Raw genomic sequence first — 55,813 nt, 5'->3', positions numbered from 1 at the left:
GGTGCGGACCTACTCCGGCGGCATGCGGCGCCGCCTCGACCTGATCTCCAGCATGCTGGTCCCGCCCGCCGTGCTGTTCCTGGACGAGCCCACGACCGGGCTGGACCCCCGCAGCCGCAACGAAATCTGGGACACGACGCGAGAACTGGTTGCTCAAGGCGCGACGGTATTGCTGACCACTCAGTACCTGGCGGAGGCCGATCAGCTTGCCCAGCACATCGCGGTGATCGACGGTGGCCGCGTGATCGCCTCGGGAGCGCCGAAAGAGCTGAAGGCAAGAATCGGCGGCCGGATCGACGTCGTCGTTCACGCCGACCACGACATTGACGTCGCTCAACGCGCATTGGCCGGCATGGCGCGCGTGGCTCCGGACGTGGACCACGACCAGCGGCGGCTCAGCGTGCCGTTCGGCAGCGAGTCAATGTCGCTGCCCGAGGTGGTTCGCCGGCTGGACGCCGCCGGCGTGAATCCAGCGGATGTGGCCGTACGGCTACCGACCCTGGACGAGGTGTTCCTGACGCTGACGGACGCAGCTGCCGGCAGCGACGATCGAAACCCCGCTACACGGCTTTAGGAGGCCACTCCATGACAGTGATCGACACAGCCGGAACAGGAAACCGCGGATTGATCCGGCTCGGACACGGCCTGAGTGACGGAATGATGATCGCCTACCGGAACCTGTCGCAACTGCGGCACAGCCCGGGTGCCATCATCGGCACGATCGCATTCCCGCTCGCGTTCGTGCTCTTGTTCGGTTACGTATTCGGCAGTGCCATCTCCGTCGGTGACGGCGCCAATTACCGCGAATACCTCATGCCCGGCCTGTTCGTCATGGGAATAACCATGGGAACGATGAGCTCGATGATCGTCGTGGCCGCCGACAACGGCCGGGGGGTGATGGACCGACTTCGGTCGATGCCGATCGCCCGTTCGGCCGTCCCGTTCGGCCAGACCGCATCCGATCTGATCATCGCCGCGGCCACGCTGGCCATCATGGCCGCGACGGGACTCCTGGTGGGCTGGCGTGCCCAGAACGGCCTAGGATCCGCCGTGGCCGCGTTCGGCCTGCTGCTATTGCTGCAGTACGCGATGTCATGGATCGGCGTCTACATCGGTTCCCTGGTCAAGGACGAAGAAGCGGGGGCGAAGCTGGGCCCGGTGATGATGCCGGTCACCATGCTCTCCAATGTGTTCGTCCCGACCGACGGAATGCCCACCGTCCTGCGCGTGATCGCGGAATGGAACCCGGTGAGCGCCGCGACGGCGGCCTGCCGGGAACTGTTCGGCAACCCCGGGGCTCCAGCCGCCGACGCGGCGTGGCCGCTCGCCCATCCGGTCCTGGCGACCGTTGGCTGGTGCACGTTGCTGCTGGCTGTCCTGGTGCCGCTGACGGTGCGGCGGTTCAGCCGCGCCCATGACGGCGGATGACCAGATCCCGCTTCTGAACACCTAGCCGAGATCGTTCACCTGGCGAACCGGCTTGGCTGGGCCCAGCGCAATGGGGTCGCCCGGCGGGAGCAGCCAGCACACTCGCGGAAGACCCGTGGAAGGCGGCTCCTGGCGCAGGCGGACTCGCCGCACCCCACGAGGGACGCTGCGGTGCCTCCTCATCACCGCCGTCAACCTCGTCACCGCCGTCAACATCGGGCTTCACCGTGCAGCGCTCCGAGCCCGCAGCGCTATCGCAGGCCACGCCGGTCGACGAGGCATTCGTCCGCGACCGCCGCTCAGTTCCAACTGACCGCAACAGAGGAGAAAAGCCATGATAAAGGTAGCCATCATCATCGGCAGCACGCGCCCGGGACGCAACGGAAAGGCTGTGGCTCATTGGGTCCATGACCTCGCGGCCAAACGCGACGATGCCGAGTTCGAACTGGTGGATCTCAAGGATTTCGACCTGCCGCACCTGGACGAGGTGATGCCGGCGGCGGTGGGCCAGTACAGCCATCCACACACCCAGGCATGGGCTACGAAGATCGCTTCCTTTGACGCGTACGTATTCGTGACGCCCGAGTACAACCACTCGACCTCCGGCGCGTTGAAGAACGCCATCGACTTCCTGTATGCCGAATGGAACAACAAGGCGGCCGGATTCGTCAGCTACGGCAGCAACGGCGGCACCCGCGCGGTGGAACACCTGCGACTGGTAATGGGCGAGCTCCAGGTCGCGGACGTACGGGCCCAGGTGGCGCTGTCACTGTTCACCGACTTCGAGCATTTCAGCGTCCTCAAACCATCGGTCCAGCAGGGCGACGCGTTGGTCGCCATGCTGGACCAAGTCATCGCCTGGGGCAGAGCGCTGCGACCATTGCGCAAGTAGGCGTTGCCGACGCGCCAAGCCCTGCTGGTCCCGGCTTCATCGACGCGCTGAAGTACGGACGACTGTCCCACGTCGACCAGACCGATCTGCGGCTTGAGACCTACCGGGCCGCAAACACCATCGTGATCCAGAGCCAGGCAACCACCCGCTCGCGCAGGCGTGGGGCGGCGGGGTGGTCGCCTCGGTCGACGGCATGCGGTTCGTCGTCCCGGTGCCGTCGGTGTACGCGCGGCCGAACTCGAAGTACTTCGGCCGTCGGCGTGGCGGCGCGACCTGGCTCAACGTGATCAGCCACAGGCCGCCGGGCGCGGCGCGGTGCACAGCAGCCGCTGCAGCGCGCGGTCGAAGACCTCGACGGTGGGCGTGTGAACGGTGACTTTGGCCGTGACCGGGTCAGCGTTATCTCGGCGGATCCTGTCGCCGTGGTGGTGCCGTGTGCGGATAGGGGCAGGATGGGCGGTACCGCCGCCGCGTGGTTGGTGAGGGCGCCCAACACGTCGCCGGCGGCACAAAGGACGGCTGCTCGATCGAGCTTTGCGCTTGGCGGCCATATCGTCGCAGAGACGCCATATCGCGTCGATGAAGCGCTTGGCGTGCCAGTTCTTCCCTCGAGCTTGATGGGGGTACCAACTGCGTGAACAATTTGTGGAAGAAGTCGTCCGGCTTGGCGGTGGTCACGATCGTGGACCGTCGTCGTGCACACCGTACCGCTTGTCGTGCAACGCCCTGCTGCGTTACGGGCCCGTCATCGGCGGCCCGGTGGTCTTCGCCTTCTTCCACGGCATCAACATCGTGCTGCCCGCGGCCCTCGTGGTGGGCGTCATCGGCGCCGAGATGATGCGCCGCAGAGGGTCGATCCGGCCCGCCGTGGCCGTCCACGCCGTCAACGACCTCGCCCTGCCGCTGCTGGTGCTCCTGACCGGAACCACCGGGCCCGGGACGGCGGCGGGCTGAGACCTCACCCAGCCGTTCCGACTTGCTGTTAGTGCGGTGTCCGTGCCGTGTCAGCGGCTCCCGGCATCCTCTTGCTCGTCGAACGATGAGGAGAGGCGATGCACGCGATCCGAGCCGAAGGGCTGATCAAGAGGTACGGCGGGACGACCGCGCTGGAGGGGGTGGACCTGGAGGTCCCCGTGGGCAAGGTCGTCGGCATCCTGGGACCGAACGGGGCCGGCAAGACCACCACGGTCCGGATCCTGGCCACGTTGCTCCGTCCCGACGGTGGGCGGGCCGAGGTCGGCGGTCATGACGTGGTGCGTGACCCGGTCCGGGTGCGCAGCCTGATCGGCCTGACCGGGCAGGACGCCTCGGTGGACGAGGACCTGTCCGCCGTTGAGAACCTGGTGTTGCTGGGCCGCCTGCTCAACCTGTCCAAGCGGCAGGCGCGGGCGCGGGCCTCGGAGTTGCTGGAACGTTTCGAGCTCGCCGAGGCCGCCGGCCGGCCGATCGCCACGTTGTCCGGCGGCATGCGCCGCCGCCTGGACCTGGCCGCCAGCCTCGTGGGCCGGCCGCGGATCCTCCTCCTGGACGAGCCGACCACCGGCCTGGACCCGCACACGCGTAACGAGTTGTGGGCAGTGGTCCGGGAGCTGGTCGCCGACGGCACGACCGTCCTGCTCACGACCCAGCACCTGGAGGAGGCCGACCAGCTCGCCGACCGCGTCACTGTCGTCGACCGCGGCAAGGTGGCCGCCGAGGGCCGCCCCGGCGAGCTGAAACGCCGCATCGGCGGGCAGATCCTGCACGTCCGCCCCACCCTGCGGGGCGACCTGGACGCGGCCACCCGCATCCTGGCCGAGCTCACCGGCACGACTCCCGCCCGCGACGAGAACACCGGGCTGCTGAGCGCGCCCGCCGACGATCCCATGCTGGTCTCGGCCCTGGTCAGGAGGCTGGAGCAGGCCGCGATCCCCGCCGACGAGCTGGGGCTGCGCCTGCCCAGTCTGGACGAGGTCTTCCTGGCGCTCACCGCGACCAGCGAGAGGAACGCGGCATGAGCACCCCGGTCCAAGACCTCCAGCACAGCCTGGTCCTGGCCGGGCGCGGTGTCGCCAAGCTCCGCAGATCGCCCGTGCGGCTCGTGGACGTCATCCTGACGCCGGTGGTGTTCCTGCTCATGTTCGTCTACCTCTTCGGCGGCGCCATCGCCGGCGGGGACCTCGACGCCTACCTGCGGGCCATCGTCCCCGGCATCATGGTCATGACCGTCTTCCAGGCCGGCATCGGCATCGGCGTCTCGCTCAACGCCGACGCGCGCACCGGGGTCTTCGACCGATTCCGCAGCATGCCGGTCGCCCGCTCGGCGCCGCTGATCGGCGCCGTGCTGGCCGGTCTCGTGCGCTCCCTGGTCTCCCTGGCCGTCCTGCTCGGTCTCGCCCTGGTCATGGGCTACCGCATGCACACCGGCCCGCTCGCCGCCCTGGCGGGCATCGGCCTGCTGCTCGCCTTCGGCCTGAGCTTCGCCTGGCTCTCGGTGTACGTCGGCATGCTGGTCAAGACGCCCGGCTCGGTCATCGGTCTGATGACGATCCTCATCCTGCCGCTCACCTTCGCCAGCAACGTCTTCGTCCCCAGTCAGACCATGCCCGGCTGGTTGCGGACCTGGTCGGACGTCAACCCGGTCAGCCTCATGTCCGACGCCATGCGCGGCCTGCTGAACGGCGGCCCGGTCGCCGGCTCGCTGCTGGGCGCACTGGCCTGGATGGCCGGCGCGATCGCCGTCTTCTTCCCGCTGGCGATGCGCTCCTACCGCAGGAACGCCTCCTGACCGGCCAGGACGCGGACGGCCACCCGGTCGATCGCGTCCTGGCGGGGCAGCTCGGCGCCCAGGCGATAGGCCTGGGCGTAGCCCTCAGCGCCCAGGCGCTCGGTGAGCCGGTCGGCCAGGGCGCGCAGCTCCGGCTCACCCTGGTCGAACTCGCCGCGGATGACCTGGCTCATGCCGAGCGCGGCGGCCGCCCCGTCCGGGTCGTCCTCCAGCGCCAGTACGCCGGCCAGCAACTCGGCGGCCCAGGCCAGGCCCGCGCTGTAGCCCTGGGTGATGAGCGAGCCGACGGCCTCGGGCAGCAGCTTCCTGGCCTGGACGGCGTCGCCCTGGGCGAGCCGGTTCTCCAGACGGGTGCTGACGAGCAGGTCCCTGGCGGACTCGCCCTGGACGGCGGCCAGCTCGTCCAGGATCCGGTCGGCCCGCTCCAGATCGCCCGAGAGCCGGTGGACGTTGGCCAGGCCCACCAGGATGTTCACCTCCATGCGCCGGTGGCCGAGCTCCCTGGCCCGGCGGTGGGTGGCCTCGATGTCGCGGAGCGCGCCGTCGAGGTCGCCCTGGCGTCTGCGCTCGCGGGCCAGCCTGGCCCGGCTGAGGTAGAGGTGGTCCTCCGTGCCCAGCTCGGAGCTCAGGGCGACGGCCCGCTCCAGCGCGGCGATGGCCGGGCCGTGCTCGCCTCGCACGGAGTGGTCGCGGGCCAGCGGCAGCAGGCTGATCACGATCCCCCAGCGGTCGCCGGCCTCCTCGAAGCCGCGCAGCGCCTCCCGGCGGGAGGACGCGCCGGAGTGCAGGTCACCCTGCTCGGTCAGGAGGAAGTCGCGGGCCCAGTGGGCGCCGGCCCGCACCCAGGGGTCGGGCGAGACCAGGGCGTCCTGCAGCTCGGACTCCCCTGCCGAGGCGGCGGCCAGCTGCGCCATCCGCATCAGCGGCCGGGCGGGGTGGAACTCCCTGACTCCCGCCGAGTCGACGTCCATGCTCGCCCGTACCACGCCGAAGGCGGCCTTGGCCTGCTCGGGCAGCGCCACGCCGTAGTGGAGATTGCTCTCGAACTGCGCGCTCCTGCCGCTGATGCCCCAGTACCAGAAGAGGGCGCCCACGAAGTGGGAGGGGTCGGCGGCCTGGCGCAGGCCGTGCATCAGGTTGTCGTACTCGGCGTCGAAGACGGCGATCGCGGCCAGCTGCTCCCCGGTCCGCAGCAGCGGCTCGTTCCTCTCGGCCAGGGCGAGGAAGTAGTCGCAGTACGGCACGGCGAGGTCGTCACCCGACTCGGCGAGCCGGTCCGACGCGTAGGCGCGGACGGTCTCCAGCATGCGGTACCGGTCGCCCGACTCCTGGACGATGGACTTCTCCACCAGGGAGCCGATCACGTAGACGATCTCCTCGGCGGGCAGCGACGCGTCCGCGCAGACCGCCTCCAGCGCGGGCAGGTCCGCGCCGCCCGGGAAGAAGGCGAGGCGCCTGGCCAGCGCCCGCTCCTGATCGTCCAGCAGGTCCCAGCTCCACTCCACGACCGCGAGCAACGTGCGCTGGCGGGGCAGGGCCGCCCTGCTTCCCGAGGTGAGCAGGCGGAAGCGGTCGTCGAGACGGCCGGCGATCTGCTCGACGCTCATCGAGCGCAGCTTGGCGGCCGCCAGTTCCAGGGCCAGCGGCATGCCGTCCAGCCGCCAGCAGATCTCCACGACGGGCTCCACCGTGGAGTCGTCCAGCGCGAAGCCCGGCCGCACGCTCGACGCCCGGTCGACGAACAGGCGCACCGCCGCCGCCACCGCCGCCACCGCCGCATCTCTGGGCACGTCGAGCGGGCCCAGGTGGCACAGGGCCTCGCCGGTGATGGCCAGCGGCTCGCGGCTGGTGGCCAGGATGCGCAGCTGCGGCAGCCGTACCAGGAGCCGGCCGACCAGCTCGGCGGCGGCCTCCACCAGATGCTCGCAGTTGTCCAGCAGGAGGAGGCCGTCGCCGACGTCGAGCAGCTCGCAGATCCGGTCCAGGGGCGTGGACTCGCCTCCCTCGTAGAGGCGGCCGTGGAGCGCGCCCAGCACCGCGTCGACGATCTGGTCCGCCGCGCTGACCCCGGCCAGCGAGACGAACCAGACGCGCCCGCGCGCGTGGGCCGGGTCCCTGGCCACGGCCTCCAGCGAGAGCCTGGTCTTGCCCGAGCCGCCGGGGCCGACGATGGTGACCAGCCGGCCCGCGGACAGCAGGCCGGCCAGTTGTGCCAGCTCAGGCTCCCGGCCCACGAAGCTGGTGAGCTGGGCGGGCAGCCGGCTCGGAGCCGTCTCCGCGGCCGCCTCGGGGCGCTTCATCTCCCCGCGCAGCAGCGCCAGGTGGATCTCCTGCAGCTCCGGCGCGGGATCCACGCCCAGCTCGTCGGCCAGCCTGCCCTGGATGTCCGCGTAGACCGTCAGGGCGTCGCCCTGGCGGCCGGCCGCGGCCAGGGCGCGCATCCGCAGCCCCGCCAGACGCTCGCTCAGGGAGTGGGCCGCGGCCAGCGACTCCAGGTCGGCCAGGACCTCGGCATGCCTGCCGAGGTGGAGTTCGGCGTCGATGCGGTCCTCGGCGGCCGCGTGGCGGACGGTCTGCAGTCTCGTGGCGACCCGATCGGCGAAGGGCGCCTCCCGGACGTCGGCCAGGGCGGCGCCCTGCCACAGGTCCAGTGCCGCGCCGAGGGTGGCCGCGGCCTCTTTGTGCATGCCCGCGGCCAGCTCGCGCCGGCCCCGGGCGGCCAGCTCCTCGAACTGGCGGGCGTCGACGTCCTGAGGACTCACGGGCAGCCGGTAGCCGCCGGCGACCAGCTCCAGGGTCACGGCTCCGCTCAGGGCCTTGCGCAGCCGTGCGACGAGGCTGTGCAGGGCGGCGGAGGCTCCCGCGGGCGCCTCCTCGCCCCACAGGTCGTCGATCAGCGTCTCGGCGGAGACGGGTCGGCCCGGCTCCAGCGCGAGCCGGGCCAGCAGCATGCGGAGCCGTACTCCGCTGATCTCCACGGACTCGCCGGTGTCCAGGCAGGCCTTGACGGGACCGAGAACCTCAACGCGCACGGGTACAGAATGCCGGAAAGGTCTATTTGATCCAAATAGCTGTTAACTTGCCGTCTTCGACGTTCGACGACCCCTACTCCTCGCCCTCCAGCAGGCGGGAGCGGATCAGGAAGCGCACGCCCTCCGGCGCCTCCAGGGAGAAGCCGCTCCCCCGGCCCGGCACCACGTCGATCGTGACATGGGTGTGCCACCAGTACGTGAACTGGGCGGCCGACGTCCACACCGGGATCGGCTCGCGCACGCCGTCCACCGCGAGGTCGCCCACGTGGACGTCGGCCGCTCCGGTGCGGAACTCTCCCTCCGGATAGCACATCGGCGAGCTGCCGTCACAACACCCGCCGGACAGGTGGAACATCAGCGGCCCGTGCCGTCCGGTGAGCCGCCGTAGCAGGCCGGCCGCGGCGTCGGTGACGTCCACCCGGCCGTCGCCGGGCATCTCAGAACAGTCCCTGGGCGTGCTCGGAGTACGACACCAGCAGGTTCTTCGTCTGCTGGTAGTGGTCGAGCATCATCTTGTGGTTCTCCCGGCCCATGCCCGACTGCTTGTACCCGCCGAACGCGGCGTGCGCGGGGTAGACGTGGTAGCAGTTGGTCCACACGCGGCCCGCCTGGATCTCCTGCCCCGCCCGGTGGGCGGTGTTGAGGTCGCGCGACCACACCGCCGCGCCCAGGCCGTACAGGGTGTCGTTGGCGATCTTGATCGCGTCGGCGTAGTCGTCGAACCGCGTCACCGACACCACCGGACCGAAGATCTCCTCCTGGAAGATCCGCATCTTGTTGTGGCCCTCGAACACCGTCGGCCGGATGTAGTAGCCGCCGGACAGCTCACCGCCGAGGTCCGCCCGCTCGCCGCCGGTGAGGATCTTCGCGCCTTCCTTCCTGCCGATGTCGATGTACGAAAGGATCTTCTCCAGCTGGTCGTTGGACGCCTGTGCGCCGATCATGGTGCGGGTGTCCAGGGGGTGGCCCTGCACGATCCCCTCCACCCGGGCGATGCCGTCGTCCAGGAAGTCGTTGTAGATGGACGACTGGATGAGCGCCCGCGACGGGCACGTGCACACCTCGCCCTGGTTGAGCGCGAACATCGCGAAGCCCTCCTGCGCCTTGTCGTAGAAGGCGTCCCGGGCCGCGGCGACGTCGGCGAAGAAGACGTTGGGGCTCTTGCCGCCCAGCTCCAGCGTCACCGGCACGATGTTCTCGCTGGCGTACTGCATGATCAGGCGCCCCGTCGTGGTCTCCCCGGTGAACGCCACCTTGCGGACCCGGTCGTGCCGGGCCAGCGGCGCGCCCGCCTCGACGCCGAAGCCGTTGACCACGTTCACCACGCCCGGCGGGAGGAGGTCGGCGACGAGGCCGATCAGCACGTGGATGGAGGCCGGGGTCTGCTCGGCCGGCTTGAGCACCACGGTGTTCCCCGCGGCCAGCGCGGGGGCCAGCTTCCAGGCGGCCATCAGGATCGGGAAGTTCCACGGGATGATCTGCCCGACCACGCCGAGCGGCTCGTGGAAGTGGTACGCCACGGTGTCCGCGTCAAGCTGGGAGATCATGCCCTCCTGGGCGCGGATCGCGCCGGCGAAGTAGCGGAAGTGGTCGGCCGCCAGCGGGATGTCGGCGGCCAGGCTCTCCCGTACCGGCTTGCCGTTCTCCCAGGTCTCGGCGACCGCCAGGGCCTCGAGGTTCTGCTCGATCCGGTCGGCGATCCGGTTCAGCAGCAGCGCCCGCTCGGCGGGCGGGCGGTGACCCCACGCCGCCGCGGCGCCCTCCGCGGCGTGCACGGCGTAGTCGACGTCCTCGGCGGTGCCACGGGCGATCTCGGTGAAGGTCTCGCCGGTGATGGGCGTCGGGTTCTCGAAGTACCCGCCCCGCGCGGGCGGCACGTACTCCCCGCCGATGAAGTGGTCGTAGCGCGGCCAGAAGCTCACCACGCTGCCCGGCCGGCCGGGTGCGGCGTACGTCGCCATCCGTTTGCCCCCTATATCATGGTTTGTCCCCTTATATGGGAATTTAGGGAGCGAACGTTGCAGCTTCGTTGCACGAACGAACGCCCGACGGGGACGGCCGATCGGCCCGATCCGTGCGGACTCCGTGCGGACTCCGTGCGGCCCGCTGCCACGGCTCCGGTCACCGTAGTGACGGCCGTCGGGCGGGTTCCGTCCAGGCGGCTGTGGAGTGCCATATGCATGCACAACGGACATCGACGCCCGCGCCCGCGGTCACCCGCCTGGCGTCGGACCCTGAGGCCCAGTTCCACCTGCTGCAACAGGTGTACGAGGCGACGCTGAGCGGCGGCACCGCGCCGGCGCCGCCCCGCCCGCTGGTCTCCGAGTCCTGGCGGCGCTCGCTCGCCGCCCACGTGAACCCGGACGACTACCGGCCGCCGGTGGTGTACCGCGCGGACGAGGTCGCCGACGCGCGCTCGGCCCACCCGTTGCGGGCCGTGCTGCCGCTGCTGCGCGACCTGCTGGTCGGCATCGCCGACACGTCCCGACATGTCATGATCGCGACCGACGCCGAGGGCACCATCCTCTGGCGGGAGGGCCCCGGCGACATCTGCCGCAGCGCCGACCTGGTCGGGCTGAGCGAGGGCACCCGCTGGACCGAGGACGCCATCGGCACCAACGCGATGGGCACCGCGCTGGCGACCGACTCCCCGGTGCAGATCTACTCCGCCGAGCACTTGGTGCGCACCTACCACGGCTGGACCTGTGCCGCCGCGCCGATCCACGACCCCGACACCGGTGACCCCATAGGCGCTGTCGACGTCAGCGGGCTGCTCCGGGGGCTGCACCCGGCCGTGGTCTGCCTGGTCAACGCCGCCGCCCAGCTCGCCGAGAACCACCTGCGGGCGCTGATGGAGTCGTCCGACGAACGGTTCAGGGAGCGGAACCTGCCGCACCTGCTGGGCCTGCGCGGCGAGCCGGGCGCGCTGCTCACCGTCACCGGCCGGGTCGTCGCCGCCGAGCCGTACGGGCCGTGGCCGAGCCGGGTCACGATCCCGGCCGGCGCGGACCGGGTCACGATCGGCGACGGCCGGGAGGCGCTGGTCGAGCCGCTGCCCGGGGGCTACCTGCTCAGGGTGCCCCGCCGCGGGCGGACCGCACCGCGCCGCCCCACGCTGTCGCTGACCTTCCTCGGCGACCGGCCGGCGGCGGTGCTGGACGGCCGCGAGCTGCCGCTCACACTGCGGTGGGCCGAACTGCTGGCGCTGTTCGCGCTGCACCCGGCGGGGCTGACCGCCGAGCAGGTGGCCTTCCGGCTGTACGGCGACGCCGGCAACCCGGCGACGGTGCGCGCCGAGATCCACCGGTTGCGCGCGCGACTCGGCGAGTCCGCCATGCGCGCCCGGCCGTACCGGCTGCGGGCCGAGGTCGAGGCCGACTTCCTCACCGCGCGGGCCGCGCTGCGCGCCGGGGACGTGCGTGCCGCGGTGGCGGTCTGCCGGGCGCCGCTGCTGCCGGGCTCGGAGTCCGCCGTCATCCGGGCGGAGAGCCACAGCCTGGTCGCGTCGATGCGCTCGGCCGTGCTGGGCCACCACGACCTCGACGCGCTGTGGGACTTCGCCCAGAGCGAGCCGGGCGCCGACGACCTGGAGGTCTTCGAACGTCTCGTGGCCGAGCTGCCCGCGCGCGACCCGCGACGGGCGGTCGCGGAGACCCGGCTCGCGTGGTTGCTCGCCGAGGACGACTGACCCCGGCGCGCTACGTTTGTGCTACGTGCCACTTCATAGGGTGAGGCCGACTTCGCACCCCGGCGGTGCGGCGGCCGGCCACGGACGGCGCTCCGCCGCCGATCCGAGAGAAGGTCCGATGGCTCCCGAAGAGCTGGATCCGCGGCGCGACTACCCGCTGGCGTCCCGCCGCCCCGAGCTGATCAGGACGCCGACCGGCAAGCCCCTCGACGACATCACCATCGAGGCCGTGCTGAGCGGCGCCGTGACCGCCGACGACCTGCGGATCACGCCGCGGACGCTGCAGTTGCAGGCGCAGATCGCCGAATCCACCGGCAGGAGGCAGCTCGGGCAGAACCTCCGCAGGGCCGCCGAGCTGACCGCGCTGCCCGACGAGAAGGTGCTGGCCGTCTACAACGCGCTGCGCCCCCGCGCCGCCACCAAGGACGAGCTCCTCCGGATCGCCGACGAGCTGGAACGGGACTACGCCGCCACGCTGTGCGCGCGGCTCGTCCGGGAGGCCGCCGACGTCTACGAGCGCAGGGACATCCTCGCGCGCTGAGCGCGTCTTTCACGTCCGGAAGGTGAGACATGACCATCCAGAGCGCGCCGGGCCACCAGACCCCGGCGGCCCGGCCCCGGTCCAGGCGCACCGAGCTGCTGGAGCAGCGGCCGGTCAACCTCGACGGCTTCGTGGAGGAATGGCCCGAGGTCGGCATGGTCGCCATGGACAGCCCGTACGACCCGAAGGGCGGCATCCGCCTGGAGAACGGGACCGTCGTGGAGATGGACGGCAAGGCGAGGGAGGACTTCGACTTCCTCGACCGGTTCATCGCCGACCACGCCATCGACGCCGCGGCGGCCGTACGGGCGATGGCCCTGTCCCCCACCGAGATCGCGCACCTGCTGGTGGACCCGAAGGTGTCCCGGCAGGAGGTGCTCTCCGTGTCGTGCGGGCTCACCCCGGCCCGGCTGCTCGAAGTCGTCAGGACCATGAACGTGGTCGAGATGATGATGGCGCTGCAGAAGATGCGGGCCCGCCGTACGCCCGCGAACCAGGCGCACTCGACCAGCGCGCGGGACAACCCCGTCCAGGTCGCCGCGGACGCCGCGGAGGCCGGGCTGCGCGGGTTCCGGGAGCTGGAGACCACCCTCGGCGTGGTGCGGTACGCCCCGCTGGTGGCCATCGCGCTGCAGGTGGGCGCGCAGAGCGGCCGTCCCGGCGTGCTCACCCAGTGCGCGCTGGAGGAGGCCACCGAGCTGGAGCTGGGCATGCGCGGCATCACCGGCTACGCGGAGACCATCTCGGTGTACGGCACCGAGCAGGTCTTCTGCGACGGCGACGACACCCCCTGGTCGAAGGCGTTCCTGGCCTCTGCCTACGCCTCGCGGGGGATCAAGATGCGCTTCACCTCCGGCACCGGCTCGGAGGTGCAGATGGGCAACGCCGAAGGCAAGTCGATGTTGTACCTGGAGATCCGCTGCATCCTGGTCGCCAAGGGGGCCGGGGTGCAGGGCCTGCAGAACGGCTCGATCAGCTGCATCGGCGTGCCGGGCGCGGTGCCCGCCGGGATCCGCGCGGTGCTCGCGGAGAACCTGATCGCCAGCACCGTCGACCTGGAGTGCGCCTCCGGCAACGACCAGTCCTTCTCCCACTCCGACATGCGCCGCACCGCCCGGCTGATGCCGCAGCTGCTGCCCGGCACCGACTTCATCTGCTCCGGGTTCTCGGCCGTGCCGAACTACGACAACATGTTCGCCGGCTCGAACCTCGACCCGGAGGACTTCGACGACTGGAACGTGATCCAGCGTGACCTGCAGGTGGACGGCGCCCTCCGGCACGTCCCCGAGGCGGAGATCCTGGCCGCCCGCGACCGGGCCGCCCGGGCGTTGCAGGGCGTGTTCGCCTACCTCGGCCTCGCGCCGATCAGCGACAAGGAGATCGAGGCGGTCACGTACGCCCACGGCAGCAAGGAGCTGCCGCCCCGCGACGTGCTGGAGGACCTCAAGTCGGCGCAGTCCGTCATGGACCGGGGCATCACCGGCCTCGACATCGTCAAGGGGCTGGACGCCTCCGGGTTCCCCGACGTGGCCGAGGCGCTGCTCGGCGTGTTGCGGCAGCGGGTGTCCGGCGACCTGCTGCACACCTCGGCGATCCTGACCCCGGAGCTGACCACGCTGTCGGCCGTCAACGACGCCAACGACTACGCCGGCCCCGGCACCGGGTACCGGCCGAGCGGCGCGCGGTGGGAGGAGATGAAACGGCTGCGGCACGTCGTCAGCGCCCGCAACCCCGAGCAGGAGGTCGACCGATGACCGACACCGTGGCGGGAGCCCGGACGCTCGAACTGCGGGAGAAGGGCCCGGCGATGCCCGGGCGCCGATCCGACGAGGTGGTCGTCGGGCTGTCCCCGGCGTTCGGCGACTTCTTCTCCAAGACCATCGTCGGCGTCCCGCACGCCGACGTGCTGCGCGAGCTGCTGGCCGGGGTGGAGGAGCAGGGGATGCACGCGCGCGTGGTCCGGTTCCGGGCGAGCGCCGACCTCGCGGCGATCGCGCACGCCGCGGCACGGTTGTCCGGATCGGGCATCGGCGTCGGCATCCTGTCCCGCGGCACCACCATGATCCACCAGAAGGACCTGCTCCGGCTGTCCAACCTGGAGCTGTTCCCGCAGGCGCCGCTGCTGGACCTGGAGACGTTCCGCCTGATCGGCCGCAACGCCGCGCGGTACGCCAAGGGCGAGTCGCCCGAACCCGTCCCCTCGCGCAACGACCACATGGCCCGCCCCCGCTGGCAGGCCAAGGCGGCGCTGCTGCACATCAAGGAGACCGAGTTCGTGCGCCCGGGCGCGGAGCCGGTGGAGCTGGACGTGCTGATCCGTACGGCCGGTTGAGCCATGGGCCTGGTCGTCGGGGTGGACATCGGCAACTCGACCACGGAGGCGTGCGCCGCGGACGTCGCCGCCGACGGGACCGTCATCTACCTGGCCGCGGCGCTGGGCAGGACCACGGGCGTCAAGGGCACGACGGAGAACGTCGCGGGCGTCGCCGACGTCGTGCGCCGGGCGCTGGCGGCAGCCGGCCCCGTGGCCGGTCGCGACCCGGCCGGGCTCCACGCGGTGCTGGTCAACGAGGCAACCCCGGTGATCAGCGGGCTCGCGATGGAGACGATCAGCGAGACGATCATCACGGAGTCCACGATGATCGGCCACAACCCGGACACCCCGGGCGGCGTGGGGCTGGGCGTCGGCACCACCGTGGCCTTCTCCGACCTGCCCGCGTGCGCGCCCGGCGGCGAGGTCGTCTGCGTCGTCGGCGCGGGCGTCGACTTCGAGGACGCCGCCGCCGGGATCAACGCCGCCACCGCGCGCGGCGTCCACGTCACCGGCGTGATCGTGCGGGCCGACGACGCCAACCTGATCGCGAACCGGCTGGACCGGCCGGCTCCGGTGGTCGACGAGGTGACGCTGGTGGACCGGGTCCCGCTCGGCATGCGGGCCGCCGTCGAGGTCGCCGAGGCCGGCCGTACCATCAAGACCCTGTCGGACTGCTACGGCATCGCCACGGTGTTCCGGCTCGACCCCGAGCAGACCCGCATGATCGCGCCGGTGGCGCGGGCGCTGGTGGGCAACCGGTCGGCCGTCGTGGTGCGCACCCCCGCCGGCGACGTCACCGGCCGCAGGATCCCGGCCGGCACGCTGTCCCTGATCGGCGAGACGGTGAAACGCACCGTCGAGGTGGACGCCGGCGCCGACGAGATCATGGCGGCGCTGCGCCGGGTGCGGCCCCTCGCCGACGCCGTCGGCGAGCCCGGCACCCACGTCGGCGGGATGCTCGCCCGCGTCCGCGACACCATGGCGCGGCTCACCGCGACGCCCGCCGACGCCGTGCGGATCCAGGACGTGCTCGCCGCGGACACCTTCGTGCCGCAGCGCGTCACCGGCGGCCTGGCGGGCGAGTTCGCGCTGGAGAACGCGGTCGCGCTGGCCGCGATGGTCCGCACCACCAGGGGACCGATGGAACTCCTCGCCGCCCGGCTGCGCGCGGAGCTCGGCGCCGACGTGCTCATCGGGGGCGTCGAGGCCGACATGGCCCTGCTGGGCGCGCTCACCACCCCCGGCGCCGGGCTGCCGCTGGCGATCCTCGACCTCGGCGGCGGGTCCACCGACGCGGCGCTGGCCACCGGGGACGGCCTGGTCCGCTCCGTGCACCTGGCCGGCGCGGGCGATCTCGTCACCAGCCTGATCGACTCCGAGCTCGGCCTGGACGACCTCGCCCTCGCCGAGGACATCAAACGGTCGCCGCTGGCGAAGGCGGAGAGCTTCTTCCACCTCCGCATGGAGGACGGCACCGTCCGCTTCTTCCGGGAGCCGCTGCCCGCCGACGCGTTCGCCCGGGTCGTCGTGCTCGGCGACACCGGCCTGCGCCCGATCCCCACCCGGCACACCGTCGAGAAGATCCGCCAGGTGCGCCGATCGGCCAAGCGGCGCGTCTTCGTGGTCAACGCCCTGCGCGCGCTGGAGCAGGTGGCGCCCGGGGGCGCCGTCAGGAACATCGGCTTCGTGGTCGTCCTGGGCGGCTCCGCGCTGGACTTCGAGATCCCCGACATGATCGCGGAGGCGTTGGCGGAGTTCGGCATCGTCAGCGGCACCGGCAACGTGCGCGGCGCCCAGGGCCCGCGCAACGCGGTCGCCACCGGCCTGGTCGCGAGCCACGCGGCGACGCGGGCGCGGGGAGACTGAACGACATGCCGCACTCCCCCGCACGGCACCGGCCCGCCGTGGTGGTGCTCCACCACCCGGGACCTCGGAGCCGCCGCTGCCTGGGCGACGTCACGGCCGGTCTGGAAGAGGAGGGCGTGCCGTTCCGCATCGAGCAGGCCGAGGAGACGGGCGGGCCGGACCGCGCCGAGCAAGCTGAGGAGGGCGGGCCGGACCGCGTCGAGGAGGCGTGGCGTGCTCGGGAGGGCGGTGCGCGGGAGCTGGCGTTCGCGGCGGCGCAGGCCTCCGAGCTCGACGTGGGCGTGGGCGTGGACGCCGCGGGCGACGTGTGCGTGCACCATGCCAAACTCCCGCCGCACGCACCCGTGGCGGCGGGCCCGGCGCGCGGCGCACGGGTCATGGGACACAACGCGGGCCGGCTCGTCGCCGGCATCCCGTTCAAGGGCATGCCGCCGGAACCCGTCTCGAAGGGAGCTGCATCATGACCGTACGGCTCGACCTGGCGGGCGCCCGCCGCGTGCTGGACGCCGCACTGGACAGGGCCGTGGAGATCGGCCGGCCGATGAACGTCGCCGTGGTCGACGGCGGCGGGCACCTCCTGGCGTTCGCCCGCCAGGACGGCGCGAAACTCGGCAGCATCGACATCGCCATCCGCAAGGCCAGGACCGCCGCGCTGATGGCGACGACCACCGAGGACCTCGGCACGTCCGCCGCCCCCGGCGGGCCGCTCTTCGGCGTCCAGGTGACCAACGGCGGCCTGGTGATCTTCGGCGGCGGCATCCCCCTGACGGCGGCCGACGGCGAGATCGCCGGCGCCATCGGCGTGAGCGCCGGGACCGTCGAGCAGGACATCACGGTCGCCCGCGCGGGCGCGGACGCCTTCCCGGCTGAGCCGTGATCGACGCCGCGCGGGACCAGGCCGGTGGTCCCGAGGTCGCGCGTCTGTCACGCGCCGCCGAGGCGCTGCGCCGGCGCAGGGTGGCCACGGTGGTGCCGCCGTTCGCCGCGCTGGCCGCCGTACAGGACAAGGTGTCGGCCTTCACCACCCTCGCCGGGCTCGGTCTGCCGCAACCCCCGTCGGCGGTGTCACGAGCACCGCCGAACTGGCCGCCTGGGACGGCTTCCCCGCCTATCTCAAACGTCCGATCGGTACGGCGACCAGCGGCGTACGCCGTCTGGAGGGGCCCGCCGACCTGGACGGCTCGTCCGCGATGCTCGTGCAGCGGGAGGTCCGCGGTCCGCTGGTGATGGTGCAGTCGGTGTTCGCCGCGGGCGCGCCGGTGGCCTTCCACGCCTGCGAACGCACTGGCGAGGGCGCGCGGGGCGGCGCGAGCCGCAAGCGGGGCCTGCCGCTGCCCGAGGTCGCCGGCCACCTGCGCAGGCTCGGCGGCGAGCTCGGCTGGCACGGCGCGTTGTCGGCGGACGTCGTCCTCACCGAGCAGGGCCCGGTGTTCATCGACGTCAACCCGCGCCTGGTCGAGCCGGTCGACGCCCTGCTGTCGGGGGTGGACCTGGCTACGCGGGCAGCGCCGAGGAGCTGACTCCGGGCCGGGATCCGCGCAGCGCGCTGCTGGTGGGGCTGGTCGCGGCGGCGACGTTCGCCCGCCCGGCCGCCTGGCGGCACTTCGCCGCGGGCAGCGTGTCGGCCTACGCCCTCAGCCCGCGAGGATGGGAGCTCATCGTGCGGGGTCAGCCGGAGGCCCCCAGGTCGGCCGAGGGCAGCCGGTGAGGTGGAACGGTCGGTCCGGCCCGCGAGCCGCAGGACGGCGATACAGACAACGGTGATCAGCATCGCGACGGCCATGGCCGGCACCGCGCGCCGCCATCGCTCGGCGCGTCCGTTCGGCGCCTGATCACGCGGCGTCTGAAGCGCGGCCCGACCGCGACGCCGACAGGTACGGCTGCTCCCCGACGCCCGTCGACGGCCCCGTATATGGGATGCGCGCGTGGACGACCGGCGGTCAGACTGGGGATGTCATCGACAGACGTGGAAGGCGTCGTGGTGCCCTATGGTCAGGAACCGAACCAGACGAGCGTCGGCGGGCACACCCGCCCTGACGCTGTGGCTGCTGGTGTGGGCGCTGAACGCTTACGAGCTCCTGCTCGTCCTGTGAGAGGAGTCAGGCGGGCACGAGCAGGGTGGTGAGCAGGTCGTCGAGGGTGATGAGACCCGTCACCGGCCCGCTCTCGGGGCGGATCAGCGCGATCTGGCTGTGTGCGGCGCGCATCCGCCCGACCGCCTCCGCCACCGACACGTCCGGCGCCAGCACCGGCAGGCGGTAGGCGAGCTGTCCGGCCGTGGTGGCCGTGCCGCGGCTTCGGGCGAGGTAGGCGTCACGCAGGTGGACGACCCCGATGGGGGCCGCGACCGGGCCGACGATCAGACGGGTGCGCTGCGCGCGCAGGCAGGCGTCGATGATCTCCTGAGGTCCGGCGCCGGCGGGCACGGCGGCCACCTGCTCGGCCGGCGTCACCAGAGCGGTGATGGCGGCGTTCGGAGCCTGGAGCGCCTGGCTGAGCACGGCGTGGTCGTCCGCCTCGATGAGGCCGAGCCGGCGTGATTCCTGCACCAGGCGCTGGAGCTGGGCCGGGGTGCGTGGCGTCGCGCCCTCCTCGCGGGGGCGGACCTTGACCAGCCGCAGCAGGCCGTTGCTGATCGCGTTGAGCGCGCTGATCAACGGTCGGACCAGCACGGTGAAGCCGCGGAACGGCAGCGCCAGGATGGTGGCCGAGCGTTCGGGATGGGCGATGGCCCACGACTTGGGCGCCATCTCGCCGAGCACCATGTGCAGGAACGTCACCAGCGCCAGCGCGATGACGAACGCCACGGTGTGCGCGGCGGCCTCGGGCAGGCCCACCGTGTGGAAGAGCGGGGTCAGGGTGCCGGCGATGAGCGGCTCGGAGACCACACCGAGACCGAGGGAGCACAGCGTGATGCCGAGCTGGGCGCCGGCGAGCATCAGCGACAGCTCCTTGATCCCCGACAGGGCGGCCGAGGCGGCCCGGCTGCCGTCGGCGGCGGCCTTCTCCAGCCGGTGACGCTTGGCGGCGACCAGGGCGAACTCCGCGGCGACGAAGAAGCCGTTGCCGACCAGCAGCACCAGGGTCAGGGCCAGGCCCAGAGGCAGGTTCACGGCCGTTCCCGATCGTCGTGGCGGTAGGGGGTCAGGCGGACGCGGTGAGGAACGTGCCGGTGGAGCGTCAGGACCTCGAGCCGGGCGCGGGTGGGCGCGCCGGGATCCAGGGTGGCGGGCAGCTCGACCCGGATGATGTCGCCGGGCGCGGCGAAGCGGCCCAGCGCGTGCAGGATGAGCCCGCCGAGCGTGTCGTAGTCGTCGGACTCCGGCAGGACGAGGCCGGTGGTGAGCGCGATCTCGTCGATGCGCAACGAGGCGTCCAGCTCCCAGCCGTCCGCGCCGCGCAGCGCGGATGGGGTGTCGCGGTCGTTCTCGTCGGCGATCTCGCCCACCAGCTCTTCGGCCACGTCCTCCCACGTCAGCAGCCCTGCCAGGCCACCGTGCTCGTCCACCACGACCGCGACCTCCTCCCCGCGGATGTGCAGCTGCTGGACCAGGTCGGGCAACGACAGGGAGAACGGCACGAGGAGCACGTCGCGGGCGACGTCGGCGACGCGTGTCCGGGCGGCCTTCTCCGCCGGGACGGCGGCGAGATCGCGCAGGCTGACCAGCCCGATCACCTCGTCCATGGTGTCGCCGAGAACGGGGTAATGGGTGTGGCCGTGGCGGGCGACGAGCACGTCCACGTCGGCGACGGCGGCCGTGCCGGAGACGGAGATCACCTCGACGCGCGGCACCATGACCTCGTCGGCGGTGTGCTCGGAGAAGTTCAGCGCGCGTTCGAGCACGTCGGCGTGGCTGCCCGGCAGGTGGCCGTGGGCCTCGGACTCGCCGATGATGTGACCGAGCTCCTCCAGCGTGGCGCCGTGGTGCAGCTCCTCGACCGGCTCGATGCCGACGGCGCGCAGCAGCCGGTTGGCCGCGGTGTCGAACAGCTTGATGACCGGCCCGGCGACGGCCAGGTAGACCAGGGTCGAGCCGGCCAGCGCGCGGGCCAGCGGTTCGGGCCTGGCCAGGGCGAGGTTCTTGGGCGCCAGCTCGCCCAGCACCATCTGGATGATCGTGGCCAGGGCGAAGCCGACCGCCAGCGCCACCGCCCCCACCATGCCCTCGGGCATGCCCAACGCGGTCAGCCCGGGAGCGATCAGCTCCGCCAGAGCCGGTCGGGCGATGAACCCGACCACCAGAGCGGTGACGGTGATGCCGAGCTGCGCGCCCGACAACATGAACGACAGCCGTTCCATCACCTTGAGGGCCTTGGCCGCCTTCTTGTCGCCCGCCGCGGCCTGCTCGGACAGGGCGAGCCGATCGGCGCTGACGTAGGCGAACTCCTGGGCGACGAAGTAGCCGGTGGCGGCCGTCAGCACGAAGATGGCCAGCAGGCCCAGCAGCGCACTCATCGCGTGCACCGGCCGGCCCGCGCGCCGGCGAGACGCCCGGGCGTACTCGTCATCGCCTTCACGACCCCCGTCCCCCTTGCGGATACTGCCCGTGCGCATCCGGTGAATGCGCACCATCGCGTTACAGGGACGCTAACTCATCTGACTTAATGCGTCGTGGGGACGGAGCCGTCGTCCGAACCCGTCCGCTCGTACAGACAGATCGTGTAGGAACGTTCGTCATGGGGGACGACGTGCTCGCCGAGAGGGCGCAGGAGGGCGTCCGCGGAGAAGTGGCGGTGCAGCCGCCGGGACTCCGGCCATGGGTGGGACGCCACCAGGACGCCTCCCGGGCGCAGCAGACCGGTCAGCCGTTCGGAGACCCGCCGGAGCAGGCGCGGGTCGCCCACGTAGTACAACATCTCCGTGCAGACGACCAGGTCGAAGGCCCCTTCGGGGGTCTGGTGCCGGATGTCCATGCACGCGAAGCGGGCCGGCGACGCGCCTCGGCCGGTGGCGCTGCGGACGGCCTGGGCGGAGACGTCCACGCCGACGGTCTCCGCCTGGGGGTGGGCCAGGGCCAGGCGATCGGTGAAGAAGCCCTCGCTGCAGCCGACGTCCAGGATGCGGGCGTACGCGCGCGGCGGCAGGGACGCGAGCAGTGACGCGTGCCGATCCTGCTCGTAGGTGTCGCGGGTGTAGCTCCAAGGGTCGGGCTTGCGGTGCCACCAGTCGAAGTAGCGGCCCAACGAAACCTGCGCGCCCTTTCCCGGCAGGCGGGACAACATCCGGAAGAACGTGCGATGGAGGGCGTCGCCCGCCTTGGACATGTCACTCCTCGAGATCACGTCCCGACCGGCGGCGGGAACACGTACGCGGGCGCACCGGCCGCTCCAAGGGGAACAGCGGTGCGCGATCTTCACCCGGTTCTCTCTTACCTACGTCATGGATTCGTCGCCTGCGTGGCCGGCCGTGCCGCGATCGTGTGTTCCGTGGATCCGTCGGCCACCGTTGTGCTGCTGCATGGTGGATGCAACTGACATGTGCTTGCGTGCGCATATGACTACATATCGGCGGGTATTACGGTACTGTCCCCCCGTGCTCCACCGAGAAGTGACGAGGAGCAGCAGATGAGCGCGCGAAGTGTCCCGGAACCGCACCACGGCCATGGACACGGACACGGACACGGACACGGCCACGGCCACGGCCACGCGTCCCCCAGGCGCACCCTGGGGGAACGGCTCCGCCACGTGGTGACGCCGCACAGTCACGACGCGGCGGCCAGGACCGACCACGCGCTGGAGACCAGCCGCCGCGGTATGCGCACTCTGGCGATCTCCTTCGTCGTGCTCACCGTCACCGCCCTCGCCCAAGTGGCGATCTTCGCGGTGTCCGGATCGGTGGCCCTGCTCGGCGACACCCTGCACAACTTCGCCGACGCCCTGACCGCGGTGCCGCTGGCGATCGCGTTCACGGTGGGCCGGCGGACGGCTTCGCGCCGGTTCACCTACGGGTACGGCCGAGCCGAGGACGTGGCCGGCATCATCATCGTGCTGATCATCGCCGCCTCGGCGGGCCTGGCCGGGTACGAGGCCGTCAAGCGGCTGATCGACCCGCAGGACGTCGAGGCGCTCGGCTGGGTCGCCGCCGCGGGCGTCGTCGGCTTCCTCGGCAACGAGCTGGTGGCCCGCTACCGGATCAAGGTCGGTCGCGAGATCGGTTCCGCGGCCCTCGTCGCCGACGGCCTGCACGCCCGCACCGACGGCTTCACGTCACTGGCCGTGCTGCTCGGCGCAGCCGGGGTATGGGCCGGCTGGCCGTACGCCGACCCGGTCATCGGCCTGCTCATCACCGTCGCGATCCTCTACGTGCTGCGTGACGCCGCCCGCGAGGTCTACCACCGGCTGATGGACGCCGTCGACCCCGCGCTGATCACCAAGGCCGAGCAGGTCGTCGCCGGGACCCCCGGCGTGCGCCGCGTCGGCTCGCTGCGCATGCGCTGGATCGGCCACGCGCTCCGGGCGGAGGTCGAGATCGTGGTGAGTCATGAGCTCTCCCTGGTCGAGGCGCACGCCGTGTCGGTGGAGGCCGAGCACCGGCTCCTCCACGACGTGCCGCGTCTGCGGGCCGCCACGGTGCACGCCGACCCCGACGGGCCGGACGGCACCGACCACCACGCCGTCCTGCTCGCCCACCGATAGCCTCGGCCGCCGCGTGCGCCCCGCCACCGGTCGCCGCCGCCGCTCTACGATGTGGTCATGAGCATGAGCGCGGCACACGCAAATGCGCTGACCTCCCAGCAGAGGGACGAGCGGTTCGAGGTCGCCGCCTCCGTTCTGGCGCTTCTCGCCGATCGCACGCGACTGGCGCTGCTGAGCCAGCTGAGCCTCGGCGAAGCCGATGTCACCACCCTGACCGAGGCCATCGGCGCCCCCCGTCCTTCTGTCAGCCAGCACCTGGCCAAGCTCCGGCTCGCCGGCTTGGTGTCCACCCGCAAGGACGGGCGCCGGGTCGTGTACTCCCTCCACCACGGACACCTCCGCCGGCTGGTCGAGGAGTCGCTCAACGTCGCCGACCACCAGATCGGATCACTGCCACCGCATGACTGAGCGCCACCTTGGCGGCCCGACCCCTCTGGGAACCGGGTCCTGGCGGTGTCCGGCATCATCCTCGTCCTGCTGCGTTCGTCAGTTCACCGCCGGACCCGGGGAACAGGGCGGTACGGCGTGGAACTTCCCTCCGGCCTCACCCGTTGTCAGGCATGACTGTGCCGCTGGGCGAAGAACGGAGTGACGAGTCTCCCGTGGAGGAGTGCAGTACCAGGCCGGGCTCTGGTCCGGCGCACCCTCACCCGCGCGCTCCCGCGCCACGGCCGTGTCATGTCATCCGCGTACCGGCCGGCAGCTCTCGTCCGGCCGGGGATGACGCATTCTCCTGTCGGCTGACGACAACCCCCTTCACCGGCCTGACGCCGGATCATCATGTTCAAGGAGCCCTTCTGCCGTGGACGGCTATTGGTTTCAGCTCGCCCTCGTCGTGGTCCTGGTCATCGTCAACGCGGTCTTCGCCGGTAGCGAGCTGGCGTTGATCTCGCTGCGGGAAGGCCAGCTGCGCCGGCTGGAACAGCGCGGCGCCGGCGGCAAGATCCTGGTCCGCCTCGCCCGCGACCCCAACCAGTTCATGGCCACCATCCAGCTGGTCATCACCCTGTCGGGCTTTCTCGCCTCGGCCACCGCGGCGGTCACCCTGGCCGAGCCGCTGGTGCCGCTGCTCGGCTTCCTCGGCGACGCCGCCGGCCCGGTGTCCATCGTCCTGGTGACGATCGTCCTGACCTTCCTCACGCTGGTCTTCGGCGAGCTGGCGCCCAAGCGGGTGGCCATGCAGCGCGCCGAGACCTGGGCCATGCTGGCCGCCCGCCCGCTGAGCCTGATCGCCACCCTGTCCCGGCCTGTCGTGTGGGCCCTGGCCGCCTCCACCGACCTGGCCGTGCGGCTCATGGGCGGCGACCCGAAACGGCACCGCGAGGAGATCAGCCCCGAGGAGATCCGCGACCTGGTGACGTCGCACCGCGGCTTCACCCCCGAACAGCGCATGATCATCTCCGGCGCCGTCGAGATCACCGAACGTGTCCTGCGCGAGGTGCTCATCTCGCGCCGGCAGGTGTTCACCCTGGCCGCCGACACCCCCACCGGCACCGCCCGCCGCCTGCTGGCCGCCTCCGGTCACTCCCGCGCGCCCGTCATCCGTGACAACAGCCTGGAGGACGTCGTCGGCATCGCCAACCTGCGCGACCTGCTCACCGACGAGAGCGCCGTCACCGCCGCCGACGTGGCCCGTCCGCCGCTGTTGCTCCCCGACAGCCTGCCCGTCTCCGACGCGCTGCGCCGTTTCAAGTCCGAACGCCAGCAGTTCGCCCTCGTCATCGACGAACGCGGCTCGGTCGACGGCATCGTCACCCTCGAAGACCTGCTGGAGGAGGTCGTCGGCGAGATCTACGACGAGACGGACCGCGACGTCGTGAACGTCACCCGCGAGGCCGACGGCAGCCTGGTGCTGCCCGGTACCTTCCCCGTGCACGACCTGCAGGACGTCGACGTGCACCTGGAGGAGCGCCCCGACGGCGACTACACCACCGTCGCCGGTCTCGTCCTGGCGCTGCTCGGCCGGGTCCCCACCGCCCCGGGCGAGCACGTCGTCACCGGTGGCTGGCGGCTGCGCGTCCTCGCCGTCGAGGGCCACGCCATCACCCAGGTCCGGCTGACCCCCGTTCCAGAGCCCACCCTCGACGCTCAGGCACAGGCAGAACAGCCTGCCTGAGCCGGCGGCAGGGCGGCACGCGACGCCCCCGTCAGACGGCGGACGCCGGCAGGCGGCGCAACATCAGCGGCACCACCAGGAACGCCACGCCCGCGGCGAGGAACGCGCCGGCCCCCATCGTGCCGACGGCGGTGCCGGCCAGCGCCGCCAGCGGCGGGACCGCGGGTTGCGCCACGCCCCACGACGATCCTTGGAAGGCGAACCAGCGAGGCCGGTCGGCCTGCGGCGCGGCGTCGGCGACGACCGACTGCCAGCGGCCCAGCAGCACGCTGTTGACGGCGGTGCAGCCGAGGTAGGCGGCGATGGTGAGCGCGGGAGCGGTGGTGGACGCCATCACCAGCGCGAGCACCCCGAGCAGCAGCGTCCCCACTCCGAGGATCAGCCCGTGGGAGCGCCCCGCGAGCAGCCGGCGGGCCGCCCACAGCGCCGGCGGCGCCAGCGCGGCGGCGCCCGCCAGCGTCAGGCCGGGCAGCCACGCCGGAGCGCCCCGCTCCAGCAGCGCCAGCGGCAGATACATCATCACCGCGAGGGAGCCGACCGCGAACACGGTGCCCGCCACGGTCAGGCGCAGCAACGCGGCGGGCGGCCGCCAGCGCCCGGCCCCCTCACCGCGCCCCCTGCCGGGCCGGGCGTCGTCGCGGGGCAGGAACGCCACCGCCACGAAGGCCGCGGCCAGGCAGGTGAGCGCGTCGGCGGCCACCAGCCAGCGCACCCCCAACGGCAGCAGCACCGCCGCGAGCACGCCCGCCGCCGCCCCTGCCGCCGACAACGTCACCCCCAGCACCGCGTACGTGGTGTGGCGCTGCTCGCCCGAGCTCACCCGCGCCAGCAGCTCCTGCGAGGCGGGTTCGTACAGCTCGAAAGCGAGGCCGACCAGGGCGATGGCGATCAGCACCTGCGCGGGCCCCTGCGCGAGCGTGAGCGCGACCAGGGCCAGGCCGGTCGCGGCCAGGCCGGCGGCCAGCACCCCGCGTGGCGAGAACCGGTCGAGCAGGAACGCCCCCGCCCAGCGCGAGACCAGCGCCGTCACCCCGAACAGGGCCAGCGCCGCGGCGGCCAGCTCGGGGCCGGCGAGCACAGCCAGGAACGACAGCGCATAGGCGCCGAGCGCGTTGAGGATCCGCACCCACAGCAACGTCCGCGCCGCCGACGGCAGAGATCTCCACATGCAAGCCCCCCGGGAACGCCGACGAAGGCGTCATCCTCGCACGAGCGACCGACAGATTCGGGCGGGCCGCTCCACCGTGGCCGGGCACGTGAGTGACCCGTCCATCACCCGGTCTTCCAGCCGCTCGCCGTGCGTCCGTACGAGGAGGTCTCGCCGAGCTGCTGGAGGGCGAGTCGCGCGGCGCTGACGCCGACCTCGGCGAGCAGGCCGGGCGCGGCGGACTGGTCCGTGGCCACGGCGAGCGTGCCGGCGCGGCCGACGGCCGGGCGGTCGTGCCAGGTCGTCCCGGGCAGGTCGAGGGCTCCGGTGCAGTCCGTGCGCAGGGCGCTGCGGTGCCACCGCACCGCGGCGCGCCAGCCGGGCCAGGAATCGTCGAGGAGCCGCTGCACGCGGCGTTCGGCGTCGGCTTTCCGCTCGCCTGGGGCACAGGCGGCGGAGATCTGGACGAGTTCGTGCCCGGGCGGGGCAAAGGTGGGGTCGGCGAGGCTGTAGCGGGCGGCGTAGATCCGGTCGTCGAGGTCCATCGCGCGGAACCACTCCGGGCCGCCGCCGGCCCGCAGGCCCAGGTCGATCGTCGCCACGCGGGCGCCGGGCCAGGTGAGCGATCGGTCGCCGGTCAGCAGGCGCGCGGCGGCCAGGCTGGTGGCCAGGATCGCAGGGCCCGCGGGCAGGGCGGACACCCGGGTCCGGGTGCGTATCCGCACGCCGAGGCCGGCGGCTCGTTCGGCCAGCAGGTCGACCAGGGTGGACCACCCGCCCACCACGTACCGGGCGCCGCCGGCCAGCGCCCGGCGCAGGCGCTGCCGGACGAACGCGGCCGAAAGCCGCCCCGGGTCGTGGTCGAAGGTGAAGATGAAGGCCACTCCGATGACGGCCTCGGCCGTCCTGGCGTCGACGTGCCGGAGCAGCCACGCGCGGAACGACTCCGCCGCGGGCGCCTCGGCGGGCAGCGCGGCGATGGCGTGGCCGAGTTCGGCCGGCCACGGGCCGAACCGGCCGCCCGCCCGGACGAGGGCGGCATGGCGCGGCGCCGCCACGATCGGCGGGGTGAGGCCGCGGCGCTCCAGCCACGCCCACCACGGCCCGTCCACGTAGATCGCGTGGGGACCGAGGTTGGCCCGGTAGGGGGCCGCCGGTGTGCGTGCCCGCCCGCCCGGCCGGGAATGCGCCTCGGCGACGGTCACCCGCCGGCCGTGTTCGGCCGCCTCGATGGCGGCGGTGAGCCCGGTCAGGCCGGCGCCGACGATGTGCAGGTCTGGTTTCACAGGACAGGCCTCTCTGCGTGACGTCCTCCAGGCTGAAAGTGGCGGAGAACTCGCGAAAGGTTCCTTGTAATCTTCCTGGCGTGGACCCCGAGGACGTCGCCGCCGCTCAGCAGGGGGACGCGCTCGCGCTGGACCGGCTGCTCGACGAACTGGCCCCGTACGTCCGCCGCTTATGTGCTCGGATCGCCCCGGCGGCGGCCGACGACGCGACGCAGGAGGCCCTGCTGGCGATCTTCCGGGGCCTGCCCTCGCTGCGCGCCCCTGAGGCGATCATGACCTGGGTACGGTCGGTCACCGTCCGGACGGCGATCCGGCTCGCCCACCGGCATGACCTGGAGATCGCCGCGGAGGGGACGCTCATGAGCCGCCCCGCCTCCTCGCTGGAAGGGCTCGTGGACATCGATGACGCCCTGGCGCGCCTGCCGGTCTCCCAGCGCGTCGTGCTGGTCCTGCGCACCCGCGAAGGCCTCAGCGAACAAGAGATCGCCACCACGTTGGGGATCCCGATAGGAACCGTGAAATCCCGGCTGCATCGGGCCAGGGCCGCGTTCCGGGAGGTGTGGGAATCATGAACGATCCTGTGGCGCTCCCCGATCTCGACCCGCTCGACCGCCTGGCCGTTCTCGCGGCCGCCCTGCCCGGCGCCGCCGTCGGGCGGCGCCGCGTCGCCGCCCCCTTCGAGGCCGTGTGGCGGGTCGTCGCGGACCTGGAACACGCCACTCCCCGCTACGAACCCGGCGTCGCCGAGGTGCGTGTCATCGAGCGGCGCGGTGAGTTCCTGCGCCTGATCGTGCGGGACACCGCCGGGCGCGAGGACTCGATGGACGCGAGGCTCCGGCCGGGCTGGTGCCTGATGCAGTCCGCCACGATCGTCATCGCCTTCGCCGCCCGCCCCGTGGGCGGCGAGACCCTGCTGGCGCATCTGGAACACCGGCGCGGGCAGCCCCCCGGCGGAACCGGGTCGCAGTCTCTTCCCGACGCGCTCGCGAAGATCGACCAGGAGCTCCGCACCATCGAAAGGCTCGCCACCCGCCATGGCCGCTGACTTCCGGCACGGTCGCGGGTGATGCCGGCCTGGCGTTTCCCGCGCGGGCCGTGGCCCGCCTCATCGGTGATCGAACAAGATCGCGGCAGCGGGCACGATGGTGCGCTAGTGTCGATGTAAGTATTCGATCTTGATAGGGGATGGTCTTCCACCATGCGTGACAGCGATGCCGAGGCGTCCGCCTGGGCCCGTGTAGACACCACTGTGCCCCACTCCGCTCGGGTATGGGACTTCCTTCTGGGAGGCAAGGACCACTTCCCGGTGGACCGTGAGGCCGGCGAGACCTTGCTGCGGCTGTTCCCCGACTTCGCGATGGTCGCCCGGCTGCAGCGCGAATTCCTCATCCGCTCCGTCCGCTACCTCGTCCAGGAAGCCGGGATCCGGCAATTTCTGGACATCGGCACCGGGCTGCCCACGGCGAACAACACGCACGAGGTCGCCCAGGGCATCGCCCCCGAGACCCGCGTCGTCTACGTCGACCACGATCCCATCGTGCTGGCGCACGCCCGTGCCCTGCTGACCAGCGCCCCCGAGGGCGCCACGGACTACGTCGACGCGGACGTCCGCCGTCCCGACATCATCCTGGAGGAGGCCGCGAAGACCCTCGACCTCAGCCGGCCGACGGCGGTCATGATGCTGAGCATCGCGGGGCAGGTGACGGACGACGACGACCCGCGCGGCATCGTCGAGCGGCTCATGCGTCCCCTGGCGTCCGGGAGTTACCTGGCGCTGAGCGACGGCACGAACACCAACCCGGCCCTGATCGAGGCCGTCACCGCCTACAACCGGAACGCCGCCAACACCTACCAGCTCCGCTCCCCCGAGCAGATCGCCGGTTTCTTCACCGGCCTGGAGGTCGTGGAGCCCGGCGTGGTGCCCACGCCGGAGTGGCGCCCCGACCCCGACCGCTGGGACGAGCCGGCCGGCGTGATCAGCGCCGTCTGCGGGGTGGCGCGCAAACCGTGAGCCCGCAAGCCTGAGCCCGCAAACCGTGCGTCCGCATGCCCTGAGCCCGCGTCACGCGCAGTGCTCGAGGACGAGCAGCGCGATGTCGTCGGCCCGCTGCGCGGTGTGCGGCGCGTGTTCGAGCAGGGTGTCGGCGAGCTCCTGCGGCGGCCGCCCCACCGCGCCCGTCAGCAGGCAGGCGAGCGCGCCGATGGCCTCCTCGATGTCGCCGTGGGGCGTCTCCACGAGCCCGTCGGTGTACATCGCCAGCAGGGCGCCGGGCGGGAAGGGCACCACGACGGCGGGGTAATCGGCGCCGTCGTCCACGCCGAGAGGCGGTCCGACCGGCACGTCGATGATCTCTCCCGGCGCGTTCGGCGGGCGCAGCAGCGGCGGCGGGTGGCCGGCGCTCGCCGCGCGCAGCGTGCGCAGCCGCAGGTCGACGTGGACGAGCAGGCAGCTGGTGAACAGCTCGGTCTCCGTCTCGATGAGGAGCCGGTTGGTGAACGTGAGCGCCTCGCCGGGGCCGGCGCCGGCGGCGGCGTGGGTGCGGACGGCGGTGCGCACCTGCCCCATGAGCGCGGCGGCGGTGATGTTGTGTCCCTGGACGTCGCCGATGACCGCCATGGCCGTGTCGTCCAGGCGGATGAGATCGTAGAAGTCGCCGCCGATCTCCACTCCGTGGGTGGCGGGCAGGTACCGGGCCGCCGCCGCCAGGCGGGGGATCTCGGGCAGCCTGCGCGGCAGCAGCGTCTCCTGCAGACCGTGCGCCAGGCGTTCCTTGGCGTCGTAGAGCAGGGCGCGGTCCAGGGCCTGGGAGATCAGCTCGGTCAGCGTGGTCAGGCCGGCACGGTCCTCGCCGGTGAACGAACGTGGCTCGCCGAAGGCGAGCACGCAGACACCCGCCGTGCCGTCCGAGCCGCCGATCGGCAGGAAGGCCCACGCCGACATGCGGTCATGCTCCGCGGCGTACGGATACAGCCGCCGCAGCTCGTCCGGGCTGGAGTAGAATGCGGGCTCGCCGGTGCGGATGGCGCGTTCGGCCGGTGTGGGCAGGGTCAGCGGGACGCCGTCGAACCGGTCCAGCACCTCGCGCTCGTACCCGCAGGAGCCGACGATCTTCAGCTTGCCGCCCTCGGCTATCGCCACCGCCATCGCCTGGACCTTGACGACGGGCATGATGTGGTCGGCGAACAGATCGACGATCTCCTGCACCTTGAGCGCCCGGGTCAGCGCCGCGGCGAACGGCACGAAGTTGTAGAAGACCTCTTCCCTCGACAGGTCGCGGGCGCCGAACACCGGCGGATGCTGCGGTGCCGCCTCGTCCTGCGGGGTGAGGGTCAGGCGCAGGCTGATGCCGGTCGGATCCGGGAAGAGCCGGAATTCCAGGCGGCGGCCGTCCGGCCGGTGCGTCACGCAGCAGGTGACCTCCTGGTTGACCACCGCCGCTCTGAAGCGGTCTTCGAACAAGGGCTCCTGGAGCCAGGCCGTCGTCTCCCACAGGGGCTTTCCCAGCAGGTCGGTCACCTCGCCGCCGAGGAGTTCGGCCGCCGTGGGGTTGAGGAACGTGATGCGGCCCTCCAGGTCGAGCGTGACGCACCCTTCGTGCAGGCGGTCGACGTAATCGGAGGCGCCGCTCGCGTATTCGGGATCCGGTGCCCGCCTCCGTACCGGAGGGATGACGCGGGGTTCGCCGGTGGGTCGCACGGGATGTCCGTTCTCGGCCGCCCGCTCCAGCAGGGCGGCCAGTTTCTCGGAGCTCAGGGTGATGACGTCCAGCTCCTGGGCGGAGAGCTCACGGGGGTGCGAGGGCGGCCAGATCAGCGACCAGCAGCCCCATACGCGGTCTTTGCCCTCGATCGGGGCCGCGGCCACGGCGAAGCGGTACGGCAGGGCCAGCGCGGTCGAGGGGAAGCGGCGGGCCATCTCCTCGTGGTCGGGCACCCATACCAGGCTGCGCCGGCGGACGGCGAGCGCCGCCGGGGCGGTGGCGTTCAGCCGGAGCCTGGTCCACGGCCTGGCGATCTGGGCGGGAAGGCCGATCTCCGCGTCCATCAGCATGAGCTGACCCTCGCCGGCCGCGAGATAGAGCACGCCGATGTGCGCACCCGTCGCGCGAGCGGCTTCGCCGAGCACCTCGTCCAGCGCCGAGGCGCACTGCCGGGCGGTCCGGTCGTCGCTGGGCACGGCTCAGCAGGCTCCACTCCGCGGCGACATGGACCACCAATCTCCCAAACCGGTCATATCGCCCACGATAGGCACCCGGAGGCGGGACGACCGCGTTCATGGCCGGATCCTGAGCGCCGCTTGGCGCGACCATTGGCATTCCGGGCATCTCACCCGTGCTGGTCAATCCGCTCGGGCCGCGCTGTCGCGCAGCCGTGCCACCGCGCGGGCGATGAGCTCGCCGCGGCGCCGGTCGCGGCGGGCGTGGACGACGATGCGCCGCAGGACGGCGGGGCGGACCACGGGCCTGGCGACGACTCCGCCGGGGAGCTCCGCGACGGCCAGTCGCGGCAGGACGGCGACTCCGACGCCCGACGCCACCAGCCGCAGCGCCGCCCGATGGTCGTCCAGGCGGGCGGCATAGCGCGGCGTGAACCCGGCGGCCCGGCAGGCGCTCTGGATGATCTGGCCGATCGGGCTGTCGTAAAGGTCGTGATCTACCCAGGGTTCGCCTTCGAGGTCCCGGAGGGCGAGTTCGGGGGCGCCGGCGAGCGGGTGCGTCCCGGGGAGCACGGCGACGAGCCGCTCGACGGTGAGCTCGTGCCGCCGGTAGCCGTCGAGGTGCACCTCGGCTCCGTCGGCTGGCTCCGTCCGGATGTCGAGGTCCGGTCGCCGGCGGCCGCGCCCGTCGACGGGTTCGTTGAGGCTGATCTCGACGGTGAGGTTCGGCTGGTGCCGGCGAACGGTCCGGACGACGTCCGGGATCCATCGTTCGGCCGCGGAGGCGAAGCAGGCGATCGCCAGGTGTTGCGCCTGGCCGCCCCGCAGGTCCGCGACGACGCGTTCGAGGCGTCCGAAGTCGGCGAGGAGCGACTGGGCCTGGTCCGCCAGGTGTCGCGCGGCGTCGGTGGGGACGATGCCGCGCCCCTGCTTCTCGAACAGGACCAGACCGGTCTCCTTCGCCAGGGCGGTCATGTGCTGGCTGATCGTCGCGGGCGAGTAGCTGAGGTTTCGGGCCGCTCTGTTGATCGACCCGGCCTCCAGGACCGCGCGCAGGATCGCGAGACGTCGCGGGTTCAGCATGACGCCCACCGTAAGGCAAGGCCGAACGGTGAGCCGTATTTGTTTGCTTGTTACGACTCTTGCGGACGATCGAAGATGGCATCACGACATCTCGGTCAGAGAGGGTGGGCGATGGACACGACGTTCTGGGACGAGGCGGACCGCCTCCTGATCCGCTACGGAGCCGGCTTCACCCCGCGGGTCATCGAACGCGCCTCCGGCGCGCACGTCTTCGACCGCCAGGGCACGCCGATCCTCGACTTCACCTCGGGCCAGATGAGCGCCATCCTCGGCCACGCGCACCCGGACATCGTGGCGACGGTCTCCTCCGCGGTCGCCTCGCTGGATCACCTCTACAGCGGCATGCTCAGCGCTCCGGTGCTGGAGCTGGCCGACAGGCTCACCTCGACCCTGCCTCCCGTGCTGAGCAAGATGTTGCTGCTCACCACGGGCGCCGAGGCGAACGAGGCCGCGATCAAGATGGCCAAGCTCTTCACCGGCCGCTACGAGATCGTCTCCTTCGACCGCTCCTGGCACGGCATGACCCAGGGGGCGGCCTCCGCGACCTTCTCGGCCGGGCGGCGCGGCTACGGCCCGCCGACGCCGGGCAACCTCGCCCTGCCCGCGCCGAACGCCTACCGTTCGCCCTTCCGGTCGTCCGACGGGTCGTACGACTGGGAGGCCGAGCTCGCCTACGGCTTCGCCCTGGTCGACCGGCAGTCCGCCGGGAGCCTCGCCGCCTGCCTGGTCGAGCCCGTCCTGTCCTCGGGCGGGATCATCGACCTGCCGCCCGGATACCTGCGCCGGCTCAAGGAGATGTGCGAGGAACGCGGGATGTTGCTCGTCCTCGACGAGGCGCAGACCGGGCTCGGCCGGACCGGGACGATGTACGCGTTCGACCGCGACGGGGTCACCCCCGACATCCTGACGTTGTCGAAGACCCTCGGAGCCGGGCTGCCCGTGGCGGCCGTCGTCACCTCCGCCGGGATCGAGCAGGTCTGCCACGACCGGGGGTTCCTCTTCTACACCACGCACGTCTCCGACCCGCTGGCGGCCGCCGTCGCGCTGACCGTCCTCGAGGTCATCGAACGCGACGAGCTCGTCGAACGCGCCGCGCGGCTGGGCGGTCAGCTCGCCGACCGGCTGCTGGCCCTCCGCGACCGCTACGAGGTCGTCGGCGACGTGCGCGGCCGTGGCCTGCTCCAGGGCGTCGAGCTCGTGAAGGACAAGAAGAGCAAGTCCGCCGCCGACGCGCTGGGCGCCGCCGTCACCTCGGCCTGCCTGGAACGAGGCCTGCACATGAACATCGTCCAGCTGCCCGGCATGGGAGGCATCTTCCGCATCGCCCCACCCCTGACGATCACCGAGGACGAACTCCACACCGGCGTGGACATCCTCGAGTCCGCCCTCAGGGCCGTGCTCGACACCGCCACCGAATTCGGGGAACCGTGATCGCCGGGGCGATCAAGCCGCCGGGAAATCAGCGGCACGCGCGACGGCCTCCTGGCCGCGGAGCTCGGCCAGCACGGCCTCCAGCCGGTGCAGCACGCGGTCGTACCCCGCGCTCCCCAGGACGAGCCGCTGGGGCGGGTCGTCCTGATCGATCGCGGCGATGACGGCACGGACTCCGCGCTCGGGATCGCCGGGCTGCTCGCCGTCCTCGGCGATCATGCCGTCGCGGACGGCGGCGAGCATCGGCCAGTAGTCCGGCACCCTCTCGTCGATCGACTGGCCGGCGAAGCCCGCGTAGGCCCGGGTACGGAAGGCGCCCGGCTCCACCGCGAGCACCTTGATCCCGAAAGGCGCCTGTCAGGGGCGCCGACGGCACCGCAGGCCGTGACAGGCGTTCAGGACGCGGCGGGGTCGAGGACGCGGACGTCCGGCCCCGTCGAACCCCCGTACGTGGCGATCTTGTACTCGATGGCCGCGAGCGACAGGGTCAGCTCACGGATCCGGCGGCGGACGGCGTCGCGGTGTTCGACCAGCATGCCGAGCCGCTCGGGCGTCGTGTGCTCCCCCTCGTCGACGAGTGAGACGTACTCCCGCAGCTCGCGCATCGGCATGCCGGACAGCCGCATCCGGGTGAGGAACACCAGGCGGCGCACCGCGCCGGCGTCGTAGACGCGATGACCGTTGCCGTCGCGGGCCACCTCGACCAGCCCGGCCCGTTCGTAGTAGCGCAGGGTGTGGGGCGAGACGTCGAGAAGGTCGGCGACCTCGGCGATCGTCATCGGCTCGGACACGTCGGACGGCCCGGTGACCCGGTGGATCGCCTCGACCGACAGCGGGCCGTCGTCGCCGAGCGTCTCGAGCGCCCTGGTCATCAGGTCGTCGGTGGTCATGGCCACCAGCCTAGATCGGGCGGACCGAGGCCGGGACGCCCTCGAAGTCGGCGCTACGGGCCGTCCCGGCCCACCGCTCCACCTCCTCCAGGCCGCGCCGGTACGCGCCCGAGATGCGCTCGACCGCCTCGCTCCCGAGCGGCAGCCGCAGCGGGGCCGCGTCACCGCGTGTGAGGGACAGGATGATCTCGGCCGCCCGTCTGGGGTCGCCTTCCTGGATGCCGTCGGCTCCGGCCATGTCCGCGCGGACGGCGGCGAGCAGGTCCCGGTAGGAGTCGGACGGCTCGGCGAACTCGAGCGCCGCGTGGAAGCCGGTCCTGAACCGGCTGGGCTCGGCGATCACCACCCGGATCCCGAACGGCGCGACCTCCCCGGCCAGCGCCTCGGACCAGCCCTCGAGGGCGAACTTCGACGCGGAGTACGCCGACACGCCCGGGAACGACATCCGCCCGCCCTGGCTGCTCATCTGCACGATCGTCCCGCCGCGCTGCGCGCGCATCACGGGCAGCGCCGCGCGGACGAGGGCGGCGGGGCCGAACAGGTGCAGGTCCATCAGCTCCCGCAGCTGCGCGTCGCCGACCTCCTCGACCGCTCCCACCACGGCCCGGCCCGCGTTGTTGACGAGCACGTCGAGCCGGCCGAAACGATCGAGGGCGTCCCGCACGAGTCCCGGCGCGGCGGCGACGTCCCGGACGTCGAACGCCGCGGCCAGGCAGGTGTCCGGGTACCGCGCCTCCAGGTCGGCCACGCCCCGGGGGTCGCGCACCGCCGCCACCACGTGGTCGCCCGCGGCGAGCGCCGTCTCCGTGAGCGCGCGCCCGAAGCCGCGGGACGCGCCGGTGATGATCCAGGTCTGTGTCGTCATGGCGGTGACGCTAGGGCTTGGAGCGCGCTCGAACGCAAGACGCCCTGCGAATTCAGCGAGTTCCCGTGCCGGGGTCATTTCTCGGAAAGGCGGCTTTTCGCGTGGGAGTCGCGGCGGAGGCGCCGCATAGCGTCGGCGCATGGACATCGACGTGGTGATGCCCTGCCTGAACGAGGCGGAGGCGCTTCCGTGGGTGCTCGGGCGCCTGCCGCGCGGCTTTCACGCGATCGTGGTCGACAACGGGTCGGCCGACGGATCCGCCAAGATCGCGGCCGAGCTCGGCGCCACGGTCGTGAGCGAGCCGCGCCGCGGGTTCGGGGCCGCCTGCCACGCGGGCCTGACGGCAGCCGCCTCGGACGTCGTGTGCTTCATGGACGCCGACGCGTCACTGGACCCCGAGCAGCTGCCCCGGGTCTGCGGCCCCGTCGTCTCGGGCGCGGCCGGCCTCGTGCTCGGCCGGCGGGTCCTGCGGCCGGGCGCGTCGTGGCCGGTGCACGCCCGGCTCGGCAACGCCGTGCTGGCCGCGACGTTGCGGCGCCGTACGGGTGCTCCGCTGCACGATCTGGGGCCGATGCGGGCCGGCGGACGGCGGGAGCTGATCGGTCTGGGACTGGTCGACCGGCGCTTCGGCTACCCGCTGGAGATGGTCCTGCGCGCGGCGGAGGCGGGGTGGCGCATCGGCGAGGCCGAGGTCGACTACCTGCCCCGCAAGGGCAGGTCGAAGGTGACCGGCACGGTGCGCGGGACGCTGCGGGCGATCGGCGACATGCGGCGCGTCATGGCCCGGCGGGCCGGGTGAGCCCGGCGGGCCGGGTGAGCCCGGCGGGCCGGGTGAGCCCGGCGTACGGCGCGACGGGGCGGGACGGCGACGCCGCTGGTCAGCTGCTCGTGATCGCCAAGGAGCCCGTCCCCGGACGGGTCAAGACCCGGCTCGTGCCGCCGCTCACTCCGGGGGAGGCCGCCGCCCTGGCGGGCGCGGCTCTGGAGGACACGTTGCGGACGGTCGCCCAGGTCCCGGCCGCGCGGCAGGTGCTCGTCCTGGACGGCGCCCCGGGTCCGTGGCTGCCCGCGGGCTTCACCGTGCTGCCGCAGCGCGGGCGGGGTCTGGACGAACGGCTGGCGGCGGCGTTCGAGGACGCGCACCGGTCGCTGCCCGTGCCGGCCGTGCTCATCGGCATGGACACGCCGCAGGTCACCCGCGGCCTGCTGGCCGACGCGCTGACGTCGCTGGCCGGTCACGACGCGGTGTTCGGCCCCGCGAACGACGGCGGCTTCTGGCTGCTGGGCCTGCGCGTCCCCGACCGCGCGCTGCTGCTCGGCGTACCGATGTCGGAGCCCGCCACCGGTGAGATCCAGCTGCGAAGACTGAGGGAGACGGGGATGCGCGTCGCCTTGATGCCGTGCCTGACCGATGTGGACACCATGGCCGAGGCCGTCGAGGTGGCGGCGCTGATCCCGGGCTCGCGCTACGCCGCCGCGCTCGCCGCGATCGGGGCGGCACGATGACCGGTTCGCGGATGAACGTGCTGGTGACCGGCGCGGCCGGGTTCATCGGCGGTCACGTGGCCGAGGCGCTGGAGGCGCGCGGCCATCAGGTGACCGCGCTCGACCTGCGGACGGGCGAGGACGTACGCGACGCGACCGCCCTCGGCCGGCTGCTGCCGGGCGTCGACGTGGTCGTGCACCAGGCGGCCAAGGTCGGGCTCGGCGTGGACGTGGCCGACATGCCCGGCTACGCCTCGGTCAACGTGTACGGCACGGCGGTCCTGCTCGCCGCGATGGCGGAGCACGGCGTCGGGCGGCTGGTGCTGGCCTCGTCGATGGTGATCTACGGCGAGGGAGCCTACGACTGCCCGCGGCACGGCCGGGTCCGGCCCGGTCCGCGGTCGGCCGAGGACCTGTCGCGAGGCCGTTTCGAACCCCGCTGTCCCCGATGCGGCGCGGACCTGGTGGCCGCCGCCATCGACGAGGACGCGGCGGCGGACCCGCGCAACGCCTACGCCACGACCAAGCTGGCGCAGGAGCACCTGGCCGCGAGCTGGGCCCGCGAGACGGGCGGAACGGCCGTCGCCCTGCGCTACCACAACGTGTACGGCCCGAGGATGCCGCGCGACACCCCGTACTCGGGCGTCGCCGCGATCTTCCGGTCGGCGCTGGAGGCCGGTCGCGCGCCGAGGGTGTTCGAGGACGGCGGGCAGAGGCGTGACTTCGTGCACGTCCGCGACGTCGCCGACGCCAACGTGGCCGCGCTCGGCGGCGGCCGGCCGGGGACGCTGACCGCGTACAACATCGCCAGCGGGGAGCCGCAGACCGTCGGCCGGATGGCCCGCGAGCTGGCGGCGCTGCGCGGCGGGCCGGAGCCCGTCGTCACCGGCGAGTACCGGCTGGGCGACGTGCGGCACATCGTCGCCTCGCCGGAACGGGCGGCCACCGAGCTGGGGTTCCGCGCACGCGTCGGGTTCGGTGAGGGGATGAAGGAGTTCGCCACCGCCCCCCTGGCCTGACGGGCCGCGTCATCATGCCGAGGTCAGGACAGGGCCCGTCCGAGGTGCGGTCGGCGCCGGGCCGCGTGATCGGCGTCGCCGGCGCGGCCGTGCCTCTCGTGGCCCTGGTCGGCGCGCTCGCCGTGACGATGCGCGCGGGCTCACTGGCCACCGACCCGGCTGGTCTGCTGGGGCCGTACACGATCTGCTGGGCGTTGTTCGCCGTGACGGTGTGGCGGCTGCGGCGCCTGTCGGGACGCGCGGCGGTGTTCCTGGTCGTCGCCGGCGGGATCGCGGTGACCGCCACGGGCCTGCTGGCGCCGCCTGCCACCAGCACCGACTCCTTCCGGTACGCGTGGGACGGCCGGGTGCAGGCGGCCGGCCTGTCGCCCTACGACCGCGCGCCGGCCGATCCCGCGCTGGCGCCGCTGCGCGACCGCTGGCTCTTCCCCGAAGGCGCCGCCTGCCGGGGCCGCGACCGCTATCCCCTTCCCTCCGCCACGGGCGCCCGATCGTGCACGCGCATCAACCGGCCCACGGTCCACACGATCTATCCGCCGCTGGCGCAGGCGTACTTCTGGGTCGTGGACCGGCTCTCGCCCGAGGGGTCGCGGCACAAGCCGCTCCAGGCAGGCGGCGCGGTGCTGGCCTTCGCGACGACCCTCGTGCTGCTGAGGGTGGCTCCCGCGCGGGCCGCCTGGTGGGCGTGGTGCCCGGCCGTGCCGGTCGAGGCGGTCAACAACGCCCACGTCGACGTCCTCGGTGTGCTGCTCACCGTCGTCGCCCTGATCGCCGTGGTCCGGCACGGAGTGCTCGGCGGCGCGTTGCTCGGCGCGGCCACCGCCGTCAAGCTCCTGCCGGCCGTGACCCTGCCGGGCGCGTTGTCCGGCCTGCTCACCAGGCCGCGGCGGGTGCCGGACGCCCTGGCGGTCGTGGGGGCCGCCGTGCTCGTCGTGGCGCTCGCGTACCTGCCGTACGTGCTGGCCTCCCGCGCGTCGGTCCTCGGTTACCTGTTCGGCTACGTGAACGAGGAGGGTTACGGCGACACGGGAGGCAACCGCTACGCGGTGCTGCGGCTGCTCCTGCCGGACTCGTGGGCCGTGCCGGCCGCCCTGGCCGTCGTCGCGGCCGCGGCCGTGGTGGTGTTGTGGCGGGGCGACGCCGAGCGGCCCTGGCAGGGGGCTCTCACGGTGACCGGCGTCGCGTTTCTCGCTTTCACACCGGGCTACTCCTGGTACGCGCTGCTGGTCGTCGCGCTCGTCGCCCTCGACGGCCGGTGGGAATGGCTCGCCGTCCCGGTGGCGGGCGCCGTCGCCTACCTGGGCCGGGCCGAGCCGACGGCGGGGACGGCGGCCTATGTCGCCGCCGCCCTGGTGGTGGCCGGAGCGGCCGCCGTGCGGCTGCGTTCACCGGCGGGACGTGCGCTTCCCCCGCCGCCGCAGCGCGTACAGCAGCCCTGAGCCGGCGAAGAGGGCCACGGTGATCGCCAGCCATCGGGCGAGATAGGGAGCGGTGCTCAGGCCGACGGCACCTTTGTAGTTGCGCTCGGAGGCGCGCAGGACGAGCGGGAACCACACGAGCAGCAGCAGCCCGGACAGCCCGGCCGGCACACGCAGATGGTTGATCGCCGGGGAACGCCCGGAGACGGCGCGGGCCGCGATGTCGGCCGTGGAGTACAACGGGAACAGCACCAGGTCGTGCACGATGACCGCGCCCACGAACCAGACGAGAAAACCCGTCCAGATGCCGGCGGCGACCACCCGGGTGGCGGCGTACGCCGCGAGCGCGAAGCAGGCGGCCAGGAGGAGAAGGTGCCACGGCCCGGCGCCGTAGGCCCTCCGCCACCGGCCGGCGCGCCGGTTCACGGTCGCTCCGGGCGGAAGTCGAGTTCGCGCACCCATTTGGTGTTGTGCACGCCGGGGGCGTTCGGCACGATGATCCGCGCGGGGAATCCGTGGTCGAGCGACAGGTCGGCGCCGTTGACCCGGAGCGCCAGCAGCGAACGCGGGTCGGCCACCTGCCCGGCGCTCAGGGACGCCTGACCGAAGTAGCCCACCCGCTGCAGAGACCTGACGGTGACCATCACCGAGCCCGGCGCGGCTCCCGCCAGGCGGGCGAGGTCCGCCAGGCGCACGCCCGTCCAGACCTGCTCGGTCGACCATCCCTCCACGCAGGCGATCGGCAGCGCGTACGTGTGCAGCGGCATCCTCAGCAGGTCCTCACGGGACAGCCGCAGACCGGCGCCGGCGAGCACGAGCCGCCACTGCGCGCCGGTGTCGGCCGCGCCGACGCCCAGGCTGGCCGCCGTCTTGTTGACCTGGAAGTCGTTGGGGCCGGTCCCGTACACGCGTCCGTGAGGCGCCAGCAGGGCCGTGCGGCGCAGGGGGCCGTCCAGCGTCTGCCCGGCGGACAGGCCGAACATCATCGCCGAGCCGCCGCCGACGAACGCCAGCAACCCGCGCCGGGACATGGTGGGCGGCGCCGGATCGGCCGCCACCAGGCCGTCGGGGTCGCGCGGCTCGGGCCGCGTGCCGTCCAGGCCCGTGCGCAGCTCGCGGCGCAGGTCCCGGGAGCGCAGCGCGCGGATCGCCCGCGGCAGCCGGACGGCGACGTGCACGGCCAGCGCGGCGAGGAAGATCCAGGCGCCGTACAGATGCGCCGGGTAGAAGGAGAACGGGAAGACGTAGAAGAGCTGGATGTTGAGGATGCCGGTGGCGAACTGGAACCCGGCCCCGCCGACCAGGAGCACCAGGCTGGCCCGTTCGATCCCCTCGGCGATCGAACGGGCGGGCGGCCACACGAACAGCTTGGGGATCACCGACCAGAGCTTGGCGAGCAGCACCGGCACCAGCGTCAGCCCGACGACGACATGGGCGCCCTGCGTGACCCGGTACAACCAGACCGGCCGCGTCGGCCAGTCGAACAGATAGAACCCCAGCAGTCCCTTGCCGGGGGTCATGTCGTTCCCCGGCAGCCGCGGGTTGTACGCGGCGTACGACAGCAGCCCGGTGACCGCCACGATCACCAGCCCGGCCAGCAGGGCCAGGCCGAGCACCGACGTGAGCCAGGGACCCCGCAGCGGGCTGCGCCAGAACCCCGGCCGGAACGGCCCGGGCGGCCCGTCCCGCCACCACGCGCCCGCTCTGCCCTCGTCGGCACGCCTCTCCGGCACTGATCCCCCCGAAGTCGATGTCGGATGCCGCCCGCCCGTACCCGGTCCCGGCGGGGCCGGGAGATCAGCCGAGAATGCCGCCGGGAATGACGGACGAGAGCAGCTGACCGACGAGTTCCCCGAGCCCTCCGTCGAGGAGGCCACCGGTGGCGGCAGAGGCGGGAGCGGCGAGCGCGGCGGTGAGCATGCCGCAGGCGGCGAGGACGACGATGAGACGAGTTTTCACGGACGACTCCATGAGTGATAGCGGAAGGCAACGTAGTCGGCACTCTATGTGATGGGCCTGCGGACCAGGTGGCCTCGCGGGTCGGCCGAGCGGCAAAGCCTGGTCGCCGGTCGGGAAAGTGCGTCGTGCCTCAGGGTTTGAGCCTTTCGGCGATGTCCAGCCAGAGCGTGACGTCGGAGGCTGAGAAGTGGCGGATCGCCCAGTCCACCTGCCGCAGGCTCATGTGCGCCCAGCAGACCGGAGCCACGGTGTCGGAGACGTCGACCCGCAGCTCAGGGGCTCGAAGGGCCAGGTCGAAGCGGAGGGTGAACAGGTCGAAGTCCGCGTCGCCGCGAGTGGCGCCGTCCCAGTCGATCACGCCGGTGACGCTTCCGGTCTCGTCCACCAGCACGTTCTCCGGGTGGAAGTCGGTGTGGACCAGGTCGTCGCCCTCGAGGGTGTCGGGGAAGGCGTGGCCGATCTCCTCGATCTGGTCGAGCAGGCGGCGGGTGCGGCTGTCGTAGGCGCGCAGCGAGCCGTGCAGGCAGAATCCCGGCCCGTCGTCGCGCAGGTGGAGCCGGAGAGGTGGCAGGTCCGCCCGCCCGGCGAGCAGGCCGCGGCAGCGCCGGTTGACGTCGACCATGTCCGCGACGGTGCGCGCCGTGGGAACGCGCGCGACGGCGCCGGGAAGCAGTTGCTGGACGACGATCGGGGGGTGCACCAGCTCGTAGCCGGGCGCCGGGATGCCCGCGGCCCGGGCCACGGACAGCAGGTGGCTCACGTCGGGGCCGCGGGTCAGGACGGACCGATGGCCGTCGGGCCAGCGTACGTATGCGGCGCCCACCTGCCCGCCTGGGCAGGGCCCCTCGTAGGTGAGGGGCACGGGCAGCGCGTTCAGGGCTCGGCGAACGTCGAGCTTCGGGACGGGGGGCAGAATGATGGGCTCCTCATGCGGTCGGATCGGGGTTCCTGGCGGCTTTCGAGCGGCGTGGCCCGGGGGCGGGTTGCCGCTTGACCTGCGCATACGTCAGTATTGACGTGATTGAGGTCACATAACGTATCCGTTTCGTCCCCCGCGTCCAGAGCAGAGAGCTTCCCCGCAAGGCGGCTGAGGGGGTCGGAGGATGAGGGTCAGCCACAACATCTCCATCATCGGGCGCGTCACGCTGTTCACCGCCGCGGTCTCGGCCATCCTGTGCACGCTGCTGGCGCTCGTCGTGATGCTGGCCGTCCACCGCTACGCCACCGGCGCGCTCAGCTCCGAGATCCGCTCGGCCGGTGGCCGCGTGGCGATGACGGTGGAGGACCGGGGAGGGGCGGACGGGCCGCTCGCCCGGCAGCCGGGCCGCAACATCCAGGTCGTCGACCACCAGGGGCGCGTCGTCGAGTCCACCCCGGCGCTGCATGGCAAGCCGCCGATGGCGACGTTCACGGTGGACGGCGAGAACACCAGGCAGGAGGTGGTGTGCGGCGGCGTCTTCGGAACGGACCGCTGCGACATCGTGATCGCCCAGTCGGCGCACCGGCCGGAGGGGCACTGGATCGTCTACGCCGCCTCCCCGGTGCTGCCCGTGTGGGTCGAGCCCTGGCTGGCCGCCCTGATCTGCGGGGCGGCGGCCCTGCTGGCGGTGGCCATCACCTATCTCGGCAACCGGATCGTGAGCACGGCACTGCAGCCGGTGTGCGCCATCCGCAAGGAGCTGAACGCGATCAACGCCTCGAGCCTGTCGCGCCGGGTGCCGGCGCCGTCCGCCCGTGACGAGATCCATGAGCTGGCCGACAGCATCAACCACACCCTGGCCCGGCTCGACGCGGCGATGACGCAGCAGCGCCAGTTCGCCTCCGACGCCTCCCACGACCTCAGGAGCCCCATCGCCGCGATGCGCGCGGAGGTGGAGGACGCCCTGCTGGCGCCCGACGAGACCAGCGTGACCACGTTGTGCAACACCCTCATGGGCAGCCTGAAACGGCTGGGGTTGATCGTCTCCGACCTGCTGACCGTGGCCAGGCTGGACGCGGGCGCGCCCGCCGCGCTGGTCCCGATCGACCTGGGCGAGCTGGCGGCCCAGGAGTGCGAGATGCGCCACCAGACGACCAAGACCCTGACCTGCCGGATCGAGCCGGGCGTGGTGGTGCTGGGCGACCGGATGCGCCTCGGCCGCCTGCTCACCAACCTGCTCGACAACGCCGACCGGCACGCGGAGAGCACGATCATGGTCAACGTCAAGCACGAGGACGATGAGCTGTTCCCGGCCGGCGTCGCGCTGCTGGAGGTGATCGACGACGGGCCGGGCATCGATCCGGACAAGCGTGAGCTGGTGTTCCAGCGGTTCGCCCGGCTGGACTCCGCCCGTACCAAGGACGCGGGGGGCAGCGGGCTCGGGCTGGCGATCGCCCGGCAGATCGCCGAGACGCGCGGAGGCAGCCTGCGCATCGAGGACAGCGACCGGGGCGCCCGCTTCGTCCTGCGCCTCCCCCTTCATGGGGGCCACCCCTCCGGCTTCAAGCCCGCCGGCTGACGTCTCCGCCGGTATGACAAATGTCATCGGCCGAACCGGTGAAAATCATGGCGGACTGCTGAGATCACACACTGCCGGGCGGGAGCGCGTACCGGCAGAGTTCTGGGTGTGAACACGACGGCGATCGAGGTGCGGGACCTGCACCAGAAGTACGGCGACTTCGAGGCGGTCAGGGGGATCGGCTTCGAGGTGGGCCCCGGAGAGCTGTACGCGCTGCTCGGCACCAACGGTGCCGGCAAGACGACCACCCTCGACGTGCTGGAGGGCTACGCCGCCCCGACGAGCGGCCGGGTGCGGGTGCTCGGCCACGACCCGATCAAGGAGCGCGCCGCCGTCCGTCACCGGATGGGGATCGTGCTCCAGGAGGCGGGCTTCTACAAGGACCTGACCGTGGACGAGACCGTGTCGGCCTGGCGCCGCTGGACGCCGCGGGCCCAGGGCACGGCCGAGGTCCTGGAGCGGGTCGGGCTGCTGGGCCGCCGCGAGGTGCGCGTCTCGCAGCTGTCCGGCGGCGAGAAGCGCCGGCTCGACCTGGCCCTGGCCGTGCTCGGCAGGCCGGACGTGCTCTTCCTGGACGAGCCCACCACCGGCCTGGACCCCGAGGCCCGGCGGAACGTGTGGGACCTGGTGCGCGCCATGGTCGACGAGGGCGCCACCGTCCTGCTCACCACCCACTACCTGGACGAGGCCGAGCAGCTGGCGCACCGGCTGGCCATCATGCACTCCGGCCGGATCGTCACCGAGGGCACCGTGGCGGGCGTGCTCGGGGAGCGGGGCACGCGGATCACGTTCCGCCTGCCGGGGGTGAGCCCGAGCGACCTGCCGTACCCGCCGGGGCGGGGGCGGCGCTCGGTCCGGCACGACGGCACGGCGTTCACCGTCGAGACCCACCAGCCGCAGCAGGACCTGCGCGAGCTGCTGGCCTGGGCCGACACGCACGGATGGGAACTCGACGGCCTCGAGGTGCGCAGGCCGTCGCTGGAGGAGCTCTTCCTCGAGGTCGCGGAGACGGAAAGGGTGGCGGCGTGAGCTGGCTCTCGATGACCTGGGCGCAGGCCCGGCTCAACCAGACGGTCCTGATGCGGCAGCGCGGCCTGGCCTTCAGCGTGCTGGTGCTGCCGCTGTTCCTGGCGTTCGTCTACACCAGCGGCCCGGCCGCGGGCGGCGCCGTGGCGGGCGTCCCGGCGGGGGTGTTAGCCGCGATCGGGGCCATGGCGGTGGTCTTCCCGTTCTCATACATGACGATCGCGACCGGCGTGGTCGTGCGGCGGGAGGAGCGCGTCTACAAGCGGCTGCGCGGCACCGCGCTGCCGACCAGCGCGATCTTCGCGGGCGACGTCGTGCACGCCACCCTGGTGGGGGCGGTGCAGGCGGCGATCATCGTGGCGTACGCGATCGCGGCGGTGGGCGCGCCGGCGCCGGCGAACGTCCCGCTCATGCTGGTGGCGTTCGTGCTGGGCGCGGCGGTGTTCGCGGCGCTGGCCGTCGGCACGGCCGGGCTCATCCCCAACTACGAGGTGGCGCAGCTGGTGGCGCTGCCGGTGCTGTTCCTCAGCCTGTTCGGGACGGGGATGTTCTTCCCGCTGTCGGTGCTGCCCGACTGGGGGCAGCGCGTGGCCGAGGCGCTGCCGCTGACGCCGATCGTGACCATGCTCCGCGTCGCGTTCCTCGGCCGTGACGTCGCCCAGGAGGGCGCGCCGGAGATCGGCTTCCTGGAGTCCTTCCAGGTGTCGGCCCCGGGCGTGGGGATAGCGCTGCTGTGGATCGGCGTGGGGTTCTGGTGCACCCGCAAGTACTTCCGCTGGGATCCCCGCAGGGCGTGACCGCGATCTCATGAGGACTCCTGTCGTCAACACGAGGGTCATCGCCGGTGTGGCGGTGGCCCTCTTCGTCGGGTCGATGACGGCGGCGCTCACGCTCCCGGTGCTGCAACTGTCGGTGTGGGCGCGTCCGCCGTGGAGCTGGGTCGTCGTGATCCCGTTCGGGCTGCTGCTCGCCGGCTGCTACGCGCGCGTGTTGTGGGCGGCCTTCCTGCGCCGCCACACGTGGCGGCACCGGATCGACGCGGCGGTGGTGGTGCTCATCGGGTACGGCATGCCGCTGTTCGCCGGGCCCGTGTGGACGGCGCTGCCGATGGTGGTCGTCTCGGTCGCGCCGATCGTCTTCGCCCGGCCGGCGGCGGCGTGGGCGGCCACGGGCGTGTCGGTCGCCGTGACGCCGCCGTTGCTGCTGATGATCGGGACGCCGCCACCGATGGCGCTGATCCTCGGGCTGGTGATGATGCCGTTCATGGCCCCGATGACGTACGGCGTGGCCTGGCTCTGCCACCTGGTCGACGACCTGCGCGAGACGCGGGCGGAGCTGGCGCGGCGGGTGGTGGACCAGGAGCGGCTGCGGTTCGCGCGCGACCTGCACGACACGCTCGGTCACACCCTGCACGCGATCGCGCTGCGGGCGGAGCTGGGCGAGCGGCTGGCGGCCGGCGACCCGGCCGGCGCCGGGGCCGGGGCCGAGCTGGCCGAGATCCAGCGGATCGCCCGCTCGGCGGTGCACGACGTGCGCGAGGTGGTCCGCGGGTATCGGGCCACGTCGCTGGCCACGGAGCTGGACGGGGCCGCGGCGGTGCTGACGGCGGCCGGGATCCGGTGCGAGCGGCCGGAGCCGCCCGGCGGCCTGCCCGCGCACGTGCACGGGCCGCTCGGCTGGGTGGCGCGCGAGGCCGTCACGAACGTGCTGCGGCACAGCGCCGCCACCTGGTGCGAGGTCACCGTCCACACGGAGGAGGGGAACGTGATCCTGGAGATCGTCAACGACGGCGCCCCGAGCGGGGCGCGGGTCGTCGCCGGCAGCGGCCTGAGAGGGCTGGCCGAGCGGGTGAGTGCGGCGGGCGGCACGCTGGACATCGCGGCGGCCGGCGGCCTGTTCCGGCTCACCGCCTTCCTGCCGCTCTCCCTCGCAGCGGGCGACGGGCGCCGCGAGGAGGTGCCGGCGTGATCAGGCTGCTGCTCGCGGAGGACCACCATCTCGTACGCGGGGCGTTCGTGGCGCTGCTCGGCGCCGAGCCGGGGATCGAGGTCGTGGGCGAGGCCGGGCGCGGCGACGAGGCCGTGCGGCTGGCCGCCGAACTGCGCCCTGACGTGGCCCTGCTGGACATCGACATGCCGGTGATGGACGGCCTGGAGGCCGCCGAACGCCTGGCCGCGGTCGCGCCCGGCTGCCAGGTCGTCATCGTCACCGGCCACGGCAGGCCCGGCTACCTGCGCCGCGCGATGGAGGCGGGCGTACGCGGGTTCGTCGGCAAGGACCACCCGGCGGCCGCCCTGGCGAAGATCATCCGCCAGGTCCACGAGGGCCGCCGCTACATCGACCCCGAGCTGGCCGCCGACGCGCTCGCCCTGCGGGAGTGCCCCCTCACCCCCAGAGAGCTCGACACCCTGCGTGCCGCGGCCGGCGGCGTCCCCGTCTCCAGGATCGCCCGCGTGCTCGGCCTGTCGGAGGGCACTGTCCGCAACTATCTGTCCGCGGCGGTCACCAAACTCGCCGCCGACAACCGCCACGCCGCCGTGCGCCACGCCAAGGAGATGGGCTGGCTCTGACCGCGTCATCGCAAAAGAGGATTTTCCTGGACGGTCGCGTAGCCGGGCGGGCTGGGGTCAGCCGATAGGACATGAGCGGCAAACGTGAGAACGACCCGTCCGTCGGCGACGAGGTCACCTGGAAGAGCCACGGGTCCACGGCCCACGGCAAGGTGGAGAAGAAGGTCTCCAAGAGGACGAAGGAGGCCGGCCGCACCGTCGCGGCCTCCCCCGACGACCCGCAGTACGTCGTGCGAAGTGACAAGAGCGGGAAGAAGGCCGTGCACAAGCCGTCGGCCCTGCGCAAGGACGAGGACACGAAATGACCGGCGGCGGCGACGGGGACGTCGCGGCCGAGTTCGGCCGGGCGGTGAACATGACCGCCGCGGAGCTGGAGCGCTGGCTGGCGACGGAGGAGTCGAAGTCGGTCGGCCAGAAGGACGACGGCGGCGAGTCGACCGGGCACGCCTCCGGCCGCCGGATCGTCGAACTGCTCAGGAAGCGGAAGTCGTCCTGGACCGACCAGGACTACGCCCACATGGCCAAGGTCGTCGGCTACGTCCACCGGCATCTGGCGCAACGCCCTTCCGGCGACGTGCGGGAGAGCCGGTGGCGCTACTCGCTGATGAACTGGGGCCACGACCCGCTCAAGTGAGCCCGAGCGTCCGCGGGCACCGTTCAGGTCCTCGGACGGGTGTGCCGCTCCTCGATCGGGAGGAGCGGCACACCGGCGGCTCGCGTCAGCGGCCGAAGCCGGTGACGCCGCGGGACTCGTCGAACTGGTGGATGCGGGTCAGCGGCCACTCCTCGTACGGGAAGGTGCGCAGCGCGTCGCCGTCGAAGGCGTCGGCCACGCCCTCCGCGCGCAGGTGGTCGGTCAGCAGCGCGGTCAGCCGGTCGGCGTCCTGCGGCCGCTCGGTCTGCACCGGCTTGACCTCGTGCGGGTCGGCCGCGAGGTCGAACAGCAGCCGGTGCCCGCCGTTGGCCAGCCAGATCAGCTTCAGGTCGCCCTGCCGCACCATCGCCTTGAACCGGCGGGTGCCGGGCCGGCCGTGGTAGCCGTACAGCGTCCGGCGGGGCGGCGCCGTGCCGGTCAGCAGGCCGAGCAGGTCGCTCCCCTGGCGCAGCTCCGGCTCCCCCGCGGCCGAGGTGGCCAGGCCGAACAGATCGGTCAGGCAGACGAGCTCCGACCGGCGGTCGCCGGCCGCGATCCGGCCCGGCCAGGAGATGAGGAACGGGACCCGGGCGGACGCCTCGAAGAAGCTCTCCTTCTGCCAGCCGTGATGGTCGCCGAGCAGGTCGCCGTGGTCGGCGTAGAAGCAGATCACGGTGTCGTCCGCGTCGGGTCTTCGTTCCACGGCGTCCAGCAGGTCGCCGACGCAGGCGTCGATGTAGCTGATCTCGCCGTAGTAGCGGGCCTTCAGGGTCCTGGCACGGTGCGGGTCGACGTTCTCGGCGTAGACCAGGTGGTTCATCCACGGGATGTGCTGGTCGAGGTGGTCGACGGCGCGATCGCCGCCCACCGGGTCGGGCATGCGGTCGGGGTCGTACATCCGGTTGTACGGCAGCGGCGGCGCGAACGGCGGATGCGGGCCGATGTAGGAGACGAACCCGAACCAGGGCCGGCCGTCGTCGGCGGCCATCAGCCCCCTCGCCTCCCGGGTGGCCCACGACTCGACCGTGCAGTCCGCCGGCAACGGGCTGAGCTGCGGCATGTAGTACATGTCGGTCCGCTCCCCCATGAGCGCCTCGATCCAGTCGTACTCGGGGTGCTCGGTCGCGATCCACCGCGCGTACGCGTCGCCGGCGCGCTGCTCGGGGGCGGTGTAGAACTCCTCGCTGTGCCGCTGCACCTCGTAGCCGACCGGCGCGTCCCAGGGCGAGGTGTGGAACTTGCCGACTCCCCAGGTGCGGTAGCCGCGCCGGCCCATCGCCTCGGCCAGGTACGGGCCGCAACGCTCCCGGATGGCGCCGTGTCCCCCGTCGGGGACGGTGTTGTCGTACACGCCGGTCCTGGTCGGCTCGCACCCGGTGCGCAGCGTGTAGCGGGCCGGGACGCAGACCGGGGTGGTGGAGTAGGCGTTGTCGAAGACGGTCCCGCGGGCGGCCAGCCGGTCGAGGTTGGGCGTCGCGATGCCGGTGTTGCCGAGCGCCGCGATGGTGTCGAACCGCTGCTGGTCGGTCATCACGAACAGCACGTTCGGGCGGGTTGACATGTACGGATATCTCCTCATGAAGCGATCAGCCGGGCCCGGTCGCCGCGCAGGGCGGACTCGCGGGCGTTCCACTCCTCGACCAGGCCGAGCTCGGCGAGCAGCCGGTCGGCCGGCCAGAACGCGTCCCCCGACTCCGTCAGCAGCGCGGTCAGCCGGGCGTCGGCCTCGGCGACCTGCCCGGCCGCCGCCGGGTCGGCGACCAGGTTGTCCAGCTGCCAGGGGTCGGCGCGGTCGTCGAAGAGCAGCCACGGCCGGCCGTCGGCGGTGCGCGCGTAGGTCAGGTCCTCGGCGACCAGGCCGCGCCACTCGCCGATGCCCTGGTCGTAGCCGTTGTCGAAGCTGACCCAGTTGCCGGTCAGCAGTTCGCGGCGCAGCGGCCCGCCGGATCGCAGCCGGTCGCCGAGGTCGCGGCCGTACGTCCCGATCGGCGGCAGCCCGAGCAGGCCGAGCAGGGTGGGAGCGAGATCCACCAGGCCCATCAGCCCGGCGGGCCGGCAGGCGGGAACGCCGGGCCCGTTGATCACCATCGGCACCCGGACGGCCTCCGCGTACGGGCTCTGCTTGGCCCGCAGGCCGTGGGCGCCGAGCAGGTCGCCGTGGTCGGAGGTGACCACGATGATCGTGTTCTCGCGGAGTCCGAGCCGGTCCAGCGCCGCCACGACGCGGCCGATCTGCGCGTCCACCGCTGTGATCGCGCTCCAGTAGAGCCGCTGCAGCTCGCGCTGCTCAGGGGTGTCGGGCGTGTTCGGCGGCACCGTCACCCGCTCGGCCGGGTATCCGGCCCGCAGCGGCACGGGCACCGAGTCGTACGGGTCGTGCGGCGGGTTGTAGGAGACGGTGAGGAAGAACGGGCCGTCCTGGTCGGCGAGGAAGTCCACGGCCAGGCCCGTCTGCACCTCCGGCTCGTAGCCGGTGAAGCCGACCCTGCGGCCGGGGCCGGTGTAGTAGTGGCCGTCGATGTGCTCGTGGGAGCAGTCGACTCCGGCGTAGTGGCCGATTCCCGGGCGGGCGGCGGGCGGCACCCACTTGTCGCGGGGCAGCCCGGCCAGATGCCACTTGCCGATCCAGCCGGTCCGGTACCCGGCGCCGGACAGTGCCGTGGCGAGGGTCTCCAGCCGCGGTGACAGCGGCAGGTCGTTGGCGACCACGCCGTGCTCGTGCGGCAGGCGGCCGGTGAGCAGGCTCGCCCGGCTGGGCCCGCAGACCGGCGAGCTCGCGCGTCCGCCGGCGATCGCGGCGCCGCCCGCCGCCAGCCGGTCCAGGTGCGGGGTGCGGACCTGGGAGGGGCCGCCGATCCAGCCCTGATCCTGGCCCCGCCACTGGTCGGCCAGCAGCATGACGACGTTCGGGGGCGTCACGCCTGGAACTCCTGCGGGTCGATCTCGCCGCTCTTGACGGCGGCGTCGTAGGCGGCCTGCATGCGCTGCTGCATCGCGGTGAGCGCCGGCCCGAGCGCGGCCGACGGATCGAGCAGCAGCTTCTCCACGGTCTGGTCGACGCTCTCGCCCTCCACCTGCAGCAGGCCGCCGGGCGTCTTCGGCCACTGCCGGTCGAGCTCGTCCGGCCGGAACTGCTGGAGCAGCGCGTTGTCCTTGATCGCGGCCGAGTCCCAGACGGAGCCGTTCAGCGGGGGCGCCGCCTTCGCGGCCAGGGCCTCCTGGACTCCGTCGCCGACCATCACCTCGAACACCTTCGCGGCCTTCTCCGGGTTCTGGCTGGTCGAGGAGATGGCGTACGGGTAGCCGGCGTTCATGGGCGAGCGCGCCAGCCGCTGCCCGTCCGGCACCGGCAGCGGCGCCGCGACCGCCTTGACGGTGCTGCCGAGGTCGGCCAGCGAGGACACGGCCGCGCTGCTGGTGATGTACATCCCGGACTCGCCCTTGCCGAAGGCGTTGATCGCGACGTCGCCGGTGAGGGTCGCGGCGCCCGGGTAGGCGGTCTTGTCGACGATCATGGCCCGGTAGAGCTCGATGATCGGCGCGTACTTGGCCGACTCGTACGTCTGCGTGGCGGCGTTGAAGAGCCCGAACTGCGCCAGCGCCGCGTCGCCCGCCATCAGCGGGATGTCCACGCTCCACTGCCGGAACCCGGTCGCCTTGATCGGGACGATCATGCCGAACGCCTCGCCCTTGCCGATCTTGGTGATCGCGGCGGCGGCCTCCCGTACCTCGGCGAAGGTCGCCGGCGGCGCGTCCGGGTCCAGCCCGGCCTTCTCGAACAGCTCGACGTTGATCAGCATCCGGTTGGTGAACGCGGTGGTCGGCACCGCGTACGGCACTCCGCCCCAGACCAGCTCGCTGTTCTTCTGGTGGTACGGCGCGGCCTTGTCCAGCACCGCCTTGGCGACCAGGTCGGGCAGCGGCTGCACCCACCCGGCCGCGACGAACGCGCCCAGCTGCGCCGAGGGGCTGTGGAACAGGTCGGGCGCCCGCTTGGTCTGGAATCCGAGCCGGACGATCTCCTCGTACTTGTCCGTCGCCTGCGGCTCGTACGTCACCTGGATGCCGAGGGACTTGCCCTGCTGGGCGTTCCAGGTGCGGAAGAACTCCTGGCGGGCCTTCGCGTGCGCGCCGGCCCGGTCCCACACCACGATCGTGGTCAGCTCGCCGGGGTCGGCGGAGCCGGACGAGGAGCCGCCGCAGCCGACGAGGGACGCCGCGGCGCCGGCGGCGAGCGTGCCGAGGAACCCACGGCGGGTCAAGGAATCAGTCATCGGTGGGCCTTTCTCAACAGGACGCGAACCGCGGCGGCTCGGTCGCAGAGCACGATCACGAAACTGGCCGTCGCCCCGGGCAGCGCGATCGCCGCCGGCAGGCCGAGGTACGGCACCCCGGTCGCCAGGAAGGGCGCGGCCACGGCGGCGGCGATCACGGCCACGCTCGCGCTCAGCGCCAGCTCGATCCGTGACAGGGCCAGCAGGTAGGCCGTCCGCAGGGCCTCGGCGGTGCGGCCCGTGCGCTCGAAGATCACCACCGACCAGGGGGCGACGAGCAGCCACGTCACGCCGGCCACCACGCTGGTCGTCAGCACCAGCCACCCGTAGGCCCCGCCGGGCGAGGGCCCGAGCAGGCCGATCAGCACCAGGGCGGCGACACCGAGATGGCAGCCGGCCAGCGGCAGCGACGGCAGCAGCCGGCGGCCGAGGAACCGCAGCGTCTCGGCCGGACCGAGGGCGGCCTCGCCACGGGCGTGCCGGCGCTGCTGGGCGATCAGCCACAGGGTCGCCGCCGGCGCGGTGACCAGGGGCAGGCTCAGCAGCAGCCAGCAGCAGCTCGTCCAGGCCCAGAACCACCAGCGGGACCAGCCGCGCAGCAGGGCGCCGTCCGGCGCGAACAGGGTCATCCCTTCACCGACCCGTCCGTCCAGCCGCGGACGAAGTGCCGCTGCAGCACGATGAAGATCACCACGATGGGCACCAGCGCCATGTTCGCCCCGGCCAGCACCGTGTTGTACGGCGTCATCCCCTCGGCGGCGTCGTACTGCAGCGCGCTCACGCCGACGACCAGGGTGCGCAGGTCGGGCTCGGCCAGGGAGAACACCAGCGGCACCTGGTAGTTGTTCCAGGAGGCCTGGAAGCCGAGGATCACCGTGGTGGCGAGGATCGGCCGCATCATCGGGAACGCGATCCGCCAGTAGGTGCCGAACAGCCCGCAGCCGTCGACGCGGGCGGCGTCCTCCATCTCGGTGCCGAGTCCCTGCACGAACGCCTTGATCAGGAAGATGTGCACCAGCATGATCCCGGCCAGCTGGACCAGCGCGATGCCGAGCAGGTTGTCCAGGCCGAGCGCCTGGGCGATCACGTACTGCGGGTAGAGCGTGGCGGTGGTCAGGCCGACGAACAGGGTGCCGACGTACAGGCCCTCGACCAGGCGCTGGCCGCGCAGGCTGCGCCGGGCCAGCACGTAGCCGGTCATGCTGGAGACGAGCGTGTCCAGCATGACGACCACGGCGGTGACGATCAGGCTGTTGACGAAGTAGCGGGAGAAGTTCGCCGTCGTCCAGGCGTGCAGGTAGGTGCCCCACTCCCAGACGCGCGGCAGGATCCCGCCGTTCCTGCTGAGGATCTGGTCCAGTGGCGAGACCGACGCGAACAGGCCGAAGACCAGCGGCGAGAGCATGATCAGCGCCGCGGCGACCAGGATCACGTGCACCAGCACGGTGAGCGGGCGGACCGGGCGACGGCGTGGGGCCGCGACGGGCGGGGCGGCCGTGCGGCCGGCGGGCTCGGTGATGACGTCTGTGCTCATGCCGCGGTCCTCCCGCTGCGGTTGATCCGCAGATAGGCGACGGAGATGATGCCGACGATCACGCTGGCGGTGACGCCGAGCGCGGCGGCGTACCCGATCTGCGGCACCGATTCCGGCTCGAAGAAGAACCGGTAGAGGTAGGTGAACATCACCTCGGTGCTCCCGGCGGGGCCGCCGTCGGTGAGCGTCTTGACCAGGTCGAAGCTGCGCAACGTGCCGATGATCGAGATCAGGATCACCACGCGCGTCACGGGGGCGAGCATCGGCAGCACGATGTGCCGCAGCGTCGCCCAGTGGCCGGCGCCCTCCAGCGCCGCGCTCTCCAGCAGGGCGTTCGGGATCGTCATCATGCCGGCGAAGAAGAGCAGCAGGTTGATCCCGAGGTGGGCCCAGACGCCGACGCCGATCAGGCTGCCGAGCGCGGCGCCGGCCTCGCCGAGGAACCGGATCGGCGCCTCCAGCAGGCCCGATCCGGTGAGCAGCTGGTTGACCGGCCCGCCGGTCTCGCGCAGCAGGAAGACGAAGATGATGCCGACGATCGCCGGTGACAGGACGTGCGGCAGGAACAGGATCGTGCGGTACACGGTCCCCCCGCGGACGCCGCGGAAGAACACGTAGGCCAGGACCAGGGCCAGCGGGATCTCGATGACGAGCCGGCCGAAGCCGAACTTCACCGTGTTCAGCACCGCGAGCCACCACTGCTCGTCACCGATCATGCGCTCGTAGTTGGCCAGCCCGGTGAACCGCGGTGCGGAGAAGCCGTTCCAGCGCTGGAAGCTGAACCAGAACAGCCAGCCGATCGGCAACAGCGCGAAGGCGAGATACGGCAGCAGGGCCGGCAGCAGCATCAGGCGGCCGACGCCGTCCTCGCGCCGGTGCCACTGCGCGCGGCGCGGTGCTGACTGCCGTGGCGAACGGACAACTGGGGACATCCGTGCCCTTCCTTGGTCGAGCGCGCCGGGCTGGCCTCGACGCCGATTCGGCGGCACCATTTCGGTTCGGGCCAACTTAGATCGATCTAAACTGAAGGTCAACCTAACCCCAAAAAACCTACAGGTCAACCCTGAAATCACACCTCACAAACCCGCAGGTCGCCCCCCGCACGCAGGCACGAAACCTCCAGGAACGCGGCCGGCCTGCCGGCGACGGTCAGCGTCAGCTGCCTGAACGCGCACGCATGCACGTTGGTCGGTCGCGGTGGGCCCGTCCTGGAGCTGCCAAGGCCGCCCAGTACCTGGCTCTTATACACATCTCCGAG

General features: G+C 72.4%; 56 protein-coding genes and 1 pseudogene (1 of these 57 cut by a window edge). 34 read left to right on the top strand and 23 right to left on the bottom strand.

Translation table 11 applies throughout. The features are described from left to right. From C1J01_RS00910 to C1J01_RS00880, 7 genes and pseudogenes are all read left to right on the top strand, one after another. On the top strand, positions 1-574 hold the 3' portion of the coding sequence (locus C1J01_RS00910) for an ATP-binding cassette domain-containing protein (RefSeq protein WP_111175123.1). It extends 410 nt beyond the left edge of the window; 574 of the gene's 984 nt are visible here — the last part of the coding sequence; the start codon falls outside the window, past its left edge; it ends in the stop codon at positions 572-574. An 11-nt stretch (positions 575-585) separates the two neighbouring features. Then, on the top strand, positions 586-1,428 hold the full coding sequence (locus C1J01_RS00905) for an ABC transporter permease (protein ID WP_111175122.1): 843 nt from the start codon (positions 586-588) through the stop codon (positions 1,426-1,428). 334 nt (positions 1,429-1,762) lie between these two features. Continuing rightward, positions 1,763-2,320 (top strand): NADPH-dependent FMN reductase, encoded by a 558-nt coding sequence (locus C1J01_RS00900; RefSeq protein WP_111175121.1) that lies wholly within the window; start codon positions 1,763-1,765, stop codon positions 2,318-2,320. Between the two features lie 151 nt (positions 2,321-2,471). After that, positions 2,472-2,696, top strand: a pseudogene (locus tag C1J01_RS51035) (Tn3 family transposase); the annotation flags it as partial. A gap of 335 nt (positions 2,697-3,031) precedes the next feature. Continuing rightward, a complete protein-coding gene (locus tag C1J01_RS00890; RefSeq protein ID WP_235854154.1) occupies positions 3,032-3,274 on the top strand; it encodes a CPBP family intramembrane glutamic endopeptidase in 243 nt (80 codons plus the stop codon). 98 nt (positions 3,275-3,372) lie between these two features. After that, entirely contained in the window at positions 3,373-4,317 is a 945-nt protein-coding gene (locus C1J01_RS00885; RefSeq protein ID WP_111175119.1) for an ATP-binding cassette domain-containing protein, read from the top strand. After that, complete coding sequence (locus C1J01_RS00880) at positions 4,314-5,087, top strand: ABC transporter permease (RefSeq protein WP_111175118.1); 774 nt, start codon at positions 4,314-4,316, stop codon at positions 5,085-5,087. Before C1J01_RS00885 ends, C1J01_RS00880 begins: the two co-directional genes overlap by 4 nt. On the opposite strand, the gene C1J01_RS00875 is transcribed toward C1J01_RS00880, so the two are convergent. The 3 genes from C1J01_RS00875 to exaC form a co-directional block, all read right to left on the bottom strand. After that, the gene (locus C1J01_RS00875; RefSeq protein WP_111175117.1) at positions 5,066-8,119 is read right to left on the bottom strand and encodes an AfsR/SARP family transcriptional regulator; all 3,054 of its coding nucleotides are present in this window, start codon (positions 8,117-8,119) and stop codon (positions 5,066-5,068) included. The genes C1J01_RS00880 and C1J01_RS00875 overlap by 22 nt on opposite strands. Positions 8,120-8,192: 73 nt before the next feature. Beyond that, on the bottom strand, positions 8,193-8,555 hold the full coding sequence (locus C1J01_RS00870) for a DUF779 domain-containing protein (protein WP_111175116.1): 363 nt from the start codon (positions 8,553-8,555) through the stop codon (positions 8,193-8,195). Between the two features lies 1 nt (position 8,556). Next, a complete protein-coding gene (exaC, locus tag C1J01_RS00865) occupies positions 8,557-10,080 on the bottom strand; it encodes an acetaldehyde dehydrogenase ExaC (protein WP_111175115.1) in 1,524 nt (507 codons plus the stop codon). Between the two features lie 215 nt (positions 10,081-10,295). Here exaC and C1J01_RS00860 point away from each other — a divergent pair, with 215 nt between their 5' ends. The 9 genes from C1J01_RS00860 (at position 10,296) to C1J01_RS49495 (ending at position 18,236) form a co-directional block, all read left to right on the top strand. Beyond that, positions 10,296-11,807, top strand: coding sequence for a helix-turn-helix domain-containing protein (locus tag C1J01_RS00860; RefSeq protein ID WP_111175114.1), 1,512 nt, complete (start codon positions 10,296-10,298; stop codon positions 11,805-11,807). A gap of 118 nt (positions 11,808-11,925) precedes the next feature. Next, a complete protein-coding gene (locus C1J01_RS00855; protein ID WP_111175113.1) occupies positions 11,926-12,348 on the top strand; it encodes a diol dehydratase small subunit in 423 nt (140 codons plus the stop codon). A 29-nt stretch (positions 12,349-12,377) separates the two neighbouring features. After that, on the top strand, positions 12,378-14,102 hold the full coding sequence (locus C1J01_RS00850; RefSeq protein ID WP_111175112.1) for a propanediol/glycerol family dehydratase large subunit: 1,725 nt from the start codon (positions 12,378-12,380) through the stop codon (positions 14,100-14,102). Continuing rightward, entirely contained in the window at positions 14,099-14,680 is a 582-nt protein-coding gene (locus C1J01_RS00845; RefSeq protein WP_111175111.1) for a propanediol/glycerol family dehydratase medium subunit, read from the top strand. The genes C1J01_RS00850 and C1J01_RS00845 overlap by 4 nt, the downstream gene beginning before the upstream one ends. 3 nt (positions 14,681-14,683) lie before the next feature. Next, the gene (locus C1J01_RS00840; RefSeq protein ID WP_111175110.1) at positions 14,684-16,528 is read left to right on the top strand and encodes a diol dehydratase reactivase subunit alpha; all 1,845 of its coding nucleotides are present in this window, start codon (positions 14,684-14,686) and stop codon (positions 16,526-16,528) included. A 5-nt stretch (positions 16,529-16,533) separates the two neighbouring features. After that, the gene (locus tag C1J01_RS00835) at positions 16,534-16,992 is read left to right on the top strand and encodes a glycerol dehydratase reactivase beta/small subunit family protein (RefSeq protein ID WP_111175109.1); all 459 of its coding nucleotides are present in this window, start codon (positions 16,534-16,536) and stop codon (positions 16,990-16,992) included. After that, complete coding sequence (locus C1J01_RS00830; protein WP_111175108.1) at positions 16,989-17,405, top strand: GlcG/HbpS family heme-binding protein; 417 nt, start codon at positions 16,989-16,991, stop codon at positions 17,403-17,405. Before C1J01_RS00835 ends, C1J01_RS00830 begins: the two co-directional genes overlap by 4 nt. 313 nt (positions 17,406-17,718) lie before the next feature. Next, the gene (locus tag C1J01_RS00825; protein WP_111175107.1) at positions 17,719-18,048 is read left to right on the top strand and encodes an ATP-grasp domain-containing protein; all 330 of its coding nucleotides are present in this window, start codon (positions 17,719-17,721) and stop codon (positions 18,046-18,048) included. A 32-nt stretch (positions 18,049-18,080) separates the two neighbouring features. Continuing rightward, positions 18,081-18,236: a hypothetical protein gene (locus tag C1J01_RS49495; protein ID WP_181448506.1), complete on the top strand. Its 156-nt coding sequence runs from the start codon at positions 18,081-18,083 to the stop codon at positions 18,234-18,236. A gap of 391 nt (positions 18,237-18,627) precedes the next feature. Here C1J01_RS49495 and C1J01_RS00820 read toward each other — a convergent pair whose 3' ends face one another. The 3 genes from C1J01_RS00820 to C1J01_RS00810 form a co-directional block, all read right to left on the bottom strand. After that, on the bottom strand, positions 18,628-19,641 hold the full coding sequence (locus tag C1J01_RS00820) for a hemolysin family protein (RefSeq protein WP_111175106.1): 1,014 nt from the start codon (positions 19,639-19,641) through the stop codon (positions 18,628-18,630). After that, positions 19,638-20,984: a hemolysin family protein gene (locus tag C1J01_RS00815; RefSeq protein ID WP_111175169.1), complete on the bottom strand. Its 1,347-nt coding sequence runs from the start codon at positions 20,982-20,984 to the stop codon at positions 19,638-19,640. The genes C1J01_RS00820 and C1J01_RS00815 overlap by 4 nt, the downstream gene beginning before the upstream one ends. Before the next feature lie 146 nt (positions 20,985-21,130). Beyond that, complete coding sequence (locus C1J01_RS00810) at positions 21,131-21,793, bottom strand: class I SAM-dependent methyltransferase (RefSeq protein WP_111175105.1); 663 nt, start codon at positions 21,791-21,793, stop codon at positions 21,131-21,133. A 300-nt stretch (positions 21,794-22,093) separates the two neighbouring features. On the opposite strand from C1J01_RS00810, the gene C1J01_RS00805 reads away from it, so the two are divergent. The 3 genes from C1J01_RS00805 to C1J01_RS00795 all read left to right on the top strand — a co-directional run bounded on the left by C1J01_RS00805 (position 22,094) and on the right by C1J01_RS00795 (position 25,280). After that, on the top strand, positions 22,094-23,164 hold the full coding sequence (locus C1J01_RS00805; RefSeq protein ID WP_111175104.1) for a cation diffusion facilitator family transporter: 1,071 nt from the start codon (positions 22,094-22,096) through the stop codon (positions 23,162-23,164). Between the two features lie 57 nt (positions 23,165-23,221). Continuing rightward, entirely contained in the window at positions 23,222-23,572 is a 351-nt protein-coding gene (locus C1J01_RS00800) for an ArsR/SmtB family transcription factor (protein WP_111175103.1), read from the top strand. A 394-nt stretch (positions 23,573-23,966) separates the two neighbouring features. Next, positions 23,967-25,280 (top strand): hemolysin family protein, encoded by a 1,314-nt coding sequence (locus C1J01_RS00795; protein WP_111175102.1) that lies wholly within the window; start codon positions 23,967-23,969, stop codon positions 25,278-25,280. 31 nt (positions 25,281-25,311) lie between these two features. Here C1J01_RS00795 and C1J01_RS00790 read toward each other — a convergent pair whose 3' ends face one another. Further along, on the bottom strand, positions 25,312-26,448 hold the full coding sequence (locus C1J01_RS00790; protein ID WP_111175101.1) for an MFS transporter: 1,137 nt from the start codon (positions 26,446-26,448) through the stop codon (positions 25,312-25,314). A gap of 104 nt (positions 26,449-26,552) precedes the next feature. Next, positions 26,553-27,713: an FAD-dependent oxidoreductase gene (locus C1J01_RS00785; RefSeq protein ID WP_220039660.1), complete on the bottom strand. Its 1,161-nt coding sequence runs from the start codon at positions 27,711-27,713 to the stop codon at positions 26,553-26,555. 80 nt (positions 27,714-27,793) lie between these two features. On the opposite strand from C1J01_RS00785, the gene C1J01_RS00780 reads away from it, so the two are divergent. From C1J01_RS00780 to C1J01_RS00770, 3 genes are all read left to right on the top strand, one after another. After that, complete coding sequence (locus C1J01_RS00780) at positions 27,794-28,285, top strand: RNA polymerase sigma factor (RefSeq protein WP_111175100.1); 492 nt, start codon at positions 27,794-27,796, stop codon at positions 28,283-28,285. After that, positions 28,282-28,758, top strand: coding sequence for an SRPBCC family protein (locus C1J01_RS00775; RefSeq protein ID WP_146615426.1), 477 nt, complete (start codon positions 28,282-28,284; stop codon positions 28,756-28,758). The genes C1J01_RS00780 and C1J01_RS00775 overlap by 4 nt, the downstream gene beginning before the upstream one ends. A gap of 153 nt (positions 28,759-28,911) precedes the next feature. Further along, positions 28,912-29,724, top strand: a complete 813-nt coding sequence (locus C1J01_RS00770) for an SAM-dependent methyltransferase (protein WP_111175098.1) — start codon at positions 28,912-28,914, stop codon at positions 29,722-29,724. Positions 29,725-29,775: 51 nt separating this feature from the next. On the opposite strand, the gene C1J01_RS00765 is transcribed toward C1J01_RS00770, so the two are convergent. Then, positions 29,776-31,890 (bottom strand): SpoIIE family protein phosphatase, encoded by a 2,115-nt coding sequence (locus C1J01_RS00765; RefSeq protein ID WP_220039659.1) that lies wholly within the window; start codon positions 31,888-31,890, stop codon positions 29,776-29,778. A gap of 162 nt (positions 31,891-32,052) precedes the next feature. After that, a complete protein-coding gene (locus tag C1J01_RS00760) occupies positions 32,053-32,952 on the bottom strand; it encodes a LysR family transcriptional regulator (RefSeq protein ID WP_111175097.1) in 900 nt (299 codons plus the stop codon). Between the two features lie 111 nt (positions 32,953-33,063). On the opposite strand from C1J01_RS00760, the gene C1J01_RS00755 reads away from it, so the two are divergent. Beyond that, positions 33,064-34,383 (top strand): aspartate aminotransferase family protein, encoded by a 1,320-nt coding sequence (locus C1J01_RS00755; RefSeq protein WP_111175096.1) that lies wholly within the window; start codon positions 33,064-33,066, stop codon positions 34,381-34,383. 12 nt (positions 34,384-34,395) lie between these two features. Here the strand turns inward: C1J01_RS00755 and C1J01_RS00750 are convergent, their stop codons facing one another. From C1J01_RS00750 to C1J01_RS00740, 3 genes are all read right to left on the bottom strand, one after another. After that, the gene (locus C1J01_RS00750; protein ID WP_146615425.1) at positions 34,396-34,710 is read right to left on the bottom strand and encodes a Rossmann-fold NAD(P)-binding domain-containing protein; all 315 of its coding nucleotides are present in this window, start codon (positions 34,708-34,710) and stop codon (positions 34,396-34,398) included. Positions 34,711-34,778: 68 nt separating this feature from the next. Continuing rightward, positions 34,779-35,273 (bottom strand): MerR family transcriptional regulator, encoded by a 495-nt coding sequence (locus C1J01_RS00745; RefSeq protein ID WP_111175166.1) that lies wholly within the window; start codon positions 35,271-35,273, stop codon positions 34,779-34,781. A 10-nt stretch (positions 35,274-35,283) separates the two neighbouring features. After that, positions 35,284-36,138, bottom strand: coding sequence for an SDR family NAD(P)-dependent oxidoreductase (locus tag C1J01_RS00740; protein WP_111175094.1), 855 nt, complete (start codon positions 36,136-36,138; stop codon positions 35,284-35,286). 139 nt (positions 36,139-36,277) lie between these two features. Here C1J01_RS00740 and C1J01_RS00735 point away from each other — a divergent pair, with 139 nt between their 5' ends. Genes C1J01_RS00735 through C1J01_RS00720 form a run of 4 tightly spaced genes read left to right on the top strand, consistent with a single transcriptional unit; the run spans position 36,278 to position 40,081 of the window. Further along, positions 36,278-36,937: a glycosyltransferase family 2 protein gene (locus tag C1J01_RS00735; RefSeq protein WP_111175093.1), complete on the top strand. Its 660-nt coding sequence runs from the start codon at positions 36,278-36,280 to the stop codon at positions 36,935-36,937. Further along, positions 36,934-37,644: a TIGR04282 family arsenosugar biosynthesis glycosyltransferase gene (locus C1J01_RS00730; protein ID WP_328589580.1), complete on the top strand. Its 711-nt coding sequence runs from the start codon at positions 36,934-36,936 to the stop codon at positions 37,642-37,644. The genes C1J01_RS00735 and C1J01_RS00730 overlap by 4 nt, the downstream gene beginning before the upstream one ends. Positions 37,645-37,655: 11 nt before the next feature. After that, entirely contained in the window at positions 37,656-38,642 is a 987-nt protein-coding gene (locus C1J01_RS00725) for an NAD-dependent epimerase/dehydratase family protein (RefSeq protein WP_111175091.1), read from the top strand. A gap of 14 nt (positions 38,643-38,656) precedes the next feature. Then, the gene (locus tag C1J01_RS00720) at positions 38,657-40,081 is read left to right on the top strand and encodes a glycosyltransferase 87 family protein (protein WP_111175090.1); all 1,425 of its coding nucleotides are present in this window, start codon (positions 38,657-38,659) and stop codon (positions 40,079-40,081) included. On the opposite strand, the gene C1J01_RS00715 is transcribed toward C1J01_RS00720, so the two are convergent. From C1J01_RS00715 to C1J01_RS00705, 4 genes are all read right to left on the bottom strand, one after another. Further along, positions 40,028-40,486, bottom strand: a complete 459-nt coding sequence (locus tag C1J01_RS00715) for a hypothetical protein (RefSeq protein ID WP_111175089.1) — start codon at positions 40,484-40,486, stop codon at positions 40,028-40,030. The genes C1J01_RS00720 and C1J01_RS00715 overlap by 54 nt on opposite strands. Next, positions 40,483-41,793 carry a molybdopterin-dependent oxidoreductase gene (locus C1J01_RS00710; protein ID WP_111175088.1) on the bottom strand — a complete coding sequence of 437 codons (1,311 nt, stop codon included), beginning with the start codon at positions 41,791-41,793 and terminating at the stop codon, positions 40,483-40,485. The genes C1J01_RS00715 and C1J01_RS00710 overlap by 4 nt, the downstream gene beginning before the upstream one ends. A 64-nt stretch (positions 41,794-41,857) precedes the next feature. Continuing rightward, positions 41,858-42,019 (bottom strand): hypothetical protein, encoded by a 162-nt coding sequence (locus C1J01_RS49490; protein ID WP_181448504.1) that lies wholly within the window; start codon positions 42,017-42,019, stop codon positions 41,858-41,860. A 130-nt stretch (positions 42,020-42,149) separates the two neighbouring features. After that, positions 42,150-42,881 carry an aminoglycoside phosphotransferase family protein gene (locus tag C1J01_RS00705; RefSeq protein WP_235854152.1) on the bottom strand — a complete coding sequence of 244 codons (732 nt, stop codon included), beginning with the start codon at positions 42,879-42,881 and terminating at the stop codon, positions 42,150-42,152. A 241-nt stretch (positions 42,882-43,122) separates the two neighbouring features. On the opposite strand from C1J01_RS00705, the gene C1J01_RS00700 reads away from it, so the two are divergent. The 7 genes from C1J01_RS00700 to C1J01_RS00670 all read left to right on the top strand — a co-directional run bounded on the left by C1J01_RS00700 (position 43,123) and on the right by C1J01_RS00670 (position 48,747). Next, the gene (locus C1J01_RS00700; RefSeq protein ID WP_111175086.1) at positions 43,123-44,517 is read left to right on the top strand and encodes a sensor histidine kinase; all 1,395 of its coding nucleotides are present in this window, start codon (positions 43,123-43,125) and stop codon (positions 44,515-44,517) included. A 108-nt stretch (positions 44,518-44,625) separates the two neighbouring features. Continuing rightward, entirely contained in the window at positions 44,626-45,546 is a 921-nt protein-coding gene (locus tag C1J01_RS00695) for an ABC transporter ATP-binding protein (protein ID WP_235854151.1), read from the top strand. After that, positions 45,543-46,340 (top strand): ABC transporter permease, encoded by a 798-nt coding sequence (locus C1J01_RS00690; protein WP_181448503.1) that lies wholly within the window; start codon positions 45,543-45,545, stop codon positions 46,338-46,340. The genes C1J01_RS00695 and C1J01_RS00690 overlap by 4 nt, the downstream gene beginning before the upstream one ends. Before the next feature lie 10 nt (positions 46,341-46,350). Continuing rightward, positions 46,351-47,511 (top strand): sensor histidine kinase, encoded by a 1,161-nt coding sequence (locus C1J01_RS00685; protein ID WP_111175083.1) that lies wholly within the window; start codon positions 46,351-46,353, stop codon positions 47,509-47,511. Next, positions 47,508-48,113 carry a response regulator transcription factor gene (locus C1J01_RS00680; RefSeq protein ID WP_111175082.1) on the top strand — a complete coding sequence of 202 codons (606 nt, stop codon included), beginning with the start codon at positions 47,508-47,510 and terminating at the stop codon, positions 48,111-48,113. Before C1J01_RS00685 ends, C1J01_RS00680 begins: the two co-directional genes overlap by 4 nt. Before the next feature lie 71 nt (positions 48,114-48,184). After that, positions 48,185-48,418 (top strand): hypervirulence associated TUDOR domain-containing protein, encoded by a 234-nt coding sequence (locus tag C1J01_RS00675; RefSeq protein WP_111175081.1) that lies wholly within the window; start codon positions 48,185-48,187, stop codon positions 48,416-48,418. After that, a complete protein-coding gene (locus C1J01_RS00670) occupies positions 48,415-48,747 on the top strand; it encodes a DUF3140 domain-containing protein (protein WP_111175080.1) in 333 nt (110 codons plus the stop codon). Before C1J01_RS00675 ends, C1J01_RS00670 begins: the two co-directional genes overlap by 4 nt. Positions 48,748-48,832: 85 nt before the next feature. Here C1J01_RS00670 and C1J01_RS00665 read toward each other — a convergent pair whose 3' ends face one another. The 6 genes from C1J01_RS00665 to C1J01_RS00640 are packed head-to-tail and all read right to left on the bottom strand — an operon-like array spanning position 48,833 to position 55,487. After that, positions 48,833-50,308: a sulfatase family protein gene (locus C1J01_RS00665; RefSeq protein WP_220039658.1), complete on the bottom strand. Its 1,476-nt coding sequence runs from the start codon at positions 50,306-50,308 to the stop codon at positions 48,833-48,835. A 14-nt stretch (positions 50,309-50,322) separates the two neighbouring features. After that, a complete protein-coding gene (locus tag C1J01_RS00660; RefSeq protein ID WP_111175078.1) occupies positions 50,323-51,666 on the bottom strand; it encodes a sulfatase-like hydrolase/transferase in 1,344 nt (447 codons plus the stop codon). Beyond that, positions 51,663-53,021 (bottom strand): ABC transporter substrate-binding protein, encoded by a 1,359-nt coding sequence (locus tag C1J01_RS00655; RefSeq protein WP_111175077.1) that lies wholly within the window; start codon positions 53,019-53,021, stop codon positions 51,663-51,665. The genes C1J01_RS00660 and C1J01_RS00655 overlap by 4 nt, the downstream gene beginning before the upstream one ends. Next, a complete protein-coding gene (locus C1J01_RS00650; RefSeq protein ID WP_111175076.1) occupies positions 53,018-53,650 on the bottom strand; it encodes a hypothetical protein in 633 nt (210 codons plus the stop codon). The genes C1J01_RS00655 and C1J01_RS00650 overlap by 4 nt, the downstream gene beginning before the upstream one ends. Then, a complete protein-coding gene (locus C1J01_RS00645; protein WP_111175075.1) occupies positions 53,647-54,555 on the bottom strand; it encodes a carbohydrate ABC transporter permease in 909 nt (302 codons plus the stop codon). The genes C1J01_RS00650 and C1J01_RS00645 overlap by 4 nt, the downstream gene beginning before the upstream one ends. Then, complete coding sequence (locus tag C1J01_RS00640) at positions 54,552-55,487, bottom strand: carbohydrate ABC transporter permease (RefSeq protein ID WP_181448502.1); 936 nt, start codon at positions 55,485-55,487, stop codon at positions 54,552-54,554. Before C1J01_RS00640 ends, C1J01_RS00645 begins: the two co-directional genes overlap by 4 nt. Positions 55,488-55,813 lie beyond the last annotated feature (326 nt).

This window comes from Nonomuraea aridisoli, from assembly GCF_003236395.1.
Classification (GTDB): Bacteria; Actinomycetota; Actinomycetes; order Streptosporangiales; family Streptosporangiaceae; genus Nonomuraea; species Nonomuraea aridisoli.
Note: the sequence above shows the minus strand (reverse complement) of the source record. Positions and strands in the feature narration are given on the sequence as shown.

Excerpts from the sequence above, each read along its gene's own strand:
- C1J01_RS00655 (WP_111175077.1), bottom strand. The coding sequence starts at position 53,021 with ATGACTGATTCCTTGACCCGCCGTGGGTTCCTCGGCACGCTCGCCGCC.
- C1J01_RS00800 (WP_111175103.1), top strand. The coding sequence starts at position 23,222 with ATGAGCATGAGCGCGGCACACGCAAATGCGCTGACCTCCCAGCAGAGG.
- C1J01_RS00700 (WP_111175086.1), top strand. The coding sequence starts at position 43,123 with ATGAGGGTCAGCCACAACATCTCCATCATCGGGCGCGTCACGCTGTTC.
- C1J01_RS00640 (WP_181448502.1), bottom strand. The coding sequence starts at position 55,487 with ATGTCCCCAGTTGTCCGTTCGCCACGGCAGTCAGCACCGCGCCGCGCG.
- C1J01_RS00870 (WP_111175116.1), bottom strand. The coding sequence starts at position 8,555 with ATGCCCGGCGACGGCCGGGTGGACGTCACCGACGCCGCGGCCGGCCTG.
- C1J01_RS00665 (WP_220039658.1), bottom strand. The coding sequence starts at position 50,308 with ATGTCAACCCGCCCGAACGTGCTGTTCGTGATGACCGACCAGCAGCGG.
- C1J01_RS00790 (WP_111175101.1), bottom strand. The coding sequence starts at position 26,448 with ATGTGGAGATCTCTGCCGTCGGCGGCGCGGACGTTGCTGTGGGTGCGG.
- C1J01_RS00670 (WP_111175080.1), top strand. The coding sequence starts at position 48,415 with ATGACCGGCGGCGGCGACGGGGACGTCGCGGCCGAGTTCGGCCGGGCG.
- C1J01_RS00805 (WP_111175104.1), top strand. The coding sequence starts at position 22,094 with ATGAGCGCGCGAAGTGTCCCGGAACCGCACCACGGCCATGGACACGGA.
- C1J01_RS00885 (WP_111175119.1), top strand. The coding sequence starts at position 3,373 with ATGCACGCGATCCGAGCCGAAGGGCTGATCAAGAGGTACGGCGGGACG.
- C1J01_RS00815 (WP_111175169.1), bottom strand. The coding sequence starts at position 20,984 with ATGAGTGCGCTGCTGGGCCTGCTGGCCATCTTCGTGCTGACGGCCGCC.
- C1J01_RS00810 (WP_111175105.1), bottom strand. The coding sequence starts at position 21,793 with ATGTCCAAGGCGGGCGACGCCCTCCATCGCACGTTCTTCCGGATGTTG.
- C1J01_RS00755 (WP_111175096.1), top strand. The coding sequence starts at position 33,064 with ATGGACACGACGTTCTGGGACGAGGCGGACCGCCTCCTGATCCGCTAC.
- C1J01_RS00735 (WP_111175093.1), top strand. The coding sequence starts at position 36,278 with ATGGACATCGACGTGGTGATGCCCTGCCTGAACGAGGCGGAGGCGCTT.
- C1J01_RS00905 (WP_111175122.1), top strand. The coding sequence starts at position 586 with ATGACAGTGATCGACACAGCCGGAACAGGAAACCGCGGATTGATCCGG.
- C1J01_RS00725 (WP_111175091.1), top strand. The coding sequence starts at position 37,656 with ATGAACGTGCTGGTGACCGGCGCGGCCGGGTTCATCGGCGGTCACGTG.
- C1J01_RS00855 (WP_111175113.1), top strand. The coding sequence starts at position 11,926 with ATGGCTCCCGAAGAGCTGGATCCGCGGCGCGACTACCCGCTGGCGTCC.
- C1J01_RS00835 (WP_111175109.1), top strand. The coding sequence starts at position 16,534 with ATGCCGCACTCCCCCGCACGGCACCGGCCCGCCGTGGTGGTGCTCCAC.
- C1J01_RS00880 (WP_111175118.1), top strand. The coding sequence starts at position 4,314 with ATGAGCACCCCGGTCCAAGACCTCCAGCACAGCCTGGTCCTGGCCGGG.
- C1J01_RS00900 (WP_111175121.1), top strand. The coding sequence starts at position 1,763 with ATGATAAAGGTAGCCATCATCATCGGCAGCACGCGCCCGGGACGCAAC.
- C1J01_RS00775 (WP_146615426.1), top strand. The coding sequence starts at position 28,282 with ATGAACGATCCTGTGGCGCTCCCCGATCTCGACCCGCTCGACCGCCTG.
- C1J01_RS00720 (WP_111175090.1), top strand. The coding sequence starts at position 38,657 with ATGCCGAGGTCAGGACAGGGCCCGTCCGAGGTGCGGTCGGCGCCGGGC.
- C1J01_RS00760 (WP_111175097.1), bottom strand. The coding sequence starts at position 32,952 with ATGCTGAACCCGCGACGTCTCGCGATCCTGCGCGCGGTCCTGGAGGCC.
- C1J01_RS00745 (WP_111175166.1), bottom strand. The coding sequence starts at position 35,273 with ATGACCACCGACGACCTGATGACCAGGGCGCTCGAGACGCTCGGCGAC.
- C1J01_RS00685 (WP_111175083.1), top strand. The coding sequence starts at position 46,351 with ATGAGGACTCCTGTCGTCAACACGAGGGTCATCGCCGGTGTGGCGGTG.
- C1J01_RS00825 (WP_111175107.1), top strand. The coding sequence starts at position 17,719 with ATGCTCGTGCAGCGGGAGGTCCGCGGTCCGCTGGTGATGGTGCAGTCG.
- C1J01_RS00840 (WP_111175110.1), top strand. The coding sequence starts at position 14,684 with ATGGGCCTGGTCGTCGGGGTGGACATCGGCAACTCGACCACGGAGGCG.
- C1J01_RS00740 (WP_111175094.1), bottom strand. The coding sequence starts at position 36,138 with ATGACGACACAGACCTGGATCATCACCGGCGCGTCCCGCGGCTTCGGG.
- exaC (WP_111175115.1), bottom strand. The coding sequence starts at position 10,080 with ATGGCGACGTACGCCGCACCCGGCCGGCCGGGCAGCGTGGTGAGCTTC.
- C1J01_RS00845 (WP_111175111.1), top strand. The coding sequence starts at position 14,099 with ATGACCGACACCGTGGCGGGAGCCCGGACGCTCGAACTGCGGGAGAAG.
- C1J01_RS00850 (WP_111175112.1), top strand. The coding sequence starts at position 12,378 with ATGACCATCCAGAGCGCGCCGGGCCACCAGACCCCGGCGGCCCGGCCC.
- C1J01_RS00645 (WP_111175075.1), bottom strand. The coding sequence starts at position 54,555 with ATGAGCACAGACGTCATCACCGAGCCCGCCGGCCGCACGGCCGCCCCG.
- C1J01_RS00830 (WP_111175108.1), top strand. The coding sequence starts at position 16,989 with ATGACCGTACGGCTCGACCTGGCGGGCGCCCGCCGCGTGCTGGACGCC.
- C1J01_RS00650 (WP_111175076.1), bottom strand. The coding sequence starts at position 53,650 with ATGACCCTGTTCGCGCCGGACGGCGCCCTGCTGCGCGGCTGGTCCCGC.
- C1J01_RS00860 (WP_111175114.1), top strand. The coding sequence starts at position 10,296 with ATGCATGCACAACGGACATCGACGCCCGCGCCCGCGGTCACCCGCCTG.
- C1J01_RS00675 (WP_111175081.1), top strand. The coding sequence starts at position 48,185 with ATGAGCGGCAAACGTGAGAACGACCCGTCCGTCGGCGACGAGGTCACC.
- C1J01_RS00770 (WP_111175098.1), top strand. The coding sequence starts at position 28,912 with ATGCGTGACAGCGATGCCGAGGCGTCCGCCTGGGCCCGTGTAGACACC.